Origin of the sequence: Psychrobacter immobilis (genome assembly GCF_904846235.1) — a bacterium.
GTDB lineage: Bacteria > Pseudomonadota > Gammaproteobacteria > Pseudomonadales > Moraxellaceae > Psychrobacter > Psychrobacter immobilis_C.
Genome location: NZ_CAJGZN010000001.1, coordinates 1 through 57671 on the forward strand (window position 1 = coordinate 1; position 57671 = coordinate 57671).

Consider the following 57671-nt stretch of genomic DNA (forward strand, 5'->3'; position numbering starts at 1 on the left):
GGATAGTCGCCCAACGCTTCTATCAGCATGCGAACGGCGCGTTCTTTAATCTCAGGAGTGTAGGTTTGTTTTTTCATTGTCGTATTCTCTCAGAATGTTGAGTCTCCGACAATCCCGGGGCGGTTCAACCCTTTAATGAGGTAAAAAATGCTTTATCAAATTATTATAATTGTGAGCATACTAAGAAAGATTTCTATAAAAACACATTAATAAACAACAGAAATACATGGATCAATGAGAATTTAGACTCTAGAAAAATTTATGCTTATAACCTATGTACATATTGCTTTTATTACATTTACCTTTCTTTCACTGCTGCTAATATACAACCCACACTTGATTTGAAAATATCTGATTTAAATTTGGAAAACCTTGGCTTATCAACTTTTGCTAAAAAACATAAATATCGAGCAGGTAGACAGATTGAATTTTCCGCTCCTTCTCACTTAAAACGTTATCTCATACAGTATTTGAAACTTAGAGAGTGGGTTGATAACCTTCATCTTCCTGGAGACTGTCAAGAATACTTGTTTATGCGTATTGGAGAACATCGTCAATTAAAGCGTTTTGCACGTAGCTCTGTCAGTTCTATTGACGACAATACTCCACTTTTTAAAGGGGTTAAAAGGGTTACTGCTAGAGACATTAGAAACCTATGTGCGGAATACTACATAAAACATTCTAAAGGAAATTTGTCATTAGTAGCTAGGAAGTTGAATAACTCTTTAACTACAGTAGCTAAATCTTACACTTCGATCGATATTGAGTCTCAAGCAATAGAGATGAATCATTATCACGAAAAAATGATTACCGCAGTTCTTAGGTCTAATCGAACTAATGAACAAACTATATCTATCAAGACTTCAACTAACTATGATACGGAGAAAATACCAGCAGGATCTTGTTCTAACCTATCAGATAATGATCCTGTTAAGGCATTGGGCTTTAATAATGAAGCCCCCAACCCTTCCTGTGCTACATTTGAAAGTTGTTTGTTCTGTGAATTTTTTGCAATTCATATAGATTTTGAAGATATACATAAACTATTAAGTTTGAAGGAGGCTCTACTAAAGTCTTCTATGATTCGTGATGATCCTGAATATCATCTTCTCTCTATAGAACCATCACTATTTAGAATTGACGAGATTATCAATATTCTTAAAGGAAAAGATAATAGAGTAATTGAACTCGTTGATGATGCTGAACAAAAAATAAAAATGCAAATTTATAATGAGTATTGGGATGAGCATATAAATTTTCTCACTGTAGCCTCAGAATCTAACAGAAAAAGCTTAAGTTTATGACCAAGACAATGATGCGTGAACCCCTCGTTAAAGAGATACAACCAATATCTAAAGACCTAATCGAAAACCCATCATCTGGTTTGATTGTAACGCTTTCCAAGAGTGGAGATGCTTTATCATTATTCTCTGATGATATTTGGGACTATAGTGCTACTAGCAATTCACATAGAACTATTAATTTTAGAACTAAAATTCGGAACCTATCCTCATCTATTAATACCGACGGCAAAAAATTCAAATCAGCAGTTAAGTTTTTGAAGGTATTTACTCTCAATTGGAATTGTGAGATGAATGGATGTTCTATGTCAAAATTGAATAGTGATATAGTCGCTATATCCTTCCTAATTAGTTACTGTGTAAACAATAATATTGACTTTAATAATATATTTACTGACAGTAGTGCAATCGACTTCCTAGTAACTAATAGTTCGACGGAGAAACAAATAGGTTTGCATTTAGGCAAGATACAAAGATTTATTGATACAGCATCTGTTTTAAATCAAAGTAATTTTTGGTGTAACATGCAACCTTCAAAAGAATTTTCAAGCAAACTAAGAAAGACTAGAAAATCTTTCCCTGAGACTTCTCAAAGTCTTCAAACCATGATCATTCCTTCACGTATTTATCAGAACCTGCTAAAAGATACCATTGAAAGTTTGCAGGTGAACCGCCCCGGGATTGTCGGAGACTCAACATTCTGAGAGAATACGACAATGAAAACACGAAACTACACTCCTGAGATTAAAGAACGCGCCGTTCGCATGCTCATTGAATCAGCAAATGACTATCCCTCCACCTGGTCAGCGATTCAAGCCATTGCCCCTAAGATTGGCTGCACACCTGAAACTCTACGCTCGTGGCATAAAAAGCACATCGATCAAACCATTCCTGCAAATGTGCAAGCTCAAAGTCAAGAGCAGCGTATTAAGGATCTCGAGCGCGAGAATAGAGAACTCAAGCAAGCCAACGAGATTATACGTAAGGCTGCCGCTTTTTTCGCCCAGGCGGAGCTCGACCGCCCACCGAAATAATGGTCGATTTTATTGATGTTAACAAGCAAGAATATGGGATCGAGCTGATTTGTAGAGTACTACCGATTGCCCCGTCAACCTATCACCGTGCTAAAGACTTAGAAGAGTGCCCTGACAAGCGCTCACTACGCAGTCAGCATGACGACTATTATATTAGCGAGATTAAACGCATCTGGCAGGACAGCAAATGCCGCTATGGCGCTCGTAAGGTCTGGCAACAGATGAAAGCGGACGGGCTACAGGTTGCTCGGTGTACTGTAGAGCGTTTAATGAAGCAATATGAGCTGCAAGGGGTTTGGCGTGGCAAAGGTAAGATTACGACTAATAGCCGTGATGACCAGAAGCGCGCTGATGATTTGGTTAATCGTAACTTTAACGCCCAGCGTCCTAACCAGCTGTGGGTGGCGGACTTCACTTATATCAAGACCATGAGCGGCTGGGTCTATACCGCTTTTATCATTGATGTGTTTGCCCGCGCTATTGTGGGCTGGAAAGTCTCTAATCGTATGAATACCGATATGGTGATGGCGGCGTTAAATCAGGCAATAACAGATAGGAATAATCCTAAAGCTGTGATTCATCATAGTGATCGAGGGGTTCAGTATTTATCCATTCGTTATACTGATAAGATGGCTGATTCTGGCGTCATTGCCTCTGTTGGCACAACAGGCGATTCATACGATAATGCGTTGGCTGAAACGGTTAACGGGCTTTATAAAACGGAAGTGATTGATTATTTAAAACAGCAGTGGCAAGGCGTGAATGATGTTGAACTGGCTACTTTAGAGTGGGTCGATTGGTTCAACAAAACACGTTTGCACAGCACGATTGGTTATGTGTCGCCTTTTGAGTTTGAAAAGCGGTATTATGACAATTTAACCCTGTCAGGCATGGCTGCCTGACTCAAGTAAAACACTCTCCGATATACTCGGGGCGGTTCAAGGTTTTTAATAAGCACGCTGAGCAGATCTCATATGTTTTTTCTGCACGTACTAAAGTAAGAGATGAAGCATTAAGATTAGATCAGAGTGTACCTATGAGTAAGCTTACTAAATCACAAAAAAGCTTAATCAGATTTTATTGGCAAACTGCTTTGAAGACAGATACAAAGCTAACTAAGATTTTAGCAGAATTAACAGATTTAAACATCATCAAGAATGCTAATTGGTTAAGTTTAACAATCAGCTTAGGTCAAATACAGATGAAAAGCGCTTTTGTTATAGCTGCGTTTACAGGTATGCGTAAAAATGAATTACTATCTATCCCTTTCAACGGGCTAAGACATATTCATTCCGATACTGGGAATATACCTGTAGTATGGTCAACTACAACAAAATTGGAAAGTAATGGAGTACCAAGATTTACAAAATGGGTAACAGGTTCAATTGTTGAAGAAGCTTTTGAAGCAGCTAAATTTATCACTCAAGGAGCTTTGAACTGGTCTGCTAATAAGAGTCAGGTGGCAGAAGATGAGAGTAAGTTACCGTTGTTTTTTTCAATTGAAAATGGGAAATCTGGAAAGCCTCATCCGCATTTTGATTATGCAACAACTGCCTTAAATAGCAACCTCATTCAAAAAATAATGTCATCAGAGCACTTATTAATTTCAGAACAAGACTTAAAGGAAGTCAGTCAATTTTTATACGGCGATGAAATATCTAATAATATTAAATTAGGTAAGCCTTGGCCTTTAGGCTTTCATCAGTTTAGACGCTCCTTAGCCGTGTATGCTGCTTCTAGTGGTTATGTTTCATATCCTACTCTTAAATCCCAGCTAAAACATATAAGCATGATGATGACAGTCTATTACACGGACTCAAACTCTAGAGCGATAAATATTTTAGGCAACGGCCCTGAAGTCAAAGCTATGCAAAAGGAATGGCAGGAGGCCCAAGCAAGAGTAGAGTCAGATAATTTGCATGAATTGTTAGATAGCAGGGTGACACTAACTGGTGCAGCTGGTAAAAATCTACAAAAAAGAAAAGTAGAGAATAAGCTTCCTAAGTTCTTAGATAATAGAAATAGTACTAAGAAAGCAGTCAAAAATGGCAAAATTCGTTATCGATCTACTTTAGTTGGCGGATGTATGTCTATTAAACCTTGTGATAAAGGTGCTGGTGTATTGGCATCTGCTTGTATTAGCTGTGAAAATGCGGTGTTTTCACCAGAATCCAAAAGTATTTTGCTACAAACTAAAGATTTTTATAAGTCTCAACTCACTTTAGATATTCCAAAGCGTGTTCATCATGAATACGAAGTGAGTATTAAAAAAATAGACAGTCTTCTTTCAGTATTAGAAGTAAATCAAGAGAAATAACATGAAAACTAGCCAGGCAGAACAGGCTTATTGGGATGCTTTGAATCGTCTACAAGATGGTACAGCCAAAATTGTCAATACAAAGTCATCACGGTTTAAGTTTACTAGAGACGCTGTAGGTAGAGAGGCAGGTAAAGGAAAAGGGTATGTCCGTAATGAGAGATATCCAGAACTTTGCGAAGCAATAACAAAAGCGGAAGAAGAACGCAAAAATCGTGCTCAAGAAAAACCTAATACTTCTACTAAGTTAAAACATGAAAAAGAGCTCAAAATCAAAGCTAATTTGAAATACGACATGATAAAAGAAGAATATGACATTATAATGCAAGATTATCTTAACATTCTAAGACAGAATTTTGAACTTCAAAGAGAGTTAGCAGATTCTCCACATATAAGATTAGTGAAAAGATCTAATAAATAGCTTAATCTTGTTCCTGTTTAGCTCAAATACAATCTATGAATAAAGCCTCTCTAAAGCTTTATTTCTCATATTACGGCTATTAAGATGCCTTAAAAGTATTCCTATGAATGACGATCATTTGTGTAACAAACTAAAAATTTTATTTGAACATCTTTTTCCTACTCTAACCATAATTGGTGGAGTAGATGAACCCTACTATGAAGCGCCAAAAGCAGATACAAATGCGAAGATCTTTTTTAAAGAAAACTACCCAAGAAGCCTATTACATGAAATTGCTCATTACTGTTTGGCAGGGCAAAAACGACGCAAATTAGATGACTATGGTTACTGGTATACTGAATGTGGTAGAACAAGTGAAGAGCAAGAGCTATTTCAATTGGTTGAAGCAAGACCTCAAGGCTTAGAAAAGGCTATGTGTGAAGCTATAGGTATACATTTTTCACCTAGCTTTGATGATTTTTCAGGTCGACCGATATCAGAGGTGTTTCTAAAAAACTTAGAAGTTAATTATCAAGAGATGATTACGAATCCTCCTCCTACGGCTAGAATAGCTTTAGAAACATTAATGCATACAGATTTTTCTACGTTAAGGGATAATTAGTTTATTAACTACATATTGCAAATTCATACTTACTTAATTTTAAAATTTCAAAGCAGTCATGTGAAGTATATTCATCAGGCTACTATTCAGCCGATGATAACTATAGTAAATATTCTAGCCTTCCCAATTTTATTGAAAAAACAAAGAATATCTACTAAGAGAAGAACCAACAAAAAGTCCCGATCTATTCATCAAAAATAAAATATTGGAGAGTTTCCCAAAAACTGTGTAACTGCTTATAATCCACTAACTGGAGAATAAGCAATGACTACTCAATCTGACATCAAGAAACTGGCCGAGCAAATGGCTGGTAGCATGAACAGCTTCGATGACATTAAAGACTTTCAAAAGCAGCTCATGCAATCCTTTATTGATACTGCCTTAGAGGCTGAGATGGAAGATCATCTCGGCTACCCTAAACATGAGAAGGCAGACAAGCCCAATAAGCGCAACGGCCACACTAAAAAGACCGTCCGCAGTGACACAGGCGATCTTGAGATATCCACCCCAAGAGACCGTCATGGTGACTTTGAACCTACACTCGTGCGCAAGCATCAAACCCGTATCTCAGGTCTCGATGACAAGATCATATTCCTTTACGCCAAGGGTCAAACCACCACCGAGATTGTAGAGAGCATTAAAGAGCTCTATGACGTCGACATCTCAAGCAGCTTGGTTTCTAGAGTCACCGATAACATATTAGAGGACATCACCGCATGGCAGAACCGGCCGCTGAGCAGTGTTTATCCTATCGTCTATCTAGACTGCATTGTCGTCAAAGTACGTCAAGATAAGCAGATTATCAACAAAGCCATTTACTTAGCGCTAGGTGTTGCTCTTGATGGTAAAAAAGAGCTGCTTGGTATGTGGTTATCAGAGAATGAAGGCGCTAAGTTCTGGCTGGGCGTTCTCACTGAGCTACAAAACCGCGGGGTACAAGATATCCTCATTGCCTGTGTCGATGGCTTAAAGGGCTTCCCCGATGCCATCAACACGGTTTATCCCAAAGCCAAGGTTCAGCTGTGTATCGTACACATGGTGCGCTATTCAATGAAGTTTGTACCTTGGACAGATAAGAAGGCCGTAGCGGCTGATTTAAAGGCCATCTACGGCGCTGATACGCTTGAGATAGCAGAGGCCAACCTTGAGCATTTTAATGAGGTATGGGGCAAAGAGTATCCGCATGTCATCAAGTCTTGGCGTAATAACTGGGAGGGCTTAACGGTGTTCTTCGAGTATCCTAAAGACATCAGAAAAGTGATTTATACCACCAATGCTATTGAGTCTTTAAACAGCGTGATTCGGACAGCGGTGAATAAGCGTAAGGTGTTCCCATCTGATCAGGCAGCATTCAAAGTGGTGTACTTAGCAACCCAGCAGGCATCCAAAAAGTGGTCGATGCCAATCCGTAACTGGACGTCTGCTCTGAATCGTTTTATGATTATGTTTGATGACCGTATCAGTAAGCATTTAATCTAAATGGCAGTTACACAGAATCTGGGATGGGCTCAAATATTGATATGTCTCGATTGTATATACACGGCTAATATAAGCTTCTTAGTGCTTTGAAAAGTGATAATTCCAATGACTCACTTAATGTACAATATCTCCTTTTATGAGGAATATTGTACATTTTTTTATCAAGAAGCTGATTTTACATCATTACAATTACTTCTTTATCAATCAATAACTTAGTAATGTACATTTATAGTTAAGAGTTTACTAGAGCTGAGTCATTGGTGCGTAGCTGGTGACGCTCGTAGACAACTATCTGACTTTGGTTACTGGTATGCCCCAGATGGACGATCAGCGGCTCAGCAACAAGCATTTGAGCGTGTAGAAATCAAACCTCAAGCATTAGAGTGTCTATTTACCTTGGCGTGTGGACGAAACTTCCAAGTCTCCCAAGATAATTTGTTTGCCGACTTCGATACTAGTAGTAGCACCTTTGCTAGTGATGTCTATCAGCAAGTCCAAAACTATATAGCCAAACCTCATACTCTGCCGCGTGACGCTAAGACTTTACTGATTGCGTTACTTAGCGCTTGCACTTCTTCATCTGAGATAAGTGCTTAATTCAAATTACTAAGCGTTCCTACTTATTAACGATTCTCTACGGTTGGTAACGCCTTGCCACTAAACTTATATCTACTTTGAGCTATACTGATAACTGAAGTAGTATTTTGAAGATATCGATCTACTTTAGTTCTAGAGTAGTTTTTCTAATGTATCTAGTAATTGAACTACATCTAACTAATGAAAAATTTGTCTCAATTAAAAAACCAATAATTATAAAATAAGGAACCACTATGGAAGTCTTCTATATTCATCCCGATAATCCGCAGCCACGTCTCATTGAGCAAGCCGCTGACCTATTGCGCAGAGATCAGTTAATTATTTACCCAACTGATACCAGTTATGCTTTTGGTTGCCGTTTGGGTGCAAAGGATGCCCTAGCGAAGCTTAAGCAAATCCGCGAACTCGATGATAAGCATCAATTTACGCTATTGTGCCGAGATCTGAGAGAGATTGCCAACTATGCAACAGTTGATAATGTTCAATTTAAACAGTTGAAAGCCCACACACCTGCCCCAATTACTTTTATTCTTACTGCCACCAAAGACGTACCGAAAAAACTGGCGCATGCAAAGAAAAAAACCATTGGTATCCGTGTACCTAGTAACCCCATTGCTCAAGCATTATTAGAAGCGATGGATGAACCTATCTTAACCAGCTCACTGATTTTGCCTAATCGAGACGATATTTTGGATGACCCATTTGAGATTGAAGATTTGCTAGGCAATCAAATCGACGGTCTCATCAATGCAGGTATAAAGACAACTAAGCTTACTACTATCGTGGATATGACTAGCAGCGTTCCTGAAGTTATCAGACAAGGTGCGGCCAATGTCGATTCGTTATTACTCTAAGCAGCTAATTATTGCTTTGAACAGCTACTAGTAAATTTAGTCAAATTTAAGACAAAAAAAAGCTCCAATTGCATTGGAGCTTTTTTATGAAATATGTCTTAGATGTAAAACTAGTCACGATCAACCAATTCTACATAAGCCATTGGCGCATTGTCACCATCACGGTAACCGCATTTTACGATACGCAAATAACCACCTGGACGCGTTTGGTAACGAGGACCTAACGTGCCAAATAATTTGCCTACCATAGCTTTGCTACGCATACGGCTGAATGCTAAACGACGGTTAGCAACGCTGTCTTCTTTAGCCATAGTGATCAATGGCTCGGCAACGCGACGTAGTTCTTTAGCTTTTGGTAAAGTTGTTTTGATCAGTTCATGCTCAAATAATGAGTTAGTCATGTTCTGAAACATTGCCTTACGATGACTGCCGGTACGACCCAGCTTGACTCCACTCTTACGATGGCGCATAGTCAAAAATCCTTAAAGTTTAACGGCTACGATAAGAAAAGCGATCATCAACACGTAAATCAGCTGGTGGCCAGTTATCTAGGCGCATACCGAGCTCTAAATCTTTAGACGCTAATACGTCCTTGATTTCTGTCAATGATTTCTTACCAAGATTTGGGGTTTTTAGAAGTTCAGTCTCTGAACGCTGTACCAAATCACCGATATAGTAAATGTTTTCAGCTTTCAAGCAGTTGGCTGAGCGAACCGTTAGTTCAAGATCGTCCACAGGGCGTAATAGCACCGGATCAACCTCTTCTTTCTCTTTCACAGGCTCAGGCGCTTCTTCAGCTTCTAGGTCAACAAAGATAGAAATCTGTTGTTGTAAAATAGTGGCTGCTTTACGAATTGCTTCTTCTGGATCTATAGTGCCATTAGTTTCAAGCTCAATGATAAGACGATCAAGATCAGTACGCTGCTCTACACGAGCGTTCTCAACCTGATAAGCAACACGAAGCACAGGACTAAAACTTGCATCAAGCTTTAAGCGTCCAATTGCTTTAGTATCACCATCTTCACGGCGCTGGTTTGCTGGCTCATATCCACGACCCATCACTACACGCAAACGCATCTTAAGATGACCACGATCGCTCAATGTACCCAAGACCAATTCTGGATTGATGATGTCAACATTGTGCGGCAACGCGATGTCTGCAGCAGTAATAGTGCCTGGACCTTGTTTATCCAAGGTCAAAAATACTTCATTTTGGTCATGAAGCGTAATTGCTAAGCCTTTTAGGTTCAAAAGCAAATCAAGTACGTCTTCTTGCAGGCCTTCAAGCGTTGAGTATTCATGGTCAACACCATCAATCTCAGCTTCAATGACTGCAGCACCAGGTAATGAAGATAACAAGATGCGACGCAGAGCATTACCTAGGGTATGCCCAAAGCCGCGTTCTAACGGTTCGAGCGTGACTTTCGCAATCGTTTCGTTAACCGTATCCACATTAATGGCATTCGGCGTTAGAAACTCAGTTGCATTTAGCATCATGATGTCACCTCGATTTATTAAACTGGTTTAATTAACGTTAATTGCTCAATGCCATTTTCATAACATTGAGCATTACGTCATTACTTAGAGTATAGCTCAACGATCAAGCTTTCGTTGATTTCAGCAGGTAGATCAATACGATCAGGCGCATGTTTAAACGTGCCTTGTAGTTTGCTGTGGTCAACATCAAGCCATTCTGGAATACCACGTTGTGTCGCTAATTCGATAGCGTTTTTAATACGTAGCTGTTCGCGAGATTTCTCTTGGATAGCGATGACATCACCATCTTGAAGCTGAATTGAAGGAATATTCACACGAACAAACTCATCACGGCCAGCTTTTTTTACCATAACAGTACGATGACTGACTAGCTGACGTGCTTCTGCGCGAGTTGAGCCAAAGCCCATGCGATATACAACGTTATCTAGACGGCTCTCAAGCATTGCTAGCAAGTTTTCACCAGTAGCGCCACGCTTACGAGCAGCTTCTTTATAGTAGTTCGCGAATTGACGCTCTAGTACACCATAAATACGCTTAACTTTTTGCTTTTCACGCAACTGTAGAGCATATTCTGAGGTCTTGTTACGGCTTACGCCATGCTGACCTGGTGGACGACCAGCTTTCTTCGTTTTTACGTCATACGGTTTAACGCCAGACTTAAGGCCTAAATCCGTACCTTCACGACGTGATAATTTCAGTTTTGGTCCAATATAGCGGGCCATTGTTATGTCTCCTATAAGCTTTTAGTATAAAAAGCTTCGTCTTTAATATTAGACGCGGCGCTTTTTCGGCGCACGGCAACCATTGTGTGGGATTGGGGTTACATCAGAGATGCTGTTAACTTTATAACCCAATGCACCTAGTGCTCTTACCGCAGACTCACGACCCGGTCCTGGTCCTTTGACCAAAACATCGATATTCTTAACACCATATTCTTGGGCCGCTTTACCAGCGACTTCAGCTGCAACCTGAGCTGCAAATGGTGTAGATTTACGTGAACCACGGAAGCCTTGTCCACCTGAAGTGGCCCAAGCCAATGCATTACCTTGACGATCGGTAATCGTAACAATGGTGTTATTAAAAGACGCATGGATATGGGCAATGCCCTCCGATACTGAACGACGAGCCACCTTTTTGCGACTGCGAGTGTCTTTTGCCATCTTTTAGCTTCCTAAGTTAATTATCTTTTGAGAGGGCGTGTCGGACCCTTACGAGTACGAGCGTTGTTCTTGGTGTTCTGACCTCTAACTGGTAGGTTACGACGATGACGGATGCCACGGTAACAACCAAGATCAACTAAACGCTTGATGTTCATTGAAACTTCACGACGAAGGTCACCTTCAGTCATGTAGTTTGCAACTTGTGCACGGATAGCATCTAACTGTGTATCATCTAACTGACTGACTTTAGTAGTAGGGGCGATGCCAACTGCTTCTAAGATTTTCTGAGCAGTGGTACGACCTACACCAAAGATGTAAGTTAGTGAAATAACAGCATGCTTATTATCCGGAATGTTTACGCCGGCAATACGAGCCATTGATTTCTCTCCATTAAAGAAAAATAAGCGTTATCTAGCGATAAGGCTTTACTCTTCAGATTTGTTGCTGTTAATACTAGAGCTTTTATAGTCATTATCGATGTTTTGACTATAAGTCTGCTCATCGATTCTATTATAAAAGATTTTGTATAAACACGGCAAGTGGCGGATGATATCGCATCCGCCGTTATTTTTCAAGTATTAATTTAATTAGCAGCGAAAACTAGATGTTTTCCAATACTAAATATTAACCTTGACGTTGCTTGTGGCGAGGTTCTGCTGTACAAATAATATGTACACGGCCTTTACGGCGCACAACTTTACAGCTACCACAAATCTTTTTAACTGATGCTTGAACTTTCATAGCATGCTCCTTGAAATATCGTACCGCTCATTTAAGGTTGAGTGGGCGATTGAATTAACGTCTGATCATGATATTGATGGGTCATCAAATGCGCTTGAATCTGCGAGATGAAGTCCATTACCACAACCACCATAATCAGTAAAGACGTACCACCGAGTTGAAACGGCACACCAAACGATGACTGGACGACCATTGGCATTAAACAAATAACCGTCATATACATCGCGCCAATAAAGGTCAGTCGGTTTAATACATGATCGAGGTAACGCTGAGTTTGTTGTCCTGGGCGGATACCTGGGATATACGCACCACTACGTTTAAGGTTCTCTGCTACTTCACGCGGACTAAATACCAATGCCGTATAAAAATAACAGAAAAAGATAATCATTGCGCCGAACAGTACTAAATATAGCGGCTGTCCTGGAGACAACACCAATGCCATATTTTGAAGTATTTTCTGTACAAAGGTAGGATCAGTCGATTGACCAACCCACTGCCCTAAACTTGCAGGAAACAATAACAAAGAACTGGCAAAAATAGCGGGGATAACCCCTGCCATATTTAGCTTCAACGGCAAATGTGATTGCTGCTGAGCGTAAATTTTGCGGCCTTGTTGCTGTTTTTGTGCATAGTTCACAGGAACACGGCGTTGAGCACGTTCAATATAAACGATACCCGCAGTAACCGCGATACCTAGCAGTACAAAAATAAATAGCACAATCAAGTTCATCTGACCTTGATTGACCTGTTCAATAGACTGCGAAATGATACCTGGAGTACCAGCCACAATACTCGCAAAAATGAGCATTGAAATACCATTACCTACGCCGCGTTCTGTAATTTGCTCACCAAGCCACATTAAGAACATTGCGCCTGCTACTAAAGAAGTAACAGCTGGAATATAAAAGGTAAGACCAGTAGATAAAGTAAGGTTTTGGCTGATTAAGCCGGCACACATTCCTAATGACTGTACTAGGGCTAAAGCAAGCGTTCCCTGACGGGTATACTTGTTTAGCTTGCGTCGTCCCGCTTCACCTTCTTTCTTGAGGGCTTCAAGCGATGGCAATACTGCAGACATCATCTGTACGATAATCGATGCTGAGATATATGGCATAATGCCAAGTGCCATGATAGACATACGCTCTAGCGCACCACCTGAGAACATATTAAACATGCTCAGAATAGTGTTTTCGTTGCGCGAAAACAGATCAGCCAAGTTAACTGGGTTGATACCCGGAACTGGAATATGTGACCCTAAACGATAAACAATCAATGCGCCGATTAAAAATAATAAACGCGTCCATAGCTCATCATACTTACGTATAAATGCGAATGGATTAAGCGGTATACCAGCCGATGACATTGATTGTTTTGACACGTTACTACTCCTCGATGCTACCACCAGCAGCTTCGATAGCTTGCTTAGCACCTTTAGTCACTTTAATACCTTTGAAAGTATAAGCTTTAGTGACTTCGCCTGATAGCATTACACGAGCACGTTTCATATCGTGACGGATAAGGTTAGCAGCTTTAAGTGTTTCAAGGCTAACTACATCGCCTTCAATTTTATTCAGTTCAGAAAGACGTACTTCAGCAGTCTTCATAGCCAGTTTACTGGTAAAACCAAATTTTGGTAGACGGCGATATAAAGGCATTTGACCACCTTCAAATCCTGAGCGAATGCTAGAACCTGAACGAGATTTCTGACCTTTTACACCACGACCACCAGTCTTACCAAGACCTGAACCGATACCACGACCACGACGTTGGGCAGTTTTCTTTGCGCCAACACCTGGTGATAATTCATTTAATCTAAGACCCATTACGCTTCCTCCACTTTTACCATGTAGTTAACGCGATTGACCATACCACGAGTCGAAGGAGTATCTTCTACTACTACAGTATGATTAATACGGCGTAAACCCAATCCTTTCAAGCTCGCTTTGTGGCTCTTTAGGCGATGGGCACCCGATTTAAATTGAGTGACTTTCATTTTTTTCATCGTAACTCACCTAGTCTAAGTTAACCCAAGATTTCGTCTACAGATTTACCACGTTTAGCTGCCATCTTCTCTGGAGTTGACATATCACGTAAACCGTTAAACGTTGCGCGAACAACGTTAGCAGTATTGGTAGAACCATAACATTTAGTCAAAACATCTTTGACACCAGCAACTTCTAATACAGCACGCATTGCGCCACCAGCGATTACGCCAGTACCTTCAGATGCAGGTTGCATATAGACTTTACTAGCACCATGACGTGCTTTGATTGGATGATGCAAAGTTGCATCATTTAGCTCAACAGTAATCATATTACGTTTGGCAGCTTCTAGTGCTTTCTGGATAGCAGCTGGCACTTCACGTGCTTTACCGCGACCAAAACCTACACGACCATTGCCATCGCCCACTACAGTCAATGCAGTGAAAGAGAAAATACGACCACCTTTAACAACTTTCGCTACGCGATCAACGGTAACTAAGCGTTCTACTAGACCGTCAGTCTGTTCATTTTTATCATTTTTATCATTTCTAGCCATGATTAAAACTCCAATCCGTTTTCGCGAGCAGCTTCTGCTAAAGCTTTAACTCGACCATGATATTTGAAACCACTACGGTCAAAGGCAACTTTAGTAATGCCAGCTGCTTTTGCGCGTTCTGCGATCATTTGGCCTACAGACGTTGCTGAATCAGCATTACCAGTCGCGCCTGAACGCAAGCTGCTGTCTAAGGTAGATGCCTGAGCAATCACTTCACCACCATTTGGAGAGATAATCTGGGCATAAATATGTTTTGACGTGCGGTTAACCGTTAAGCGATGAACGCCTAAGAAACGGATATGCGCGCGTGTTTTCTTAGCTCGACGCAGACGAGCTGCTTTTTTATCAAACATTTCAACTCACCTTATTTTTTCTTAGCTTCTTTGCGAATCACATGCTCGTCACTATAACGAATACCTTTACCTTTGTAAGGCTCAGGTGGGCGGAAACCACGGATGTTGGCGGCTGCTTGACCAAGCTGCTGTTTATTGTTTGATTTCAAAACAATTTCAGTTTGCGTTGGCGTTTCAGCTGATACACCTTCAGGTAACGTATACTCTACTGGATGAGAATAACCAACGTTCAAGGTTACCTTGTTACCAGTAACTTGCGCGCGATAACCAACACCAATTAACTGAAGACGTCTTTCAAAGCCTTCGTTCACGCCAGTAACATAGTTGTTAACAAGAGCGCGCATGGTGCCAGTGTGCATCATAGCTTCTTTTGAATCGACTGTAGGTGAGAAAATGATAGCATTATCTTCCTGTTTCAGCTCGACCAATTCATGCAGGCGTAAAGACAGAGAACCGTTCTTGCCTTTAACTTCGACCTGCCGATCGTTCAAAGTAACGCTTACGCCGTTTGGCAGCGTCACTGGGGCTTTAGCCACACGAGACATAGGAATATTCCTTAAAAAATTTAACTTCTTTATATTAGCGAAAAAACTAACAGGCTAAAAAGCGTGTTAGTTTAGCATAGTTGACTGTGTTAGACATCTATCAATTTGAAATAATTTGATATTACTCAACCGATAGAAGCCTAACAACCATCAAATAGACTTCATCGTCGTATAGCTTACGCTACAAATGCGACGATTTCACCACCGATACCAGCAGCGCGTGCAGCACGATCGCTCATGATACCTTGGCTAGTAGATACGATAGCAACACCCATACCTTGCTTAACAGTAGGGATAGCGTCTTTACCGCGGAACTGGCGTAAACCAGGACGGCTATAACGTTGGATAGTCTCGATGACAGCACGGCCTTCGAAATATTTCAATTCAATAGTAAGGGTTGCTTTGTTGTTTTCTTCTTCAGCAACAACAGCGCTAGCCACATAACCTTCGCTAACTAATAAATCAGCAATTGATTTACGTAATTTAGAGCTCGGCATTGCTACCGATACTTTGTTAGCCATTTGTGCGTTACGGATACGGGTTAGCATATCCCCAACGGTATCTTGCATACTCATATAGTTACTCCTTACCAGCTTGCTTTACGAACACCAGGCACATCGCCTTGCATGACACGCTCACGCAGCATATTGCGTGACAAGCCAAACTTGCGGAAGTAACCGTGAGGACGACCGGTGATAGCACAACGATTACGCAGACGTACTGGTGATGAGTTGCGTGGAAGAGCTTGTAGCTCTAACATCGCTTCCATACGAGTTTCGTCACTTGCAGTCATATCACTGATAGTTTCTTTTAGCTTGATACGCTTTTCAGCATATTTAGCAACCATTTTTTCGCGCTTTAATTCGCGGTTAATCATGCTCTTCTTTGCCATAACGTCTTTACCTTATTTAAATGGGAAGCCGAATGCTTTAAGCAACGCACGACCTTCTTCATCAGATTGAGCTGACGTGGTGATTGTCACATCCATACCACGGATACGATCAATCTTGTCAAAATCTACTTCTGGGAATACGATTTGTTCTTTGATACCCAATGAGTAGTTACCACGTCCGTCAAAGGCTTTAGGTGAAAAACCGCGGAAATCACGAATACGAGGAATTGCAATGGCAACGAGACGATCTAAAAATTCGTACATTTGCTCACCGCGTAGCGTTACTTTACAGCCAATTGGCCATTCTTCACGAATCTTAAAGCCAGCAACTGATTTACGCGCTTTGGTGACAACAGGTTTTTGACCAGCAATCGCAGTCATATCAGCTACAGCACCTTCCAACAATTTCTTGTCTTGAGACGCGCCGCCTACACCCATGTTAAGTGTGATTTTAGTGATTTTAGGCACTTGCATCACATTGTCCAAACCAAGATCTTCTTTGATTTGCTGCTTTAATTTATCGTTATATAAAGATTTTAATCTTGCCATTACCATTACACCCTTAGTGTCTTACGCAGTCGCCACTACTTCACCGTTTGAACGATAGACGCGTTGTTTCTTGCCGTCTTCGCCAAACTGATAAGTAATACGGTCTGCTTTTTGGGTTTGCGCATTTAAGATTGCGACATTTGAGATATGCAGAAAAGCTTCTTGCTTAACAATACCACCTTCAACGCCAGTTGCCTGATTTGGCTTCTGATGTTTGGTAACAATATTAATGCCTTCAACTTTAATACGATCGTTTTTTACAGCTTGTACAGTACCTTGCTTGCCTTTGTCTTTCCCAGCAATCACGATAACTGTATCGCCTTTACGTAATTTTGACATGGATTACCTCACAATACTTCTGGTGCTAGTGATACAATTTTCATAAACTGATCACCACGTAGTTCACGAGTTACCGGTCCAAAAATACGAGTTGCAATCGGCGCTTTGTTTTGGTTCAACAATACCGCAGCATTGTCATCAAAACGTAACACAGAACCATCTGGACGACGAACGCCTTTTTTGGTACGTACAACTACTGCATTCATCACGTCGCCTTTTTTAACACGACCACGAGGAATGGCTTCTTTAACCGTTACTTTAATAATGTCGCCAACTGATGCATAACGACGATGAGAACCACCCAGTACTTTAATGCACTGAACTCGCCTTGCACCGCTATTGTCTGCAACTTCCAGCATTGACTCAACCTGAATCATAGCGTTACTCCACACGTATGAGCAATAAAAACCAGTTGCTGCCGCTAGCACAGAATGAGTAGGACGGCATTTTAATATAAATAACCGCGACTTACTCTTAATGTGAGTGATATACGCTCGGCGCAATCAGCATCCTTAAAAAGGCGGCTATTTTAACAGCTTCTGGCTTTTAATGCAATTTACTTAGATTTTTTCTACTTTTTCAACCACATCAACTAAAGTCCAAGACTTAGTTTTTGAGATTGGACGCGTTTCTTTGATGCGGACAAGGTCGCCTTGTTGGCAAACGTTATTCTCATCATGAGCTTTGATTTTCGTAGAACGACGAAGCTGCTTGCCATACAAAGGATGACGAACCAGACGCTCAATCAAAACTGTGATGGACTTGTCCATCTTGTCGCTGACAACTCGTCCTGTCAATACGCTAGCATTGGTAGCTGTTTGATTGTTATCGCTCATGAGTCGCCTCGTTGTTTCTCGTTAATCAAAGTCTGAAGCTGGGCAATCGTGCGACGATTGGCTCTGACTTCATGGGTATTACCCAACTGACCAGTTGCTTTAGCCATACGAATACGGAAAGCATCAAGTTGCTTTTCATCAAGTAACTGGGTCAGTTCTTCTAATGATTTATCACGTAATTCACTGATCTTCATTACATTATCGTCCGCTTAACAATGGTAGTTTTAAAGGGCAATTTTGCTGCAGCGAGCGTTAATGCATCACGAGCAAGCTCTTCAGATACCCCTTCAATTTCATATAGCACTTTACCAGGTTTGATTTCGCATACCCAATATTCTACTGGACCTTTACCTTTACCCATACGTACTTCTAATGGTTTGTTGGTAATTGGTTTATCAGGGAATACACGAATCCAAATCTTACCGCCACGCTTAATTTTACGAGTGATGGTACGACGTGCTGCTTCGATTTGACGAGCTGTCATACGACCACGCGTCAATGATTTTAGACCAATTTGTCCGAATGCAACGGTGCTTCCACGATGAGCTAGCCCAGTGTTACGACCTTTGTGCATTTTACGAAACTTGGTACGTTTTGGCTGTAACATAGTTTAACCTCTGTCTGAGTTTCGACGGTTTCCACGACCACGGCGTTTTGGCGCACGAGTCTGCTCTTCTTTGACGGGATTATATACACTGTTCATACCGTCAAGGATTTCGCCACGGAAAATCCAAACTTTAACACCGATGGTGCCGTAAGTTGTCTCTGCACGAATTGACGAGTAGTCAATATCAGCACGGAGTGTATGCAATGGCACACGACCTTCACGGTACCATTCACTACGAGCAATCTCAGCACCGCCTAGACGGCCAGACAGCTCAACCTTGATACCTTTAGCACCAGAACGCATGCTGTTCTGTACCGCGCGTTTCATCGCACGACGGAACATAACACGACGCTCAAGCTGGCTACCGATGCCGTCTGCTACCAAACGTGCATCAAGGTCAGGTGACGTGATTTCTTCAATGTTGACCTGAGCAGGTACGCCCATAATTTTGGTCAATTCTTTTTGAAGTCTTTCGATATCTTCGCCTTTCTTACCGATAACAATACCAGGACGCGCAGTGGCGATGGTAATCTTAGCAGCGCCAGTAGGACGCTCGATCATGATGTTGCTGATCATAGCGTTATCTAGCTTTTTGCGTAGATATTCACGAACTTGAATGTCGTTGATTAGGTATTCTGAGTATTGTTTAGGGTTAGCATACCAGTTTGCGTTATGCTTTTTTACAACACCAAGACGAATTCCGATTGGATGTACTTTTTGACCCATAACTTATTCTCCTACCTTTATAGTGATGTGACAAGTACGCTTGCTGATACGATCAGCACGGCCTTTGGCACGTGGTAGGATACGTTTTAGCGTAATGCCTTCATCAACATAGATAGTAGCGACTTTTAGGTCGTCAATATCTAAGCCGTGATTATGTTCGGCATTGGCGATGGCTGAGTTAAGGCATTTCTTAACAAACACAGCGCCTTTTTTATTGCTATACGTTAGGATATCCAAAGCACGCTCAATAGATTTGCCACGAACTTCATCAGCAACGAGTCTAACTTTTTGTGCCGATATGGCGGCACCGCGTAATTTTGCAGTTACTTCCATGGTAAGCACCTTATCTCTTAGCTTTTTTGTCAATGCCGTGACCACGATACGTACGAGTCGGGGCAAATTCACCTAGTTTATGACCAACCATCTGCTCGCTCACGATAACCGGTACATGAGTACGGCCGTTGTGAACAGATAAAGTTAGGCCAACCATTTGTGGCAGAATCATCGAGCGGCGCGACCAAGTCTTAATTGGCTTGCGTGAGTTGGTGTCTAATGCATTCTCAACTTTAGCAAACAAGTGCGCGTCTATGAATGGACCTTTTTTCAATGAACGAGGCATGAAATTCTTCCTTTATTTCTTCTTGGCGCGACGGCGGATGATCATGTTGTCAGTACGCTTATTGTGACGCGTTTTAAGTCCTTTAGACTTCTGACCCCAAGGGCTGGTTGGATGGCGACCTTTGTTACGACCTTCACCACCACCGTGTGGGTGATCAACCGGGTTCATAGCGACACCACGAACAGAAGGACGAACACCACGCCAACGTGAAGCACCGGCTTTACCAAGTGATTTCAAGTTGTTTTCAGTGTTAGAAACTTCACCAATAACAGCGCGGCAATTTACGTGTACACGGCGAGTTTCGCCAGAACGCATACGTAGAATAGCATAAACACCGTCACGACCTAGTAACTGAACGCTAGCACCCGCAGAACGAGCCATCTGTGCACCTTTACCGATTTTAAGTTCGATATTGTGAATCACAGTACCCAATGGGATGTTTTTTAGCGGTAAGCAGTTACCTGGACGAATTGGAGAAGTCTCGCCTGACATTACTGTATCACCAACTACTTGTTTCTTAGCAGCGATAATGTAACGACGTTCGCCATCAGCATACTTAAGTAGAGCAATATGAGCAGTACGGTTAGGATCGTATTCAATACGCTCTACCGTTGCTGGGATATTGTCTTTAGTACGTTTGAAATCGATAATGCGATAATGTTGCTTATGACCACCGCCAATGTGACGAGTAGTAATGCGGCCATTATTGTTACGACCACCTGACTTGCTTTTTGATTCTAGAAGTGCTGCAAACGGACGACCTTTGTACAGGTGTGGATGCACTACTTTTTCAACAAAACGACGGCCTGGTGATGTTGGCTTTGCTCTTACGATAGGCATGAGTGTAATCCTTATTCGTTATTCGCTGTTTCACTAGTAGAATCAGTAGTATTCGCTACTTCTTCACCAGCATCAGCCATTTGTACATCTTGACCAGCTTTTAAGGTAACATAGGCTTTTTTGTAGTCGTTACGACGGCCGATGCTTTTACCAAAACGCTTTGTCTTACCTTTAACATTCAAAGTGTTTACTTTAGTGACTTCAACACCTTCAAACATCAACTCAACTGCTTTCTTGACTTCAAGCTTAGTAGCATTAGAATCAATTTTAAATACCTGCACACCAAGTGAGTCGCCAAGCATTTGAGATTTTTCTGAGAATACAGGCCCTCTTAAGACCTGATAAAGTCTTGCGTTATTCATGCTAGTGCTTCCTCAAATTGTTTCGCAGCTTCAACTGACATGATCACTTTATCAAATGCGATCAAGCTCACTGGGTCCACTTCATTTGTACCAAGTACATTGACGTGTGGAATGTTGCGAGCAGCTAAGTATAAGTTTTCATCAACTTCTTTAGTAACGATTAGTGCACGAGGTGCATTCAAATCGTTTAACTTAGCAATCAGTTCTTTGGTTTTCGGCCCAGAAACGCTCAACTCTTCTACCAAAATCAGACGCTCTTGACGAATCAATTCTGCTAGGATGCACTGCATCGCACCGCGATACATTTTACGGTTTACTTTCTGTGACCAATCTTGTGGTTTTGCAGCGAATGCACGACCACCTGAACGCCAGATTGGGCTACGAATAGAACCCGCACGAGCGCGACCAGTACCTTTTTGGCGCCATGGCTTAATACCACCGCCAGAAACTTCGGCACGTGTTTTTTGTGCGCGTGTACCTTGGCGAGCACCAGCTAAATAAGCGGTGACGACTTGATGCACTAGTGCTTCGTTGAATTCACGACCAAATGCCGTATCAGAAAGCTCAACCGCCGCACCTGTAACTGTTTTTAAATCCACGTTAATCCCCTTGCTTAGGCTTTGACTGACGGACGTACGATAACATCGCCACCGGTGGCACCTGGGATAGCACCCTTGATGACAAGTAACCCTTTTTCGGCATCAACCGAAATCACTTCTAGGCCCTGAACGGTAACACGTTTGTTACCCATCTGACCCGCCATCTTCTTGCCTTTGAATACTTTACCTGGTGACTGGTTTTGACCAGTTGAACCATGCGCACGATGAGACACTGAGTTACCATGAGTAGCATCTTGCATACTAAAGTTGTGACGCTTAACAGGGCCTTGGAAACCTTTACCTTTGCTCTGTCCTGTCACATCAACCATCTGACCTTGTTCGAACAAGTCAGCTAGAATCTCGCCACCAATCTCACGACCTTCAAGATCGCTTTCGTTGGCACGGAATTCCCAAACACCACGGCCAGCTTTAACACCAGCTTTAGCGAAGTGACCCTTTTGTGCAGCTGTTACGCGGCTGTCACGACGAGTACCTGTGGTAATTTGGATGGCTTGATAACCATCTACATCAGTATTTTTTACTTGAGTAATGCGGTTTGCATCGACCTCAACAACTGTTACAGGGATAGATGCGCCTGTTTCAGTGAAGACACGGGTCATGCCGCACTTTTTACCGACTAAACCGATCGCCATTTTAGACCTCTTTATATCTTATATTAATGGGTTGGGTGTTTAATGTGCATTAACCCAAAGCAATTTGAACGTCAACACCCGCCGCTAAATCTAATTTCATTAGCGCATCCACAGTTTTGTCAGTTGGCTGAACGATATCAACCATACGCTTATGAGTACGGATTTCGTACTGGTCACGAGCGTCTTTGTTAACGTGTGGTGAGGTTAGAACGTTGAAGCGCTCAATGCGAGTCGGCAACGGTACAGGACCACAAACTTGCGCACCGGTGCGCTTTGCAGTATCAACAATCTCTTGTGCAGATTGATCAATCAGACGATGATCAAAAGACTTAAGACGGATACGGATTCTCTGGTTAGCCATGCCAGCAAGCTCCTAATATGTGCCTTTGTCATTCTTGCGTCGCAAGACCATGATCAAAAGCAGTTTGGTTAAATATTCACTTAAAGCGGCCTTCTGTTCTTAACCAGAATGAGTTCTTTATCCGAACTTATAGCGTGCCAAAAGCAAAATAGTTTAAAGCCCCGCCAACCCTCCTATTAAATGGAAAGTAGCAAAGGCATAATGAAATAGTGCTAGAAACGATGCTCTAGCTGTCATAGCGCCAGCTTTTTTTATTCAGCTGCGCATATATAATTCAGTGGTGTATATTATACATAGTATTTTAGGTATTGCAAGAGCAATCTCTAGTATCATTAGAGATGCTCCTTCTTATACTGGCCATTAACCAAACAAATATTTTCATCTAAAATTATCATTTGTTTTGAATAATATTAATCTAAAACAATATCATACTGCTCTTGGGTATATAGGTTCTCTACATCAAAAGTAATCACCCTACCCAGTAAATACTCTAAATCAGCCACTGTATCTGACTCTGTTGTAAGTAGTAAATCAATGACTGCTGCATGAGCCACCACTGTGAATTTCTTAGGAGAGTTATAAGTGCGTGCGCAGCGCATAATCTCACGGAAAATCTCAAAACAAACGGTCTCTGCGGTTTTGACAAACCCGCGACCTTGGCAAGTTGAGCACGGCTCACAGAGCTGCTGACCCAACGATTCACGCGTGCGTTTGCGTGTCATTTCTACCAATCCAAGCTCACTGACCTGCGTAATCTTAGTTTTTGCATAATCTTGGGTAAGCTGCGCCTGTAAGCTCTCAAGCACATCATCTTTGTGTTGTTGCTCAAGCATATCGATAAAATCTAGAATAATGATGCCGCCTAGATTACGTAAGCGCAACTGTCGAGCGATAGCATGTGTGGCTTCTAGATTAGTCTTATAAACCGTATCCTCTAATGAGCGACCGCCTACAAAAGAACCTGTATTGACATCAATCGTGGTCATAGCTTCGGTCTGATCGATAATCAGATAGCCGCCAGACTTTAGATCGACACGGCGCTTTAGTGCATCACGTAAGTCGTCTTCGACACGGTGTACATCAAACAACGACTGCTCAGCGGTGTAATGCACGATACGATCATAGACGAAGGGAACAAACTCTTTGGCAAAATATCTGACTTGCTCATAGATTTGCGTATTATCAATGATGACTTTTTCGGTATCAGCGTGAACCAAGTCACGGATAGAACGTAATGGTAATGACAGTTCTTGATAGATCAGCTCTGAGCTCTGATGATGATTAATCTCTTGGCGACGAGCACAGATAGTACGCCACAGCTGCAATAGATAATAGATGTCCTCTTCTAGCTTATCGACAGGCACACGTTCGGCTGCAGTGCGGGCAATCAGTCCACCTTTTAGATTGACCGTCTGCATCAAGCTACTAAGCTCAGTCTTTAATCGGCTACGCTCTTCTTCACCATCGATACGCTGCGATATACCAATATGATCACTCGATGGCAAATATACTAGATAACGTGATGGTAGTGAGATGTTAGTCGTTAGACGAGCACCTTTGCTCCCCAGCTGGTCTTTAGTTACCTGTACCAAAATACGCTGACTTTCATGCAAACGATGCTGAATCAAAGTTTTAGACGCTGGTACTATTTCTGTGCTTTGCGCACTGACAATAGGCGGTGTCACAGCCAAGCTATCAGCAGAAGCGTTGGCAGTGGCATCGTCCTCATTTATCTCGTGCTTAGTGGCCTTAGCCGCTTTGTTTTTTTCTGCAACGGGGCGTGGTTCACGCTGCATATCATTAACATGTAGAAATGCGGTCCGTGACTGACCAATATCTACGAAGGCTGCCTGCATACCAGGAAGGACACGTACGACCGTCCCTAGATAGATATTGCCGACCAACCCCAGTTTGTGATGTCGTTCAATATAAATCTCGCCCAAAATACCATTGTCTAAAACCGCAACACGGGATTCCATTGGACTAATATTAATCAGCAGCTCTTCGGACATAGTTTTTTCTCTTATCTCTCAGCTTTCTTATTAGACGGTCATCGCCTATTAGATTGACAGTGTAACAAATGCGACTTGCTCTTGCCCATTACCCTACCGTGTCATTATGTGCATATCCCATTATAACGGGTTGACTGTGTCCTTACTGCCTTCTGTCATTTCTTTGATTAGTGCCAGCGTTTGCGCCAGTGGCAGACCAACGACATTGGTATAGCTGCCATTAATACGACTGACCCATGCCGCACCCAGTCCTTGAATACCATACCCACCTGCTTTATCAGCAGGTTCGCCACTATCCCAGTAATCGCTCATCATCTGTGTCGTCAGTGGTATAAAAGTCACTTCCGTACGTTCAGTGATTCGCTGCTGGTTAATAATTTGTAAGGAATGTGTAGGTTCTGATGGGCTTCGTTCTGCTATAGGCAATAGCTGTACTTGAGTCGCTTGAACGGCAGTCCATACTTCGTGGACGTTATCAGACATACGCTGCCACATACTATATGCGTGCTCGCGATCAATAGGCTTGACCAAGACTGTCTTACCGTCTGACAGTACACCGATGGTATCAGAAGTCAAAATAATAAACGGTGATGTAAGGCTATCGTGATTTGCTTGAGAGGTGTCGCTTAATTGTTGTATCGCGGCATCGGCTTTGGTTGCGACCATGCGTTCGATATAGTCTGTTGGCGACTCATTATCTAACGGTGTCTCATCAATATCCACGCTTAAGATAGTAAAGTCTAGTTGCGCTCTTTCTAGTAGCTCACGACGACGCGGAGAGCCAGACGCCAAAACGATATCCATCAATCTTCTCTTCATTTATAAATTTATGATGTGTGTGGTTGTACAGTATTGTATACAGAGCAAGCTAAGCTGTTAAACAAAGTAATCTTGATAACTGATAATTTATCAACGTGAAAACTTGCGTAAAGCAAACAGTACGAGTGGCCAGCTAATGATACTCATAAACAATGACACAGCAGACTGGGCGACAAAGACGTTTTGAATAAACATCTGTAGTATCCATAGATTTAACTGAAAGACAATCAGCCCTAGACTAGCAATTAACCAAGCGCTAACGGTATTCAACTGTCTGACATAGATACTGGTAATTTTAATAACCAGTGCAACTACAACAGCGGCAAAAGCTTGCTGCCCTAAATGGGTATCCATTAATAAATCAGCAATTAGTCCAACTGTGAATGCGGTGAAAATACCCACATAGCGCGGCTGAAACAGCAACCAATAAATCAGCACCATGATCATGACCATGGGACGCAATGTGGCCATGCTTGGGCTTAATGGATAGACATTGAGTGATGATGCAGCGATGAAACTTAGAACAATCACAACTATCAATAGTACCGTGGCATTCTCAGAATCAGGATACGACATGGGTACTTACCTTAGCGAGTGTTTGATAGTTGCTGTGATATTGTTGATTGGATATTGGCAAGGTGAATACCATAAATGGAAAGCTTTAAAACATCAATAAGCCAGCTAATTAGCCGTCAATACTGTGGCTTACGTCATTATCTATGGAGCAATAGCAGCAGCATTATTCTCATTTAGCAGCTTGTCTTGAAGTATTAATACATAGGCATTGTCAATAAAGTTAGCTGCTGGAGTAACTTCGATCGTTCTAAAGTTATCAGTTTGCTCGTCTTTGACATGCGCGATACGCCCTACTCGATAACCTGCCGGAATACGACCGCCCAATCCTGACGACACTAGCTCATCACCTACCCGCACATCCGATGTTTTGAATACGTAATTGAGACTTAATGAGGATGGAATGCCTTGACCTGTGACGATAGCACGCTGACCGGTACGCTTGACAGTAACCGCAACTGACTGCTGCTCATCTGTAATCAACAACAGACGGCTAGTATTCGGGTAGACATTGATAATCTGTCCTAATACACCATCTTCATCGATGACCGTTTGCCCAACTTGTACGCCATCTTGCTCACCTTTGTTAAGCACCACAATCTGTCTGAGCAAATTGGTATCTGTACCGATGACTTGCGCCAAATTAAGATCAAACTGCTCAGGCTTGGTGGTAGATAAGATACCTTGCAGACGTGCGTTCTGCGCCAAGATATAATCTTGCTGTTGTAGCTTGGCATGCGCGTGTATCAATTGCGACTTTAGCTGCATATTTTCGCGACGCAGTGCTTCTTTTGACTGCAGGCTGCCACCAGCCCAATGCTTGGCATAGCTTGGTAATAGAGACAGCTCATAGATTGGCTGCATGGCGGCATGACTGGTGCTACGTACTGGCTTGAACCAATCAGAGTTTTTGCTATCAAACCACATCAAAATTAAGGCTGCTATCAATACGATAACAGTCTTACGAAGTGATAACGGCTGGCGCGCAAAAATACTTGGAGTCATAAGTCGTCTGATTTAAGGATTCTAAAATGAACAATAGCACTTATTTATAGCATGAGTGTTTATCGAGGATATTGGGTTCTAGCACAAATGAATGCAATTAAAGGTAGCACAATCGGCTACCTTTAATTTTATATATAGTCAATTTTATATAAATTAGATACGGTGTTAGTCTCGCTCAGCCTACTATTTGTAGTACTTTCGCTTGCCTTCCTTATATCCAAATTATATTAAACCGACTATATTTATAGTTTCATCATTCACATAAATCATCATATATTGCCAAGACTATAGGGCAATTAAGAATAAAGATGACTTAAACAAAAATCATGTTTAAACTTTTGTTATTGATGAAATCAAGCGCGATACCACCGCCACGACTAACGCAGGTCAACGGGTCTTCTGCTACCGTTACTGGCAAACCGGTCTCTTGCGAGATAAGTTTGTCTAAGTCACGTAATAGTGCGCCGCCACCTGTCAATACAATGCCACGCTCAGCGATGTCCGATGATAACTCTGGAGGAGTCTGCTCAAGTGCTACTTTTACAGCGCTAACAATACCGCTCAATGGATCAGTCAACGCTTTTTGCACTTCTTCTGAATTGACAGTAAAGGTCTTTGGCACACCTTCTGCCATGCTACGACCACGAACTTCTACTTCTAGTTGGCTGTCTTCATTCAATGCAGAACCGACTTCTTTTTTGATGCGCTCAGCGGTTGTCTCACCGATGACACAACCATGCGTACGGCGTACATGAGTGATGATCGCTTCATCAAACATATCGCCACCGATACGAATCGACTCAGCATATACGCAACCAGATAGTGCGATAACAGCAATCTCAGTCGTACCACCACCGATGTCCACCACCATAGAACCACTGGCTTCATGAACTGGCATACCAGCACCGATAGCCGCAGCCATCGGCTCTTCTAGCAATAGTACTTTGCTCGCACCTGCTGATGATACTGCCTCACGAATCGCCTTGCGCTCAACTAGAGTAGACTTACATGGTACACAAACCACGACGTTAGGCTGTGCCATAAAACGCTTGGCTTTTACTTTAGCGATAAAGTGCTTAAGCATTTTTTGCGTCACTTCAAAATCAGCAATCACACCGTCTTTCAACGGGCGAATTGCTGTGATGTTCGCAGGCGTACGACCTAGCATCTGCTTGGCATCGATACCAACAGCGGCGACGGTCGGGTTCTGAGTACGATTGCTTCGTAACGCGACCACCGTAGGCTCGTCAAGCACGACGCCTTTATTAGGAATAAAAATTAGGGTGTTCGCAGTACCGAGGTCGATAGCGATATTATTTGATAAAAATCCAAACAGGTTCATGACTAATATATCCAGCGTCTTACGAATGAGGCGAATGAGATTGACTGAGGTGTTACTCGTCAGTATTGAGCAGGTCGTCGTTAAACATTACTTGTGGCAACAGTTAATCATCCCAACAAGTCAAAATCCAAACAATAATGATGAAATGAAAAAACTGAGCTAAATTATACCGATTTAGCTCAAAAAAAACATAGATATTTGCATCAGTCAGTAAGGATTTTTGTCTTAGACGCCAAAAGTTGTTACAAAGTTTGAAATAGTAGTGAATATCATTCAACTCAATGAAACATCATTTAATCTGATAACTAACAAGGCTCTACAGGCAGATGAATGTTTTGCTTAATAGCAGATGCATACTGTAACGTATTTTAGAAGCTAATTGGAGAGCAATTGAGGAACAATGATGAATTAGGGGGTCAGTTTTGCAATTCTCTGTAAATCATTGTGTCTTAATTGGCATTATGGCTCGGCTAGCACCATATCTTATTTAATATTACGTCTTTATCAATTCAGTTTCTTGGTTGAGATTGTGCATCAATCAAGCGTCATACTCTGTAAACTTGAGTCAGATGCTTTATAATAAGCCCACTTACTATTTGTTTCTATTTTAATTGTTTCTATTTTAGCGCTTACGTATTTTCGTTTTCGTAATCAACTACTCTAACAAAAACTGTCCTTAACTGGAGAAACTATGTCTCAGCAGCCAGCAACGTCTGACAGCAACGTCAGCCGTGAAGAAATCCTAGAAGTTGCCAACCTTGCCCGCCTAGGTGTCGATGAAAGTACAGCCGATAGCTACGCTGATGATATCAGTAAAGTATTAAAACTGATGAATACGCTATCTAACGTTGATACCACAGACATCAAGCCACTAGCCAATATCCATGAAGCTTGCCAAGAGTTGCGTGCTGATGTGGCAAAACACGACATCAATCGTGAGCGTAATCAGTCAGTCGCACCTGCCGTAGAAGAAGGCTTATATCTAGTGCCTCAGGTGATTGAATAATAGTGGCTGAATAATATAATCACGCATTTGCCATTATCTCATTTTATTTTATGCTATTAACATTTTGACGGACGACACCTTATGTCTGAACTTCATCTATTAAGTACCGAGCAGCTTATTACTGGCTTGCAAGACAAACAATTTAGCAGCCTTGAGCTGACCGAACATTACATCAAGCGCATAGACGCGCTCGACAGCAAGATTAATAGCTTTATCACTCATACCTCTGAAACTGCCCGCGCACAGGCACAGGCAGCTGATGAGATGCGTGCACAGGGCGATCAGCGTCCATTACTTGGCGTACCAATGGCGCACAAAGACATCTTTTGTACTCAGGGCGTACTGACCACTTGTGGCTCAAAGATGCTACATAACTTTGTCTCACCATATAACGCGACTATCGTTTCTAACATCGACAAAGCTGGCATGATTAGCTTAGGTAAGCTCAATATGGATGAGTTTGCGATGGGCTCAGATAACAGTAGCTCTTACTACGGCACTGTACAGAATCCTTGGAATCTAGAGCGCGTGCCTGGTGGCTCGTCAGGTGGTAGTGCTGCTGCTGTTGCCGCTGGTTTTGTCCCTGTTGCTACCGGTAGTGATACAGGAGGCTCTATTCGTCAGCCTGCCTCATTCTGTGGCCTAACGGGTATCAAACCTACTTATGGCCGTGTGTCACGCTTTGGTATGATTGCCTACGCCTCAAGTCTAGATCAAGCGGGTAGCATGGGACGCAGCGCTAAAGATTGCGCCTATCTGCTCCAACCGATGATTGGTCATGATCCACGCGATGCCACTTCTATCAAGTACGAGATGCCTGACTACGTACAAGACATCAATGATGCAGAAGCCGCTGCTGGTGACAAACCATTTGCTGGCTTACGTATTGGTGTGGCCAAAGAATACTTCGGTACAGGGCTTGATAGCGAAGTTGAGCAAGCAGTACGTGCCGCACTAAAAAAATACGAAGAGCTGGGCGCAACGATTGTAGAAGTAAACATCACTGATCCTGAGATTACGCTTGCCACTTACTATATGCTAGCACCTGCTGAAGCATCATCGAACCTATCACGCTTCGATGGTGTACGCTTTGGCTATCGCTGTGAAAACCCAACCGATCTTATCGATCTATACACACGCTCACGCTCTGAAGGCTTTGGCCCTGAAGTACAACGCCGTATCTTGACAGGAACGTATGCGCTATCAGCTGGTTATTTCGATGCTTACTATACCAAAGCACAGAAGATTCGCCGCTTAATCGTCAAAGACTTTGATGAAGCATTTGCTAGCTGTGATGTGATTGCTAGCCCAACTGCACCGACTGCGGCCTATAAGCTCAGTGAAGACCTAGATCCTGCAACGATGTATTTGGGTGACGTTTATACCATCGCGGTCAACCTAGCGGGTCTACCTGCACTCAGTCAGCCAGTTGGTTTGACGACAGAAGGCCTACCTATTGGCTTGCAATTAATCGGTAAGCACTGGCAAGAGAGTCAGCTGCTCACGACTGCGCACCTGTTCCAGCAGCATACCGACCATCACCTACAACACTCTACCATCGCAAAGGAGACGGTATAATGAGTACAGCTACTACTGATAACAATGCCGTCCGTGAACACGCCGTGCGTAAAGAGCTATTTGTCGATGGCTATGAAGTGGTCATCGGTATCGAGATTCACTGCCAGCTAAATACGGAAAGTAAGATTTTCTCAAGTGCGCCGACTGATTTTGGTCATGAGCCAAACAGCCAAGCTAGCATCGTCGATTTGGGTTTGCCTGGCGTATTACCAGTGCTAAATGCTGGTGTGGTCGATCGCGCATTAAAATTCGGTATCGGTGTCAATGCTGAGCTGGGTCTGTTTAATACGTTTGACCGTAAAAACTACTTTTATCCTGATTTACCTAAAGGCTACCAAATCACTCAGATGGCCAATCCTATCGTGGGTGAAGGCTACATCGATGTCGTGGTCAACGAAGGCGAAAAGAACGAGTATCCGAAACGTATGGGGATTACTCGCGCGCATCTAGAAGAAGATGCAGGTAAATCTGTACATGACGCAGTCGACGGTATGACCGGTGTGGATCTTAACCGTGCAGGTACACCACTAATCGAAATCGTCTCTGAACCAGACATGCGCTCAGCCCACGAAGCACTTGCCTATATTAAAGCCATTCATCAGCTAGTTACTTGGCTAGGTATCTCAGACGCAGTAATGGCTGAAGGCTCATTCCGCTGTGACTGTAACGTCTCTGTACGTAAACCTGGTGATGATCTTGGTACACGTACTGAGCTAAAGAACTTAAACTCATTCCGCTTCATCGAGCGTGCTATCAATCGTGAAATCGAACGTCAAATCGATATCTTGGAAGACGGTGGCAAAGTCGTTCAAGCGACGATGCTATATGATCCAGAGCGTGACGAAACGCGTACCATGCGTACCAAAGAAGACGCCAACGACTATCGCTACTTCCCTGATCCTGACCTGCTACCTGTCCGAATCGAGCAGCATACTGTTGATGCGATCAAAGCAGCTATGCCAGAGCTACCTGTCGCTCGCCGTGCACGTTTTGAAGAAGCGCTTGGTCTGTCAGAATATGACGCTCGTATCTTGACTGGTAGTCGTCAAATTGCTGACTACTTCGAAGATGTGGTGGCTGAAATCGGTCAGCAAGATGCCAAAATGGCTGGCAACTGGGTCATGGGCGACTTGCTCGGCGCACTGAACAAAGATGACACCGACATCATCGACTCCCCTATCAGCGCTAAGCAATTGGCTGGCATGCTCAAGCGTATCAAAGATGACACGCTATCTGGCAAACTGGCTAAAAAAGTCTTTAGTGCTCTATATGAGCGCGAAGGCGGCGATGGTGATGATGCAGCAGATAAAATCATCAAAGACAAAGGCCTCAAGCAAGAAACCGATACTGGTGCTATCAAAGCGATGGTCGAAGAAGTCATCGCAAAAAATGAAGCGATGGTAGAAGAATATCGCGGCGGTAAAGAAAAAGCCTTTAACGGTCTGGTCGGTCAGGTCATGAAAGCCAGTCGCGGTAGTGCAAACCCACAGCAAGTGAACCAAATTCTAAAAGAATTATTGGGTTAACATTGGCTGCTAAGCAATTATACTGACTATGCTAGGCAGAATAATATTGTAGAGTTTGGCTGCTATAAATAGCCCTTGCAATATACATAATTTTGCGTAAAATAGTCAGTCACTCGGGGCGTAGCGCAGTCTGGTAGCGCACTACACTGGGGGTGTAGTGGTCGCAGGTTCAAATCCTGCCGTTCCGACCAAACATAGCAGTAATAAGAAAAGCCAATCATTGTTTTCAATGGTTGGCTTTTTTTTGTGCTAAATTTGATGGGTGGTTTTATGATGTTTTGATTGAGCAAACAATAATAAAAATCTTGCAAGGCATGACAAGTAATCGAAATCCAGCCGTTCATACACCTTTAGGCTGGCACTGCCTTGTACCTACTTTGTTTTAAGGGTGTAGAGGTGTGAATTGTGGGAGTACTAGATGAAGCAAGAGAGAAAGCGAACTGCTATATATCACCAAAAGATTTCTTATGTTTCATGTCGTATAAGCTAGGAGAGCCAATTCAAGAGATCGTATCTTTTTTGCTGTATAACAATTTTGATGAGCTAGTAAACGAATATTACATAGACCGACATTACCGCATTTATTCGTGCAACGATATTGATCGTAAGTATAAAACCAGTACGCTATTTCATGAGATCGCAAAAGATGGCTTTCTCGACTATATGATGTTTTGTAATTCTTTTTATGATGATTGCCTAGAAGATGATGATGCAGATTTAGATTTTTATGAGCCTATTGAAATAGACTTTTATTATAGTTTGGAAGAATTGCAGAAAATTGGCTTTTTAAAGAAGCTCAACTTGCCTTTAGAGAAAGGTAGGACGCTAGATTATAGCGTGACTGGCGATGATATGGTAACAGCAAAAGAGCCTAAAGACGGGATAAGAACATTTAAACTAATAGACACTAATGTCGTAAGTGAGGCTGAAAGAGCCAAGCAAGAACAGTCTATAATAGATGAGTATGGCGAGAACTCACAAGCTCGTAACTTTCATAAGCTTATTACAATGGCATCAAGAGGAGAGCTTCCACAGCAAAAAACAGGATTTAAGAGTGACAAACAAATTATTAATGAACTTCAAGAGCAAGTAGCGCAGCTTACTACTTATCATAACAAAGCACAGGACAAAGTAGCCGAACTTGAAAACCGACTAGCACAAGCCAAAACTGAAATAGTAGACAAGTCAGCTAATGACGAGCCAACACACCATAAAAGTGTAGGTTCTATGCAAGCGTTAGTCACCACACTTATTAAAATGGCTGAATATGATAAAGAACACTTAGCCGATCCTTATGGAGAACTTAATAAGCTTATTCAAGCTAAGGCTGAGGCGTTAGGACTCTCTGTTAAAAAAGACTTCATTGCAAAATGGCTAAAGAAAGCTGATGAGGTTCTATAGAACTCTGCCATTTTCTATATAGAACTATCGAACTACCCTATTTCATAAAATAAATCCATACCAGCCGCAGCAATCAAGTTACGGTAAATTATGGAGCTAGACACATGAAACAGAGAAATCATATCCCAACTAAGCCAAAACAAAAACCGGGAGTTTCCTAAAAACTGTGTAACTGCTTATAATCCATTAACAGGAGAATAAGCAATGACTACTCAATCTGACATTAAAAAACTGGCCGAGCAAATGGCTGGTAGCATGAAAAGCTTTGATAACATCAAAGACTTCCAAAAGCAGCTCATGCAATCTTTTATCGATACTGCCTTAGAGGCTGAGATGGAAGACCATCTCGGCTACCCCAAGCATGAGAAAGCAGATAAACCAAACAAGCGCAACGGACACACTAAAAAGACCGTCCGCAGTGATACAGGCGATCTTGAAATCTCTACCCCAAGAGACCGTGATAGCAGCTTTGAGCCTGTACTCGTTAGTAAGCATCAAACCCGTATCTCAGGTCTCGATGATAAAATCATATTCCTTTACGCCAAGGGTCAAACCACCACTGAGATCGTAGAGAGCATTAAAGAGCTCTACGATGTCGACATTTCAAGCTCTCTTGTCTCAAGAGTCACCGATAATATCTTAGACGACATCACCGCTTGGCAGAACCGGCCACTGAGCAGTGTTTATCCTATCGTCTATTTAGACTGCATCGTCGTCAAAGTACGTCAAGACAAGCAGATCATCAACAAAGCCATTTACTTAGCCCTAGGCATCAATCTTAGCGGTAAAAAAGAGCTGCTTGGTATGTGGCTCTCAGAGAATGAAGGCGCTAAGTTCTGGCTGGGCGTTCTTACCGAGCTTCAAAACCGCGGGGTGCAAGACATCTTAATCGCTTGTGTCGATGGCTTAAAGGGCTTCCCCGATGCCATCAATACGGTTTATCCTAAAGCTCAGGTTCAGCTGTGTATCGTGCATATGGTGCGTTACTCCATGAAGTTCGTACCATGGACGGATAAGAAGGCCGTAGCGGCTGATTTAAAGGCCATCTATGGCGCTGATACGCTTGAGATGGCAGAGGCCAATCTTGAGCACTTTGATGAGGTGTGGGGCGAGAAATACCCGCATGTGGTCAAGTCTTGGCGCAATAACTGGGAGGGCTTAACGGTGTTCTTTAATTACCCTAAAGACATCAGAAAAGCCATCTATACCACCAATGCTATTGAGTCATTGAACAGCGTGATTCGAACAGCGGTGAATAAGCGTAAGGTGTTCCCCTCTGATCAGGCAGCATTTAAAGTGGTGTACTTAGCCACCCAGCAGGCATCCAAAAAGTGGTCGATGCCCATTCGTAACTGGACGTCTGCTTTGAATCGCTTTATGATTATGTTTGATGATCGTATAAGCAGGCATTTAATCTAAATGGCAGTTACACAGAATCTGAGATGGGCTCTATCGATCATCACTATCAGTGACTGCATTATTAATTATATTAGGTAATTTATTCAAAATCGAAATTGTGATTTGGTGCTCATAGTCATTCATACGCTTACTGATATGATACTCTGTCTCTTCGCCGTCTTTTTTCAATTCTTTTTTGAGTAGAGGTATAATTTGTGTCTTACAGAGATGTTGTGCTTCTGCTATAAATTTGATGATTGTGTCTGATACACCAGCATCCAAAGTGTATAGTCGACTTGTACAGTATTTAACGTGTCGTATATAACGTTCTTCATCTATAAGCTCTTTTCTAATGACAACGTGTGTCAGATATACAAATAGATCATTACTACCGCCATCTTCATGTAAAAAACGTTTAATAGAATAAGGATTTTGTCTTGATTTGTCGGCAATACCTATTAAAAACCAGTAACGCTCACTTTCAATGACAAAGAACTTTTTACGCTTTGCCTCTCTTTTTATAATATCAGGTAATTTGTCTTGTTCCTGAAAGTCTATATCAGTAGAATCCCATGCGCGAAAGTCTCGCCCCTGAATCTTTTGCTTAATAAATACTTCTTTAAAGTATGTTTTTACGATATCAGTATTTAAGTGCCTTATACCAGGTTGTACTATAAGATTTACATTATCGATCCAAAATGCTAAATCGTATAAAAATGCTTTTTTTATACTTTCACGACTTTTTTGGTCTAAAATATGATCACCTATATGAATACGGTTAAGATAATCGATCATCGCCTCTACTTTATCAGCAAGTTCAATAGCATCATATGAATCCGGCTTGGACTCAATAAATTTCAACATCTGTATAGCAATTGCTTTTAGCTCTCGATGACGAATTGCTGTTTTAGATAACAAACTTCTCAAATCATCTGGAATGATATAAGTAAAATTTGGGCTAATGTTCCTTTTTGATAATATTTTTTCGTACACACTTTTACGACTGGGTATATCGAGCTGCGGCAAAATACTGATAAGAATGGTTTTCCAGTTACCACCTAATGCTGGGTCTATCGATTTTAATTGATAAACTTGGTATTCTGAGAGCTCATACACATACATATTACAATTTCCTTTACAGAACTAATGTTTGCACAAATGCTCGCTATCTTAGCATCTATCAAATAACTATCACAGCATCTTTATTTCTCAGGCAGCTAGTTTAATAAACTAAGGTAAGATTATGACCACCTCAAAAGTAACCTACCAAGGCAATTTACGCACCCAAGCCATTCACCTACAGTCGAATAATCAAATCATCACTGATGCGCCGACAGACAATCATGGTAAGGGCGAAGCGTTTTCACCGACTGATTTACTAGCGACCAGTTTGGGTAGTTGTATCTTAACAATTATTGGTATCAAAGCCGAAGCGATGGACATCGATATCTCAGGTACGACCGCAGAAGTTACCAAAGTCATGGCGGCGAAACCAAGACGTGTGAGTGAAATACACGTTGTAGTCAATTTCGCTAAGGCATTGGACGAGAGTACCTTAAAACGGTTTTATAAAACCGCGTTGACCTGTCCAGTAGGCAATAGCTTGGATCCTGCCATTACTCAAAATCTAGTGTTTAACAATGGCACAGACGCCTAATATGTCTACTAAGACTTTACTCATCGTCGCTCATATGCCATCGCCCAATACTCAGAAATTGGCGCAGGCAGCTTATGACGGTGCCAATCATCCTGATATAGATATCACTGTCATTTTGAAATCACCGCAGGATACGCAGCCTGAAGACGTGTTGGCTGCTGATGCGTTACTGCTAGGTACGACTGAGAATCTGGCGTATATGGCAGGGCTGACCAAGGACTTTTTTGATCGTTGCTATTATCCCGTGCTAGAAGAGAAGCAAGGCATGCCATTTGCGGTATATATACGGGCAGGGCATGATGGTACAGGTACCAAGCTTGCGCTCAAAACGATTACGACGGGGTTACGTTGGTCATGGATTCAAGAGGCGCTGATACTACAGGGCGATTGGCAAGATAGCTTTGCTGAGCAAGTAGAAGAGCTTGCTATGACGCTTGCTGCTGGGGTAGAGGCAGGTATTTACTAGTAGTCTAGTTGTTTGGCGGGCATTAGGTTGGTCATAGACAGTGCTTGTTCATCTACTGCTATCAATACTGAGAGCATAACAAACGGTCTGGGAGGATAGTGATGCATGACAATAATCTGGATAGTGATAATTCAAATAGTAAAGTAGATATTTCTGCATTGCCGTTTTCTCAAGCGTGTGAAAATAATAAGCAGCCTATTCTAAAAGTACTTCAAACAGAGCTACAAGGCTTTAGTCATGTGCTAGAGATTGGCTCTGGGACAGGTCAGCATAGTGTTTACTTTGCTCCTAATCTGCCTGAGATATCTTGGCAAACCAGTGATGTCATTAGTAATCACCGTCCTATAATCGCTTGGCACAATGCGTATCCTGCACCCAATCTATATTCACCATTAGCGTTTGATTTAGCGCATGACTCTGTACCTGTTGGTGGTCATTTAGATAGTAATCATTTAAATAGCAGTGATATAGCCAAACCTTATGATGTGATATTTACAGCCAATACTTTGCATATCATTAGCTGGGCTTTGGTGGAGCGGTTATTTGCATTGGTTGGTGAGGTGCTACCTGTGGATGGCAAGCTGATTATATATGGTCCTTTTAATGAGCATGGTAACTATACCAGTGAAGGGAATCAGCGATTTGATGCGATGTTGAGAGCAGGTAATCCTGATAGCGGCATTCGCGATAAAGAAGATGTCGTTAGTTTAGCAAATGCTCATCATTTACAACTTTCTAAAACGTATGCGATGCCTGCCAATAACCAGCTATTGGTATTTCAAAAAAGCTAAATAGTTAAAGCTTTAGCAAAAATTAAATAAACAAAAAGACACCTTGATGGATCATTATTAGATCTTATTAAGGTGTCTTTTTGTTTGGGCTTGCTTGTATTATTACTTATTCGACTTGTGCCACTGGATTATTTATATTCTTCTGCTAAAAAATCTAAGTAACGCTTCCAAGAGCGCTGATCTGCACGTGCATCGTATCTATCACTACCGAACACGCTAAAGGCGTGTGGCGCGCCGCTGTAGGTAACCATCTCATGAGGTACTTTGGCTGCTTCTAAGGTCTTGCCCAAAGTCGCAAAGCTCTCTAGCGAGACAGATTGGTCAGCAGAGCCATGGAATACTAGGATTTCTCCCGTAGTTTTGTCATAACTTTGACCAGTTGGAATATCGAAGGCACCGTGGAAGGGTACAAAGGCTTTTTGCTCAAAACCTGAGCGTGCTAGCTCTAACGCAACCGTACCGCCGAAACAATATCCCATGGTCGTGCCTTTACGCACATCATTGCCTTGTAGTTGTCCAGCTGTTAATGCCCCTGCCAATATGCGACGCATTTTATTACGATCATCATATAGCTCCCCAGTTAGGCGTTTGTTTTCTTCGATAGAAGTAGGGCGAATGCCTTGTCCAAACATATCGGCCGCCAATACGTTGTAGCCTTCAGCCGCTAACATATCAGCACGTTTGCGCTCATAGTCAGTTAGACCATCCCAATCATGAATCAATAAGATAAAAGGTGCATTAGCTTTGTCCGCCTTGGCGTAATAGCCTTCGTACGCTTTATCATCGACCGTATAGGTCACGTTTTTGGTCGTGATAGCAGCAGCCGTTTGACTGAGCGTTAATGCCATTAGACCCATTGATGCGCCTACTAGCAATGAGTGATAAGGTTTTTTAGTCGGGGAGCTTAGAGTTGGTAACATGGTAGGTAGCCTTATAGTTATATAAAAAATAGTCGCATCATCAAATCTATATAAACCCGCTACATCTTCATCTTCGCTAACCATACTAATGTACAGCTTGCGCTCGGTTTTCTTGTATCGAAATTATCTGAATTCAACGATATAAAAAAGATAAATATAAGGCTAAAACCCTGCCAATTTATTTATCAATAGTCTCTGGTACTTCATAAAAAGCATACCTTAAAGAATAACTACATTACAAGATTCTATTGTTAACGTTTATGCACCTTTAAGACCATCTAAAGCAGCTGGTTTATAGCGTCTATAGACCTTAACCAAACATCAACAAGGTTTACTATATACGCAACTATATTTGACTTATTTTTTGGGTAGTATAACTCCTAAGCCTATTATTCCTTTACGAATTTTAGTGCGGTATCAATTTAACGCTCGACAATGCTGAAAACACAGACAAATAAATGACAGATGAAGTCACCACTATTTCAAAGGATATCAAACCTGTGTAGGCACTCTTTTAATGATTTAAAAGAGCACTCTCAATCTATTAGCTAGGATTTTTTATGAATAATAATATCGATCATACGGACCCCGCCAAAAACATGAATACGGAACGTGGCAATGGTGGTGAAACCCATCAGCGCGCAGGTGACGACACTAAAGTATTAACCACGCAACAAGGTGTGGCAATCGCTGATAACCAAAACTCTCTAAAAGCAGGCTCACGTGGGCCGACGCTATTAGAGGATTTTGTATTACGTGAAAAAATCAATCATTTTGACCATGAGCGTATCCCTGAGCGTATCGTCCATGCTCGTGGTAGTGCCGCACACGGTTATTTTGAGCTGACAGAGTCATTAGAAGAATATACGACTGCAAAAGTATTGACCGAAACAGGTAAGCAAACGCCATTGTTTACGCGCTTTTCAACGGTAGCGGGTAATAAAGGCTCAAAAGACACGCCACGTGATGTGCGCGGTTTTGCTGTGAAAATGTATACGGAAGAAGGTAACTGGGATATCGTTGGTAACAACATGCCAATCTTCTTTATCCAAGACGCGATGAAGTTTCCAGATTTGATTCATGCGGTAAAACCAGAACCAGATCGTGGTTTCCCGCAAGCAGCTTCTGCTCATGATACGTTTTGGGATTTTGTCTCACTAAGTCCTGAAACCATGCACAATCTAATTTGGCTAATGAGTGACCGCGGTCTACCACGTAGCCTACGCATGATGGAAGGTTTTGGTATTCATAGCTATCGCTTAATCAATAAAGACGGTAAGAGCACTTTTGTACGTTTCCATTGGAAGCCAGTATTGGGCGTACAGTCAACCACATGGGATGAGGCAGTGAAAATCTCAGGTGCGGATCCTGACTATCATCGCCGCGACTTGTTTGAGTCAATCAACAACGGTGACTATCCTGAGTGGGAGTTTGGCGTACAGTTATTTACTGAAGAAGAAGCCAATGAGTTTCCGTTTGACCATCTCGATGCGACCAAACTGATTCCAGAAGAATTGGTACCAGTAAAAGTCGTGGGTAAAATGGTATTGAACCGCTATCCAGATAATTTCTTTGCAGAAACTGAGCAGGTAGCATTCTGCCCATCGCATCTGCCACCGGGTGTTGATTTTAGTAATGACCCATTATTACAAGGTCGTTTGTTCAGTTATCTAGACACACAGCTATCACGTCTAGGGTCGCCAAACTTTGCCCAGATTCCTATCAATGCACCAAAATGTCCGTTTGCTAACAATCAGCAAGATGGTCATATGCAGATGCAAGTGCCTAAGACGCGTGTACTCTATGAGCCCCAAAGTCTAGATCCAACTCGTCCTCGTGAAAGCGCTAAACGTGGTTTCAACTCATTCCATGAGCAACTAGATGATGGCGTAAAAGGCCGCGTACGTGACGAGAGCTTTGCCGATCATTATAGTCAGCCACGTATGTTCTATCGTAGTCAGACAGCAACTGAGCAAGCACATATCGCCACCGCTTATGCGTTTGAGCTAGGTAAAGTAGACACAGCCCATGTACGTACGCGTATGCTTAGCCATTTGATTCATATCGATGAAGACTTGGCCAATCGCGTAGCAACGGCATTGGGTATGGAGCTACCAGAGCCAGCTGATGCAGCTGCACCTGTCCAAGACTTAGGAACTTCTAAAGCGGTACAAACGATTGGTCTAACGCCTGATACATTAAAAGGCCGTATGATCGGTATATTAGTCGCGGAAGGTTCTGATAGCAGTGAAGTCAAAAAGTTCGAAGATGCTGCCAAAGCGCAGGGTGCTAGTGTCAAAATCGTAGCGCCTAACAAAGAAGTCGTATTGGATGATGGTACCCGTATACAAGCTGATGAGCGCCTCGCTGGTGGTCCGTCAGTGATGTTTGATGCCATCGTTAGTATCATCATGCCTGACCAAGCTAAAAAGCTGGCAAAAGACAGCTCAGCACTAGATTGGTTCAACGATGCGTTCAACCATTGCAAAGCCATCGCCTATTGCGGCGCGACTGATGAATTTATCCTAAGTAAACTCCCAGTTGAAAAAGATGAATTTGTAACGCCATTGGCTGAGTTAGATGCCTTTATCAGTAATGCTAAGTCTCGTCTATGGGAACGTGAGCCAAAGGTTCGTGATCTTGCATAGTCGATGAGTAGGTAATTTACAAATTATCTAAGATAACAAATAAGATATTAAGTGTTTCCTTAAACCCAGCCTAAGCGCTGGGTTTTTGCTTTTTGCTAATAAGGTGAGAATTTTCACAGATAAAAGTCATGTTATAGGTGCTAATCAATCGTTATTAATCGTTATTAATCGTTATTAGTCGCATTGTCTCTGTATACCGCCTAGCCTTTGTATATAGTCACAAGCGTTCACTCAAAGTCATTTTATTTGTGGTGACGGGCGCTATACTAAAGATTGGCTATAAAACTGAACAAAAGCCTCACAATAATAACGACGAATGAGGTAAGGAACACCAATGAGTCTATGTGAAATTGTAAGATTAGAAGGATATATTCAGAGTAGTTATTTGGCAGTATATCCAGAGAAAATAATGCTGTTAGATGGCTGTTGCCGTGCTGATGTGCCGATGGTGCTCGACTATATCAAGTCAGCGTTAAAACGACCCGTCACCGACCTAAAAGTAGTGGTGGTTACGCATATGCATCCTGATCATGCAGGCGGTGCGAATAAGTTTCGAGAAAAGACGGGCTGTCTGATTGTCTCCGCTGATAAAAAAAAGCAGTGGTATAGCGGTATTGGCGGGCACACGATGCACTTCGTAGATATACATCTAGGATATTATGTGGCCAGACGTCAAGGACGCCCATTTAAAAACCTATATTACTCGGCAAGTCTGAAACCGGATATCACCGTCACAGATGGTGAGCTTGTGCCAAAGTTCGATGAGTGGCAAGTACTAGAGACGCCAGGTCATACGGATCGTGATTTGTCTTTGTTTCATCTGCCCAGTCGCGAAGTGTACACCGCTGATTTAATCATTAAGTTGCGTCACAAGTTCGTAGCACCTTTTCCTGTCTATTACCCTAAAGACTATGTTCAATCGCTAAAAAAAATCAGGGCATTGCAACCGTCAATGGTGATGATGGCACATGGTCGAGAGCTAGCGATGAGTGAGGCAGAGTTCGATGAGTTTATTGCTCATGCACCTAAGCACCCACGTACCATCAAAGATACGATCAGACACAAACTACTATGGCGCAAGAGAGATAACTTTAGACTATTTAAACGCAAGCATAATAAATAGAGGTATATAAAAGCTAAGAAACAACATTTAAAACGCCCAGACGAAAAAAAGCCCAATTACTAAGATAGTAACTGGGCTTTCTAAATATGGTGGGCTGTCCGCGACTCGAACGCGGGACCAATTGATTAAAAGTCAACTGCTCTACCAACTGAGCTAACAGCCCTGAAGAGTATATAAAAAAGCGATGCTTTTTAACTCTACAAGAGAAAATTCTAACTAAAGAACTTTCTAAAACTAAACATCTTAACGATGTCTTTTAAACTTATCTTTATTAGTCTACTACCGGATAGGGTAGAACGACTAATAAAGATTAAACTAAATATGGTGGGCTGTCCGCGACTCGAACGCGGGACCAATTGATTAAAAGTCAACTGCTCTACCAACTGAGCTAACAGCCCTAACGTTTAAAGTGTTTGTATCCCTAAACGTGAGAGCACATTATATATATTATTATGACAATTACAACCCCACATGATAAAAAAAGTGTAATTCTCTTATAAAATTGCCAATTTATTCCAGTTTCTTTAAATTTTTGTCATTATATCGATATTGACTGCTCTATTTTTAGCTAAAGCGAGTCAATAATCGATTATTAGTCTCGAGAAAGTGCTTCAACAGGATCTAATTTGGCGGCATTACGTGCTGGCAAGAATCCAAATACCACGCCAATTAACGTCGAACAAACAAAAGCAGCAATAATAGAGGTTGATGAATAGATAACTTTGAAATTATCACCGCCCACACTATTAATCAGCTCACCAATGGCAAAGGCCAGTCCAATACCAATCAGCCCTCCTAAAATACAGACCAGAACGGCCTCAATAAGGAACTGCTGCATGATATCGCTCTGACGTGCGCCTACTGCCATACGTACGCCAATCTCGTTGGTGCGCTCGGTGACAGAGACTAGCATAATATTCATCACCCCAATACCGCCGACGATCAATGAAATAACAGCGACTGATGAAATAAGTAGAGTCATCGTTCCTGTCGTCGACTCGATTGTTTGACGAATAGAGTCTGAATTACGCAGCTCAAAGTCATCTTTACCATGGCGACTCTCTATTAAATCAGAGATGGCCGTCTCTGCGGCACTAGAAGAGATACTGTCATCTAACAACGCCACAAAGCGGTCGATATTGGTACTACCAGTGACGCGCGACATCACCGTTGTATAAGGCATATAGATGGTAGGCGTCGTCACACTGGGACCAAAGCCACCATCGCTCTCTTCGAGGACGCCAATTACGCGTCCAGGTACACTACCAACCAGTATCACCTCACCAACAGGATTATCAATATCTGAGAAAAAGGTCTGTTTAGCGTTGTCATCGATGATGATATCTTGACTACGTAATGTAATGCTTTTTGCATCAAACCCTTGGCCCAATGTTAATGTCTCACCAGTGACGTTTAGATAGTCTTCACCAACGCCATTGACGGTAGCATCCTCTTGTATATTACGATAGCGGACACTAGAGCTGGCATTTACCTGAGGGCTGACACTGATAATATAGGGCTGATTGCCGACCGCCTCTGCATCTTCTGGTGTCAAATTGTCATCATTATAGCGGCGTCTAGGATCGCCTCTAGGGTAGCCATCATTGACGGTAATGGTATTGGTACCTAACGAGCTGATATTGGCAAGGATTTGCTGCTGAGAGCCTTGTCCAAGGCCTACGATAGATACGACTGCGGCAATACCGATAATAATGCCGAGCATAGTTAGTAGAGTACGCATCTTATGCGCGCGCATGGCAAGCAAAGACATTTTGAAAGCTTCAAGCAGTCGATCAATAAAACTACCAAAGGCACTTTTTCGATGCTCGCCAAGGATAGATTCTGGTTTTTTGTCTGTGTGCTTATAATGCTCAGTTTGATAGTCAGCGATGACATGGCCATCTTTGAGCTCAATCACACGCTCCGCTTGTGCTGCTAGTTTTGGATCATGAGTGACCATGATAATGGTATGACCTTGTGCGCTGAGGTCATGCAAAATCGCCATGACATCTTCGCCAGACTTACTGTCTAGGGCACCAGTTGGCTCATCTGCTAAGATAACATCGCCACCATTCATCAGTGCACGAGCGACAGAAACACGCTGCTGCTGTCCACCTGAGAGCTGATTGGGACGATTGTTGACCTTATTGCCAAGGCCGAGGTCAGTTAGTAGCTTCTCAGCACGATTGGTGCGTGCCTCGGTATCCATGCCCGCATACACGGCAGGGACGGCGACGTTGTCTTTGGCACTGATATCACCAAGCAAATGATAGCGCTGAAAAATAAAACCAAAGTGCTCACGGCGCAGTTCTGCTAGCTGATCGGCATCAAGCTTACGGGCGGATTGACCATAAATCTTATAATCACCAGCAGTGGCTTGATCTAGACAACCTAAGATATTCATCAAGGTGGACTTACCAGAGCCTGATTGTCCAATGATGGCAACCATCTCACCTTGGTGAATCGTCAGATTGATATCATGCAAGACGCGAATGGTTTGCTCACCAGCAGGGAACTCTCTGATAATGCCAGACAGCTCCATAATGGGCTTGCCTGATGCAGGATGGTTAGCGGTATTGGTTTTTGCCGGATTACTTAAGTTATCTGAGCTGTTTGAAGGGTTAGCAGAAGTGTGTGACCCTAAGTTTTGAGCCGTGCTACTTTCAGAGCTATCTTCAGTCGACGATTTAGGAGATTGAGATATAGTCATAGCAGTGTCTTTAATAAAGGCTAATAAGCGTTATAGTGTTGTTATGAAAGGGCTGCTATGTTTTTAGCAAGCCTTTCTTACTCAACATAGTCAAAGCACAAGTTACATTTGAGGTCCACCAGGTACGCGGCCGCTATCTGATTTCTTACCGCTCTCTTCACTGATGATTACTTCTTCCCCTTCTTTCAAACCACTTAAGATTTGCGCATTTACTCGGTTATCAATACCGACTTCTACAGTACGCTCTTCTACGGTTCCGTCATCTCTTAATACACGTACAAACTTGCCCGTTGTTGATTTACCTTTTTCTTTAGTTCGCTTTTCTTGTATCACTGTTGATGGTACTAATAGAGTATTTTTGGCTTCGTTGACGATGATATATATCTGTGCCGTCATATCGATTCGAAACAAGCGGTCAGGGTTTGGTACTTCTACGTAGCCGACGTAATAGATAGCAGCGTCTGTCGAGCTGGTGCTACTGATCTGCTCTGGGGCAGGTTCGATAGCGGTTAATGTCGCATCATACTGTTTGTCTGGATTACCGATAATATTGAAATAAGCAGGCATACCAGCACTGACGTTAATGACATCAGCTTCTGAGATTTGCGCGTTGATACGTACGGTCGATAAATCTGCTAACGTCACCAATGTGGGCGCCGTTTGGTTAGCATTGACCGTAGTACCTTGCTCAGTCGTAATAGAAACGACTGTACCTGATATTGGTGCACGAATCGTGGTATAGCTTAGATCTTCTTCAGCAGTACTGACGTTGGTTCGTGATTTGCGTAATGCTGCTTGCTGACTGTTGATATTGGCTTCTGTGGTCGCAATCGCGGCTTTAGCTGTGTCGATAGCCGCACGTGCATTGGCAACGGCTGCTTTTGCAGTCTCGACACTGGTCGCCTGCGTGTCATATTCTTGTTGTGAGATAGCATCGATAGCGACTAAGTCTTGCAAACGCGCAAAGTCAGACTGTGCTTGTTTGAGCTCAGACTGACGGCTGGCAAGATCAGCATAGGCACTTTTTAGACTGGCTTGTTTGCTCAACGATTCTGCTTGCGCACTTTGTAGCGCGGCTTCGCTTTGCTCAAGACTGGCTTGTTCATTGCTCAGGCTGTTCTTCTGAGTCACTTGATCAATCTGCGCAATCAAATCGCCTTGCTTGACTTCGTCACCGACTTCAACGTACAGGCGTTTTACTTCACCAGATACCTGTGCCCCTACATCGACGGTATTTAACGCTTTTACTTTACCAGATGCCATGACATTGTTTTCAATATCACCGACTTCAACGGTTGCGGTTAAATAGTTAGGTGTGGCTTCTTCTGGTTTTAAAAAAGTATAGGCCAAAGCCCCTAATGCTACGATAATTAAGGTGATGACACCCCATTTGATAGCAGACTTTTTGCTTATTTTGCGCATGACAACAATCCAATCACAATTAAATCAAGTGTAGATATAGTAGAGACTTCACCTACAAAAGGGAATGGAAATTAGTTTACGAAAGGTTAAGGTAGCCAAGAATAGAGTTAGGTACAGAAAAGAAATGATTACTAAAGATCAATAAAACGGAGATTATAGGAGAACAAGATAGGGTAGTAGAATCTGGATTTATAGCGTTTAAATGTATAAACCAGTAAGAAAAACGTATAAATCAGTAAGAGAAGAAGTGGATAACTTGTTAATAAGAGAAACAATATAAGGTGGTGAGAAGTGGATCAGTCTTAGCGCATCGCAAATAAACGCTTACCTGCGAGCTCTAGTGCCGCTTGTAATAATAGTTCCCATGCTGGCTGGCGAACAAGTCCTTTGATAGCTTGGTCACAGCGATAAAGCAGGGCAGGCCATTCGCTCGTTCGTTGTTCTGACTGACGGCGGCAGGCTTGTTGGTATAACCCTTGTTTACTACGCCAAATGCCTAAGGCTTGAGGGTCTTGACCGTCCATAAGTTGGATAATTTGACGCATGTCTTTGCTAATAGCCCAGAGCACTAAAGTAGTAGGCTCATCGGTCGACTTTAGCTGAAACATAATTTTGGCGACCTGCGTACTATTGCCCGCAAGCATCGCATCAGACAAATCAAACACACTAAACTGCGCGTCGCTGACCAACGCTGCTTGTAGGTCTGCAATATCCAATGCCACATTATTCACAGGTTGTGAAAAACTATTAGATTGTTCGGTGCTATTGTCATTAGCACTATTTTCACTAGTACTGTTATTAGCAACTAGCTGCGGTGCAAACAGATAGGACAATCGCCAAAGCGTTTGATAAGCACTTAGCAAATGATGCTCAGTGTGTGACATGAGTAGTTGCCATGCTTCTTGAGACAGTCGTAAGCCAAACTTCTGAGCTTGTATCTGTAGTAGCTGTTGGCGCTGCTGCTCATTGTATAAATTGCAATCAATGACATTGCCATATTGTGCAAAAGGAGCAAACCATTTGCTGCTCTGGCTGCGTTTGTCTTGCTTAGGTGTGAGCCACAACATACTATGACCGTGTGTGCCCGCTTGTGCCTCGACCGCAAAACGTTCCAACTCAGCGATAACTGCTTTGTCAGGTTTATGGTTGCCCGTCACGATTAAGGCACTGGCATCATCAAATAATGACTGACTACCAAGCTCTGACAACACTTCTTGCCAGCTCTTGACAGAAATCAGCTCTATACGTTTGATTGCGTAATTCTGTGCGCGCCAGTGTGGACGCAGCGCATCTATCAACCATTGACTGAGTAATGGCTCGTCACCGTGCGCCAGCCACAAGCCCGCTACCGCAACGGAAGGCTGCAGCAGTTTGGGGTAGGCTTTTATGAAAGTATCTTGCATAGCGTGGTGTTACACAGGTTGATGAGCAGGTAATACCAATTCCAAGAATATGCTTAACAGTATTAAGCCAGCTCAGCCTACTTAAAGTAGTACATGCACTTGCTTAGTTTGCTACTCATATTTCCAGAAATGGTATCGTTTGATAATCAGAACGACTAACTCTTACGGTTGTGGTACGACGACAACGGTTGGTGTCACACCTTTATTCATTTGCACAGACTGCTTGGCAGCAGGTGCGACTTTAGGAAGCGAGATAGCAACATACTGGTCAGTGATACGGCGAGCTAAAGTATCATAGAGCCAATCGCGAGTCTGATCGCCTTGCTGATCGTCAGTACTAACAGATGCTTCGTTGTACTGATAGCTTCGCTCGACTTGAATGGGATTGCTCAGGGTTACAGGCTTACCATTTTCCATCGTTTGATAGCTGACATCTGCTGATAGTACCAAGCGAATCTCTGTTAATACCCCAACCAATTCGTAACGTTTAAAACGTACATTACGGATATCGATAGCAGCAATAGACTCAGCCCCTGCTTGTTGGTTATTACGAGCAACTTCTTCTGAGCTCATATTACTAATAACATCGACACCTAACGTCTTTAGGCGACGCGTCAATGGTAGTTTCAGCGGGAATGAGGTGCGATTATCTTCGATAATGACCGCTGTTTTTTCGACATCAAGCAGCATCGCTGAGTCGTAGCCACGCAGCTGGAAGCCGCAGCCGCTAAGAGCAGCGGCTGCACCTACCACGGCGAACATTGGCAGCGTAGCAAGTAAGACTGCTCCGAGCTTTTGGCCATGGGACTTTTTGTTAGATAGGCTGTATGCGCTTGATCTTGGTTGCGCCTGCTCAGCTCGATGCTTGTATGACATAAACGCTATCCTCATATGATAAGAAGGCTTAGAGCACTAAGCCTAAAATACTTAGCTCAAGATACCTCAGCCTACAACCACGATGTTAACCAGTTTGTTAGGAACGACGATTTCTTTTTTGATCTCGCCCGTGATGAATTTTGCCACGCTTTCCATGGTGCGAGCTTGCTCTTTTAGCTGCTCAGGATCGCTGTTTGGTGCGACATCCATCTTACCACGCATCTTACCATTGACCTGTACCACCATCGTGATCATGTCCTGTACCAGCGCGCTTTCATCCACGGTTGGGTAGTCCAAGATTAAGGTGTCAAGACCCAACTGCTCAAGCAGATGCTCGCCAACGTGCGGCGCATATACAGACAACATAATCAACAGATTGGTCAACGCTTCGTGTTTGACGTGCAGCTCTTGCTCATTACTCGCGTTAAAGCCAGTCAGCTCATTAGCAAGTTCCATCAGGCTTGATACTGGCGTGTTCAATGCCAGACGATCACCCAAATCACTATCAATCTTAGCAATCGTTTCGTGCGTTTTACGGCGTAAATTTTTGGCTTCTTTGCTTAGACCGTCTGTGTTCAAGGTAGCACTGTTAAGCGTATCTATGCTGATATTGGCGGCCGTTAGCGCTTGCATATGGTCGGTTGCAATACGCCATACTTTTTTCACAAAGTTATAAGGGCCTTTTAGCGCGTCATCTGACCATTCAAGCGTCTGATCAGCAGGCGCAGTAAATAGCGTATATAGACGAACCGTATCAGCACCATATTTATCAATGGTTAGCTGTGGATCGACACCGTTGTTTTTCGATTTAGACATTTTTTCGATTTTACCAATCGTGACTGGCTGGCCATCTGACTTCAAGATAGCTTTGATTGGTTGACCGCGTTCGTTGAAGTCAATATCGATATCTTCTGCAAAGTAGTAGGTCGTACTGCCATCCGCATTAACGCGATAGAACGTACCAGCGAGTACCATACCTTGGGTCATTAGATTGGCAAATGGCTCGTCGCCTGTGACTAAGTTTTCGTCACGCATCAGCTTGTGGAAGAAGCGTGCATACAATAGATGCATTACCGCATGCTCGACACCGCCCACGTATTGATCAACAGGTAACCATTTATTGGCAGCAGACTTGTTGACCATGTTTTGCGCGTCATTTGGGCTAGCAAAGCGTGCATAGTACCAGCTTGACTCTACGAATGTGTCAAAGGTATCGGTCTCACGCTCAGCAGGATTACCACATTTAGGACAAGTGGTATTGACAAACTCTGGTAGGTTTTTGAGTGGATTACCGCGACCATCAGGTACGACGTCGGTTGGCAATACAACTGGTAAGTCTTGCTCTTCAACAGGTACCGTACCACAATGCTCACAGTTGATCATTGGGATAGGGCAGCCCCAATAGCGCTGGCGAGATACACCCCAATCACGTAAGCGATACTGGATCTTTTTCTTAGCCAGCTCTTTTGGCTCAAGTTTGGCTAGCATTGCTTCAAACGCTTGCTCAAAGTCTAGATCGTCAAACTCACCTGAGTTAACCAAAGTGTTGCGCTCAGTATAAGCAAGATTTACTTCACTATCGTTTGCTTTGGCATCTGCTTTTAGTTCATCAAAGTAACCTTCAGGGGTATTGATGACCTGTTTGATTGGTAGGTCGTACTTAACCGCAAACTCATAATCACGCTCATCGTGAGCAGGTACTGCCATGACTGCGCCTGAGCCGTAGCTCATTAGCACATAGTTGGCAACCCACACTGGAACTTCTTCACCAGTTAAAGGATGCGTCACAGTGAGGCCTGTATCCATACCGATTTTTTCAGCTTTGGCCAAATCAGCTTCAGCTACTGAGCCTTTTTTACATAATGCACAGAATTGAGCGATTGCGTCATCTTGCTCAGAGGCATACTGTGCAAGTGGATGCTCTGCGGCAACAGCAACATAAGTCACACCCATCAAGGTATCAGGACGAGTGGTGAACACGTCTAAGGTGTTTTCTTCACCAGCAAGCTCATAAGGGAAGTGGACTTCCATACCGGCACTACGACCAATCCAGTTGCGCTGCATGGTTAGTACTTCAGACGGCCAGTGACCTTCTAGCTGATCCAAATCATCCAATAGCTCATCAGCATAGTCAGTGATGTTGAAGTAGTACATAGGGATGTCGCGCTTTTCGACGGCAGCTCCACTACGCCAGCCTTTGCCATCGATGACCTGCTCGTTTGCTAAAACAGTGTTGTCAACAGGATCCCAGTTGACCGTCGATAGCTTTTTGTAGACCAAGCCTTTTTTGTACAATTGCAAGAATAACCACTGCTCCCACTGATAATACTCAGGGCTACAAGTGGCAAATTCACGTGACCAATCAATAGACAGGCCTAGCAATTTAAGCTGCGCACGCATGCTGTCGATATTAGCAAATGTCCACGCAGCAGGTGGCGTTTGGTTAGCAATCGCTGCGTTTTCTGCTGGCAAGCCAAAACCATCCCAGCCCATTGGCTGCATGACTTCATAGCCTTTTAGGCGATAATAACGGCTTAATACGTCAGAAATCGTATAGTTACGTACGTGGCCCATATGCAGCTTGCCACTTGGATAAGGGAACATTGACAGCATGTAACGACTTGGCTTGTCGCTTGGCTCATTGCTTACTTCAAAGCGCTTGTCAGTGGCCCATTTGGTCTGCTGCGCGGCTTCTATCGCTTGTGGGTTATAATAGTTGTTTTCTGCTTGGTCTGCTGTCACGGCGTTGCTCATAGTCGGCTCGAAATTGGTTGATACTGATTTGTTTAATATGAATTTGTTTAATACTGATCAAAATAGATGGAATTTGACAATGCCATAGCATAGCGTAATTTGGCGAAAATTGCGACGATATGATGCAGTTGCTGATAAGGTTTAGGGCTAAAAAGTGACTTAAAAATGATAGACTCTCTATGTTTATCCAGCCTTGGGTATAATGAAACCAATAATAAACACTCATAAGGAGGCATCATGACCACCACCATTTACGGTATCAAGTCTTGTAGCACGATGAAAAAAGCGTTCACTAAGCTAGACGATCTAGATGTCAGCTATGATTTTCACGATTATAAAAAACAAGGTATTGATAAAGAAACAGTACAGCGCTGGGTACATGAGCTAGGTATTGATAAGGTACTCAATAAGCGTGGTACAACATGGCGCAAACTAGACGACAGTCAAAAGCAAGCGGCTGATGCTAGTGTAGACACCGCGATAGATTTACTCGTGGAAAATACCAGTATGATTAAACGTCCGATTGTAGAAGGTCAGTTGGCAGATAAAGATCAAGCAGTATTACTATGTAACTTCGATGAAGCGGAGTTTGATAAAGTTTTTTCGTAAAATTAATTTATAAAAATTAAGCTAGGCTGATATTTTAAATATAAAAATGCACAAAAAAGCCCGAGCATTTGTATTCACTCGGGCTTTTCTATATTTAGCTTTTTTACATTTAGTATTGCTAGATTTTGCTAGCTCAATGATGAGTCTATTTCTCGACTGATGAGCGTACCAACCCCTTCGTTAGTGAAAATCTCAAGTAAGGTCGCATGAGGAACACGGCCATCAACGATTACCGCACTTTTAACGCCGCTACGTACCGCATCAAGCGCACATTGGATTTTGGGAATCATGCCGCCTGAGATAGTACCATCTTCGATTAAGCTATCGACTTTCTTTGGCGTGAGTCCAGTGACCACTTCACCATCTCGGCCCAATACACCTTTGATATTGGTTAATAGCATCAGTTTTTCTGCTTGTAAAAACTCTGCCACTTTACCTGCGACTAGGTCAGCATTAATGTTGTAGGTGTTACCTTCAGCGTCAACGCCAAGTGGCGCGATTACAGGGATAAAATCAGAGGCAATCAACATGTTAATCACGTCTTTATTGACGCTGACCACATCACCGACGAATCCTAAATCAACTGGTACAGCGATACCGTCTGCGCCAATTTTTTCCATCATCAGTTTTTTGGCTTGAATCAAGTTGGCATCTTTACCTGTAAGACCAATCGCGCGCCCGCCATGTTTGTTAATCAAGCTAACAATCGATTTGTTAACGCTACCGCCCAAGACCATTTCTACGATATCCATGGTGCTTTTGTCAGTGACACGCATGCCATCGATACGGTCTGATTGACGGCCGAGCTCTTTTAGGAGGTTGTCAACTTGCGGGCCACCACCATGTACGACTACTGGATGCATACCGACGGTTTTTAACAAAACAATATCGCGAGCAAATGAGCTCTCAAGCTCAGGGTCGGTCATGGCGTTGCCGCCGTATTTTACGACGATGAGTTTATCAACAAAACGCTGGATATAAGGCAGAGCAGTGGTCAATACTTCAGCGGTGTTTTTGGCATCATCTAAGTTAAGCGTCATTACAAACTCCTAAGGGCCGGGTTTAAATTGGTTGTTTTTCTACTGTGTCCAATGAGACAGTTATATGTTTTATGAGGCTACTCCGCAGGAATAGCAAGAATCTGTTCAGCTAGTGCTGCGTTAAATGGTCGACATAAAGCGGCAAATGTCGCCTGAATATCTTTTAGGTCATCTATACTGTCACCTGCAAAGCGCGCGGTCAGGCTATTACTGGTATTTGATTGACGCAGTACGCCAAAGCCATGCGCAAAGTCTAAACGCACACCATCGATACAGTTCAGCTTGGTTCCTACAGGTAATAATTCATGTGTCTGTTTTACTGCTATTTGCGCCTTCGCAGTAGCGCAGGTACACACTGATGACTTGCATGTTATGGCAGTCAAGCCAGAGTTCTTTCGCTGCTGACTAGATGAAGAAATACTATGAGTAGACATATCTACTAGATGCTGCAAGTAGTGACAAAATCTGGTTAGTTGCTCTACAAGAGAGCAGTCGGTAGTAGCGGTCTGCGGCATTGGCAAGTAATGGTCAGCAGTACTGACTATAGTGGGCAAGCTATGGATGATATCTGCTAGCGGTTTTTTATCATTAGTATTATTATGAGTTTGGTCAAGCCAATGCAGCAACCGTAATGCAGCATACATCGCATCATCATAAGGGATAAAGCGGCTGTCATTAAAGATGAAATGCCCTGATAATTCACCAGCGAAGACAATTTGATTGTCAGGATGCTGTACCTGCTGGCGCATAAAGCTGCTGCCAGTCTTGCTAATCACAGGTGTAGTAGCAAGCTCAGATAACAGTCTTGGTAAATGATGGGCGCACTTAATATCGAAAAGAACTTCAGACGCTAATAAAGAGGCGCTAAGAGAGTTAGGATGTTCAGTAATAGCAATACGTGCCAGTAGATAGAGCAAATGATCGGGCGTGACTATTTTGCCGTTGTTATCAACGATCATCAAACGATCGCCATCGCCATCAAACGCCAAGCCGATATCTGCTACGTGCAGCACAACGGCTCGTTGCAATTCGTTTAAGCGGTTTGGTTCGGTAGGGTCTGGATTACCAAGGGGGAAATTGCCATTGGGGGTATCATTGAGAAAAATAACATTCTGGCAAAAACGTTCGAACAAGCGTTGAGCAATGCTACCAGTTGCACCGTGCATACAGTCAATAACTATGACCAAATCAAGTTTATAAGCGCTTTTCTGATTGGCTTTAGTTGCCGAGTGATTATGTTGAAATAATTGTTCAAATACCTGTGCAATAGCATCGATATATACATTACCTACTTGATTAGTAGGTAGTTGCTCAAGTAGGTCGCTTGGTAATTTTGAGTCATGGTTATTATCAATGCTTTCAATATTTTCTGAACGCAAGGCAGAATTGTTAGCTTGGCTATCGGGATAAGCGTGACAACTATGATGATCGGTTAGCTGATGATAAAGCGTCTGTATCTCTGAGCTACTAGGGGACTTGTTATTCACCAACCACTTGATGCCTAGTATGTCTTTAGCAGAATGGCTCGCTGTTACGACTATGCCATGTCCTTGATATTGCATTGCCCAAAATGCCATCATTGGCGTGGTAATCAGACCTAACTGGATTACGCGTAAACCCTGCTGAGCTAATACAGTAGAGAGTGTATGTGCAATGGCTTCACTGCCAATACGCATATCATAGCCAATAACGACAATATTTTGCTTAGTCTCAACAGAGGAATTAGTACTGATGTTTTGAGTCGGTTGGCTATCTTGGGCATTGTAGAGAGTAGCAAAAGCATGGCCTAACGCTTGTATAAAACTGCTAGTGAAATACTGGTTGGCACCACGAATATCATAAGCACGGAATAAGGATTGCTGCGCCGCAAAAGGTGGCATTGCTTACTCTCCTTATAACCGTGATAGGTGTTCAATGATAAATAAAAAATGAATAGCGCAAGGTTTTATATATAGCTTAAGTAAAACCTTAAAGGTTATCTAAAAAATTGTCAGAAAAATTGACCAACAAAATAGCTACTATTGACGACCTGAGTGTCCAAACCCGCCTGCACCGCGTACGCTTTCATCACTGAATTCTGCAACCACTTTAAACTCAGGACGCGCAACAGGTACCACGATGTACTGTGCCATACGCTCAGCTACATTAAGAACAAAGTCTTCGTTACTGCGGTTCCAAATACTAACCATCAGCTCGCCTTGATAGTCAGCATCGATTAGCCCAACTAAGTTACCCAAGACGATACCGTGCTTATGACCAAGACCTGAACGCGGTAAAATCATACCTGCATAATTAGGATCTTGAATATAAACCGCAAGGCCTGTGCCAATTAAATGGGTTTCACCTGCTTTAATCGTTAATGGCTCGTCAATACAAGCACGCAAGTCAATACCTGCACTGCCATCAGTGGCACGAGTTGGTAAAGAAAACGCTTTATCTTCAGTAATTTTAGGGTTTACCACTTTAACTTGTACAGCTTGCATAACACACTCACTTAACGATTTGATGGTTTTTAAATTATGATTTTAAACTAAGGCCTTGAACTATGGTCTAAATAAGTCTTATTCGACATTTTTATACAAATAACAATTCTATATTTTAATTATTCAGCAATTCAGCAATTCAGCAATTCAGCAATTCAGCAATTCAGCAATCAACTAGAGTATCAGTACGCTGGCCAATCCTAAAAACGACATAAAGCCGACGATATCCGTGACGGTCGTTAGGATAACCGAAGCAGATAGAGCAGGGTCGATATTCATCCGTTTTAGCATCAGCGGTATGCTGATCCCCGAGACATTAGCCGCAGTCATGTTGATCGCAATGGCAAAACCAATGACGGCACTGATCTTAATATCATGAAACCATAACTGAGCAATAAACGCCATAATTATCGCCCAGATGATACCGTTTATCGCACCCACCCACAGCTCTTTATTTAACAGCCAGACACGGTTGGAACCACCGATTTGACCCATCGCCATCCCGCGGATAACGACCGTCAGCGTTTGCGAGCCAGCAATACCGCCCATACTGGCGACCACTGGCATCAATATCGCTAGCGCCACGACTTGTGCCAATACTTCTTCAAACTGTCCAATCACTGCTGCGGCCAAAAGGGCAGTACATAAATTGATACCTAGCCAAACGCTACGGCTTTTAGCACTGGTTAGGATGGGGGCAAACAGCTCTTCATCTTGGCTAACACCAGCGAGGTTTTTCATGGTGCTGTCGACATCATCTTGGATAATCTCCATGATGTCTTCACCGTTTAGTTGACCAACTAGCTCGCCATGGCTATTGATGACGGGCGCAAAACGGATGTCTTCTGAACGAAAAATCGCGGCAGCATCTTGGATATCCAAGCGATCATTAATCGTAATGGCAGTATCAATCAGCTCCGAGACTAATGTATTCTGTTTATGCTTGATTAAATCTACTAGACTCAGTAGTCCTAGCAGTTGCTGGCTTTGATCGACAACGAGCAGCTCTTGGCTCTCGTCATCGAGCAGATCGTCGTTTTCACGCAGCCATTCTTGCACATCTGCTAGGTAGATATCATCCCTTATCTGAATAATATCAGGATCCATATAGCTACCCACTTCCCAGTCAGCATAAGTATCAAGCTTATTGACTTGAACCCGCGTCTCTTCGTCCAGCGTTGCCATGACTGAGGTACGTACGCTCTCAGTGACAGTGTCCAAAATCTCAGAGATGTCTTGTGCATCGAGGTCTTGGGTAAACAAAGAGATTTCTTGGGAAGAAATATTC

At 42.7% G+C, this 57671-nt stretch carries 64 protein-coding genes, 3 tRNA genes, 1 pseudogene and 1 other annotated feature (1 of these 69 running past the window's edge); of the genes and pseudogenes, 22 read left to right on the top strand and 46 right to left on the bottom strand.

The window, feature by feature from the left end; all coding sequences use genetic code 11:
- Positions 1–362: 362 nt before the first annotated feature.
- The 9 genes and pseudogenes from JMX07_RS00005 to JMX07_RS00045 all read left to right on the top strand — a co-directional run bounded on the left by JMX07_RS00005 (position 363) and on the right by JMX07_RS00045 (position 8604).
- A complete protein-coding gene (locus JMX07_RS00005; protein WP_201548320.1) occupies positions 363–1304 on the top strand; it encodes a hypothetical protein in 942 nt (313 codons plus the stop codon).
- Entirely contained in the window at positions 1301–2005 is a 705-nt protein-coding gene (locus JMX07_RS00010; RefSeq protein ID WP_201605163.1) for a hypothetical protein, read from the top strand. The genes JMX07_RS00005 and JMX07_RS00010 overlap by 4 nt, the downstream gene beginning before the upstream one ends.
- Before the next feature lie 12 nt (positions 2006–2017).
- Positions 2018–3237, top strand: a protein-coding gene (locus JMX07_RS00015) for an IS3 family transposase (RefSeq protein WP_406947643.1) whose coding sequence is annotated in 2 segments (ribosomal slippage) — positions 2018–2294 and positions 2294–3237 — 1221 coding nt in all. Because the reading frame shifts where the segments join, the coding sequence is not laid out codon by codon here.
- Positions 2293–2409, top strand: a sequence feature (AL1L pseudoknot). It overlaps the preceding gene by 117 nt.
- Before the next feature lie 134 nt (positions 3238–3371).
- On the top strand, positions 3372–4652 hold the full coding sequence (locus JMX07_RS00020; protein ID WP_201605165.1) for a hypothetical protein: 1281 nt from the start codon (positions 3372–3374) through the stop codon (positions 4650–4652).
- Between the two features lies 1 nt (position 4653).
- Entirely contained in the window at positions 4654–5073 is a 420-nt protein-coding gene (locus tag JMX07_RS00025; protein ID WP_057758729.1) for a hypothetical protein, read from the top strand.
- A 103-nt stretch (positions 5074–5176) separates the two neighbouring features.
- On the top strand, positions 5177–5674 hold the full coding sequence (locus JMX07_RS00030; protein WP_057758727.1) for an elongation factor P hydroxylase: 498 nt from the start codon (positions 5177–5179) through the stop codon (positions 5672–5674).
- 264 nt (positions 5675–5938) lie between these two features.
- Positions 5939–7153, top strand: a complete 1215-nt coding sequence (locus JMX07_RS00035) for an IS256 family transposase (RefSeq protein ID WP_201605167.1) — start codon at positions 5939–5941, stop codon at positions 7151–7153.
- Between the two features lie 225 nt (positions 7154–7378).
- Positions 7379–7750 (top strand): annotated as a pseudogene (locus JMX07_RS00040) (elongation factor P hydroxylase); the annotation flags it as partial.
- 233 nt (positions 7751–7983) lie between these two features.
- The gene (locus tag JMX07_RS00045) at positions 7984–8604 is read left to right on the top strand and encodes an L-threonylcarbamoyladenylate synthase (RefSeq protein ID WP_201556162.1); all 621 of its coding nucleotides are present in this window, start codon (positions 7984–7986) and stop codon (positions 8602–8604) included.
- A gap of 110 nt (positions 8605–8714) precedes the next feature.
- Here the strand turns inward: JMX07_RS00045 and rplQ are convergent, their stop codons facing one another.
- From rplQ to JMX07_RS00210, 33 genes are all read right to left on the bottom strand, one after another.
- Positions 8715–9074: a 50S ribosomal protein L17 gene (rplQ, locus tag JMX07_RS00050; RefSeq protein WP_021813387.1), complete on the bottom strand. Its 360-nt coding sequence runs from the start codon at positions 9072–9074 to the stop codon at positions 8715–8717.
- A gap of 19 nt (positions 9075–9093) precedes the next feature.
- On the bottom strand, positions 9094–10101 hold the full coding sequence (locus JMX07_RS00055) for a DNA-directed RNA polymerase subunit alpha (protein WP_021813386.1): 1008 nt from the start codon (positions 10099–10101) through the stop codon (positions 9094–9096).
- A gap of 80 nt (positions 10102–10181) precedes the next feature.
- Positions 10182–10823: a 30S ribosomal protein S4 gene (gene rpsD / locus JMX07_RS00060; RefSeq protein ID WP_057758723.1), complete on the bottom strand. Its 642-nt coding sequence runs from the start codon at positions 10821–10823 to the stop codon at positions 10182–10184.
- Positions 10824–10871: 48 nt separating this feature from the next.
- Positions 10872–11261 carry a 30S ribosomal protein S11 gene (gene rpsK / locus JMX07_RS00065; protein WP_010196728.1) on the bottom strand — a complete coding sequence of 130 codons (390 nt, stop codon included), beginning with the start codon at positions 11259–11261 and terminating at the stop codon, positions 10872–10874.
- Between the two features lie 20 nt (positions 11262–11281).
- A complete protein-coding gene (gene rpsM / locus JMX07_RS00070; RefSeq protein ID WP_021813384.1) occupies positions 11282–11638 on the bottom strand; it encodes a 30S ribosomal protein S13 in 357 nt (118 codons plus the stop codon).
- A 247-nt stretch (positions 11639–11885) separates the two neighbouring features.
- The gene (gene rpmJ, locus JMX07_RS00075; protein ID WP_010196721.1) at positions 11886–12002 is read right to left on the bottom strand and encodes a 50S ribosomal protein L36; all 117 of its coding nucleotides are present in this window, start codon (positions 12000–12002) and stop codon (positions 11886–11888) included.
- Positions 12003–12033: 31 nt separating this feature from the next.
- Entirely contained in the window at positions 12034–13365 is a 1332-nt protein-coding gene (secY, locus tag JMX07_RS00080; protein ID WP_180958160.1) for a preprotein translocase subunit SecY, read from the bottom strand.
- 19 nt (positions 13366–13384) lie between these two features.
- Positions 13385–13825 carry a 50S ribosomal protein L15 gene (rplO, locus tag JMX07_RS00085; RefSeq protein WP_057758719.1) on the bottom strand — a complete coding sequence of 147 codons (441 nt, stop codon included), beginning with the start codon at positions 13823–13825 and terminating at the stop codon, positions 13385–13387.
- On the bottom strand, positions 13825–14004 hold the full coding sequence (gene rpmD / locus JMX07_RS00090; RefSeq protein WP_057758718.1) for a 50S ribosomal protein L30: 180 nt from the start codon (positions 14002–14004) through the stop codon (positions 13825–13827). The genes rplO and rpmD overlap by 1 nt, the downstream gene beginning before the upstream one ends.
- A gap of 20 nt (positions 14005–14024) precedes the next feature.
- The gene (rpsE, locus tag JMX07_RS00095) at positions 14025–14540 is read right to left on the bottom strand and encodes a 30S ribosomal protein S5 (protein ID WP_057758716.1); all 516 of its coding nucleotides are present in this window, start codon (positions 14538–14540) and stop codon (positions 14025–14027) included.
- 2 nt (positions 14541–14542) lie between these two features.
- The gene (rplR, locus tag JMX07_RS00100; protein ID WP_057758713.1) at positions 14543–14893 is read right to left on the bottom strand and encodes a 50S ribosomal protein L18; all 351 of its coding nucleotides are present in this window, start codon (positions 14891–14893) and stop codon (positions 14543–14545) included.
- 11 nt (positions 14894–14904) lie between these two features.
- Positions 14905–15438: a 50S ribosomal protein L6 gene (gene rplF, locus JMX07_RS00105; RefSeq protein WP_201605169.1), complete on the bottom strand. Its 534-nt coding sequence runs from the start codon at positions 15436–15438 to the stop codon at positions 14905–14907.
- Positions 15439–15614: 176 nt separating this feature from the next.
- Positions 15615–16013: a 30S ribosomal protein S8 gene (gene rpsH / locus JMX07_RS00110; RefSeq protein ID WP_101204864.1), complete on the bottom strand. Its 399-nt coding sequence runs from the start codon at positions 16011–16013 to the stop codon at positions 15615–15617.
- Positions 16014–16024: 11 nt separating this feature from the next.
- Entirely contained in the window at positions 16025–16330 is a 306-nt protein-coding gene (gene rpsN, locus JMX07_RS00115; RefSeq protein WP_010196705.1) for a 30S ribosomal protein S14, read from the bottom strand.
- Between the two features lie 12 nt (positions 16331–16342).
- Positions 16343–16879 (bottom strand): 50S ribosomal protein L5, encoded by a 537-nt coding sequence (gene rplE / locus JMX07_RS00120; protein ID WP_057758706.1) that lies wholly within the window; start codon positions 16877–16879, stop codon positions 16343–16345.
- 21 nt (positions 16880–16900) lie between these two features.
- Positions 16901–17218 (bottom strand): 50S ribosomal protein L24, encoded by a 318-nt coding sequence (gene rplX, locus JMX07_RS00125; RefSeq protein ID WP_201605171.1) that lies wholly within the window; start codon positions 17216–17218, stop codon positions 16901–16903.
- Between the two features lie 8 nt (positions 17219–17226).
- Positions 17227–17595, bottom strand: a complete 369-nt coding sequence (rplN, locus tag JMX07_RS00130) for a 50S ribosomal protein L14 (protein WP_010196702.1) — start codon at positions 17593–17595, stop codon at positions 17227–17229.
- Between the two features lie 183 nt (positions 17596–17778).
- Positions 17779–18054 (bottom strand): 30S ribosomal protein S17, encoded by a 276-nt coding sequence (gene rpsQ, locus JMX07_RS00135; protein ID WP_021813375.1) that lies wholly within the window; start codon positions 18052–18054, stop codon positions 17779–17781.
- Positions 18051–18248 carry a 50S ribosomal protein L29 gene (rpmC, locus tag JMX07_RS00140; RefSeq protein ID WP_025644397.1) on the bottom strand — a complete coding sequence of 66 codons (198 nt, stop codon included), beginning with the start codon at positions 18246–18248 and terminating at the stop codon, positions 18051–18053. Before rpmC ends, rpsQ begins: the two co-directional genes overlap by 4 nt.
- Positions 18248–18661, bottom strand: a complete 414-nt coding sequence (gene rplP, locus JMX07_RS00145) for a 50S ribosomal protein L16 (protein ID WP_025644399.1) — start codon at positions 18659–18661, stop codon at positions 18248–18250. The genes rpmC and rplP overlap by 1 nt, the downstream gene beginning before the upstream one ends.
- Positions 18662–18664: 3 nt before the next feature.
- Positions 18665–19387: a 30S ribosomal protein S3 gene (rpsC, locus tag JMX07_RS00150; protein ID WP_057758704.1), complete on the bottom strand. Its 723-nt coding sequence runs from the start codon at positions 19385–19387 to the stop codon at positions 18665–18667.
- A 3-nt stretch (positions 19388–19390) separates the two neighbouring features.
- Positions 19391–19720, bottom strand: coding sequence for a 50S ribosomal protein L22 (gene rplV, locus JMX07_RS00155; protein ID WP_021813373.1), 330 nt, complete (start codon positions 19718–19720; stop codon positions 19391–19393).
- Positions 19721–19730: 10 nt separating this feature from the next.
- Complete coding sequence (gene rpsS / locus JMX07_RS00160) at positions 19731–20006, bottom strand: 30S ribosomal protein S19 (protein ID WP_010196682.1); 276 nt, start codon at positions 20004–20006, stop codon at positions 19731–19733.
- A 12-nt stretch (positions 20007–20018) separates the two neighbouring features.
- A complete protein-coding gene (gene rplB, locus JMX07_RS00165) occupies positions 20019–20846 on the bottom strand; it encodes a 50S ribosomal protein L2 (protein ID WP_057758702.1) in 828 nt (275 codons plus the stop codon).
- Positions 20847–20857: 11 nt separating this feature from the next.
- Entirely contained in the window at positions 20858–21208 is a 351-nt protein-coding gene (gene rplW / locus JMX07_RS00170; RefSeq protein ID WP_057758700.1) for a 50S ribosomal protein L23, read from the bottom strand.
- A complete protein-coding gene (gene rplD / locus JMX07_RS00175; protein WP_057758698.1) occupies positions 21205–21807 on the bottom strand; it encodes a 50S ribosomal protein L4 in 603 nt (200 codons plus the stop codon). Before rplD ends, rplW begins: the two co-directional genes overlap by 4 nt.
- A 14-nt stretch (positions 21808–21821) precedes the next feature.
- Positions 21822–22460: a 50S ribosomal protein L3 gene (gene rplC / locus JMX07_RS00180; RefSeq protein WP_057758696.1), complete on the bottom strand. Its 639-nt coding sequence runs from the start codon at positions 22458–22460 to the stop codon at positions 21822–21824.
- Between the two features lie 49 nt (positions 22461–22509).
- The gene (gene rpsJ, locus JMX07_RS00185) at positions 22510–22821 is read right to left on the bottom strand and encodes a 30S ribosomal protein S10 (protein WP_010196670.1); all 312 of its coding nucleotides are present in this window, start codon (positions 22819–22821) and stop codon (positions 22510–22512) included.
- A gap of 410 nt (positions 22822–23231) precedes the next feature.
- The gene (locus JMX07_RS00190; protein WP_102094166.1) at positions 23232–24833 is read right to left on the bottom strand and encodes an Rne/Rng family ribonuclease; all 1602 of its coding nucleotides are present in this window, start codon (positions 24831–24833) and stop codon (positions 23232–23234) included.
- Positions 24834–24953: 120 nt separating this feature from the next.
- Positions 24954–25637, bottom strand: a complete 684-nt coding sequence (locus JMX07_RS00195; RefSeq protein ID WP_201556164.1) for a Maf family protein — start codon at positions 25635–25637, stop codon at positions 24954–24956.
- 105 nt (positions 25638–25742) lie between these two features.
- Entirely contained in the window at positions 25743–26228 is a 486-nt protein-coding gene (gene mreD, locus JMX07_RS00200; RefSeq protein ID WP_102077940.1) for a rod shape-determining protein MreD, read from the bottom strand.
- Positions 26229–26369: 141 nt separating this feature from the next.
- A complete protein-coding gene (gene mreC, locus JMX07_RS00205; RefSeq protein WP_102077941.1) occupies positions 26370–27230 on the bottom strand; it encodes a rod shape-determining protein MreC in 861 nt (286 codons plus the stop codon).
- Positions 27231–27543: 313 nt separating this feature from the next.
- Positions 27544–28572 carry a rod shape-determining protein gene (locus JMX07_RS00210; protein WP_082624553.1) on the bottom strand — a complete coding sequence of 343 codons (1029 nt, stop codon included), beginning with the start codon at positions 28570–28572 and terminating at the stop codon, positions 27544–27546.
- 34 nt (positions 28573–28606) lie between these two features.
- Between JMX07_RS00210 and JMX07_RS13650 the strand changes: the two genes are divergently transcribed.
- From JMX07_RS13650 to JMX07_RS00240, 7 genes are all read left to right on the top strand, one after another.
- Complete coding sequence (locus tag JMX07_RS13650) at positions 28607–28735, top strand: hypothetical protein (RefSeq protein WP_261863515.1); 129 nt, start codon at positions 28607–28609, stop codon at positions 28733–28735.
- A 528-nt stretch (positions 28736–29263) separates the two neighbouring features.
- Positions 29264–29578, top strand: a complete 315-nt coding sequence (gene gatC, locus JMX07_RS00215) for an Asp-tRNA(Asn)/Glu-tRNA(Gln) amidotransferase subunit GatC (protein ID WP_057758683.1) — start codon at positions 29264–29266, stop codon at positions 29576–29578.
- A gap of 81 nt (positions 29579–29659) precedes the next feature.
- Positions 29660–31156 carry an Asp-tRNA(Asn)/Glu-tRNA(Gln) amidotransferase subunit GatA gene (gatA, locus tag JMX07_RS00220; RefSeq protein ID WP_201605174.1) on the top strand — a complete coding sequence of 499 codons (1497 nt, stop codon included), beginning with the start codon at positions 29660–29662 and terminating at the stop codon, positions 31154–31156.
- Complete coding sequence (gene gatB / locus JMX07_RS00225; protein ID WP_165598254.1) at positions 31156–32682, top strand: Asp-tRNA(Asn)/Glu-tRNA(Gln) amidotransferase subunit GatB; 1527 nt, start codon at positions 31156–31158, stop codon at positions 32680–32682. The genes gatA and gatB overlap by 1 nt, the downstream gene beginning before the upstream one ends.
- A gap of 114 nt (positions 32683–32796) precedes the next feature.
- A tRNA-Pro gene (locus JMX07_RS00230) sits at positions 32797–32873 on the top strand.
- A 214-nt stretch (positions 32874–33087) separates the two neighbouring features.
- Positions 33088–34083 carry a hypothetical protein gene (locus tag JMX07_RS00235; RefSeq protein WP_201605176.1) on the top strand — a complete coding sequence of 332 codons (996 nt, stop codon included), beginning with the start codon at positions 33088–33090 and terminating at the stop codon, positions 34081–34083.
- A 204-nt stretch (positions 34084–34287) separates the two neighbouring features.
- Positions 34288–35502 carry an IS256 family transposase gene (locus JMX07_RS00240; protein WP_201605178.1) on the top strand — a complete coding sequence of 405 codons (1215 nt, stop codon included), beginning with the start codon at positions 34288–34290 and terminating at the stop codon, positions 35500–35502.
- A gap of 30 nt (positions 35503–35532) precedes the next feature.
- On the opposite strand, the gene JMX07_RS00245 is transcribed toward JMX07_RS00240, so the two are convergent.
- The gene (locus JMX07_RS00245) at positions 35533–36603 is read right to left on the bottom strand and encodes a hypothetical protein (protein ID WP_201605180.1); all 1071 of its coding nucleotides are present in this window, start codon (positions 36601–36603) and stop codon (positions 35533–35535) included.
- A gap of 121 nt (positions 36604–36724) precedes the next feature.
- Between JMX07_RS00245 and JMX07_RS00250 the strand changes: the two genes are divergently transcribed.
- The 3 genes from JMX07_RS00250 (at position 36725) to JMX07_RS00260 (ending at position 38395) form a co-directional block, all read left to right on the top strand.
- Entirely contained in the window at positions 36725–37138 is a 414-nt protein-coding gene (locus tag JMX07_RS00250) for an OsmC family protein (RefSeq protein WP_201605188.1), read from the top strand.
- Between the two features lies 1 nt (position 37139).
- The gene (locus JMX07_RS00255) at positions 37140–37604 is read left to right on the top strand and encodes a flavodoxin family protein (protein ID WP_201605191.1); all 465 of its coding nucleotides are present in this window, start codon (positions 37140–37142) and stop codon (positions 37602–37604) included.
- A 101-nt stretch (positions 37605–37705) separates the two neighbouring features.
- Positions 37706–38395: a DUF938 domain-containing protein gene (locus tag JMX07_RS00260; RefSeq protein WP_201605193.1), complete on the top strand. Its 690-nt coding sequence runs from the start codon at positions 37706–37708 to the stop codon at positions 38393–38395.
- Between the two features lie 128 nt (positions 38396–38523).
- Here the strand turns inward: JMX07_RS00260 and JMX07_RS00265 are convergent, their stop codons facing one another.
- Positions 38524–39315, bottom strand: coding sequence for a dienelactone hydrolase family protein (locus JMX07_RS00265; RefSeq protein ID WP_201605195.1), 792 nt, complete (start codon positions 39313–39315; stop codon positions 38524–38526).
- Positions 39316–39875: 560 nt separating this feature from the next.
- On the opposite strand from JMX07_RS00265, the gene JMX07_RS00270 reads away from it, so the two are divergent.
- Positions 39876–41963 carry a catalase gene (locus JMX07_RS00270; RefSeq protein WP_201605197.1) on the top strand — a complete coding sequence of 696 codons (2088 nt, stop codon included), beginning with the start codon at positions 39876–39878 and terminating at the stop codon, positions 41961–41963.
- 334 nt (positions 41964–42297) lie between these two features.
- Entirely contained in the window at positions 42298–43086 is a 789-nt protein-coding gene (locus JMX07_RS00275; protein ID WP_201605206.1) for an MBL fold metallo-hydrolase, read from the top strand.
- Positions 43087–43173: 87 nt separating this feature from the next.
- On the opposite strand, the gene JMX07_RS00280 is transcribed toward JMX07_RS00275, so the two are convergent.
- The 7 genes from JMX07_RS00280 to leuS form a co-directional block, all read right to left on the bottom strand.
- A tRNA-Lys gene (locus JMX07_RS00280) sits at positions 43174–43249 on the bottom strand.
- A 159-nt stretch (positions 43250–43408) separates the two neighbouring features.
- A tRNA-Lys gene (locus JMX07_RS00285) sits at positions 43409–43484 on the bottom strand.
- A gap of 194 nt (positions 43485–43678) precedes the next feature.
- Positions 43679–45628, bottom strand: coding sequence for a MacB family efflux pump subunit (locus JMX07_RS00290; RefSeq protein ID WP_227684577.1), 1950 nt, complete (start codon positions 45626–45628; stop codon positions 43679–43681).
- Between the two features lie 270 nt (positions 45629–45898).
- On the bottom strand, positions 45899–47218 hold the full coding sequence (locus tag JMX07_RS00295; protein WP_201605210.1) for an efflux RND transporter periplasmic adaptor subunit: 1320 nt from the start codon (positions 47216–47218) through the stop codon (positions 45899–45901).
- A 302-nt stretch (positions 47219–47520) separates the two neighbouring features.
- The gene (gene holA, locus JMX07_RS00300) at positions 47521–48621 is read right to left on the bottom strand and encodes a DNA polymerase III subunit delta (protein WP_201605212.1); all 1101 of its coding nucleotides are present in this window, start codon (positions 48619–48621) and stop codon (positions 47521–47523) included.
- A 162-nt stretch (positions 48622–48783) separates the two neighbouring features.
- The gene (locus JMX07_RS00305; RefSeq protein WP_227684565.1) at positions 48784–49497 is read right to left on the bottom strand and encodes a hypothetical protein; all 714 of its coding nucleotides are present in this window, start codon (positions 49495–49497) and stop codon (positions 48784–48786) included.
- A gap of 66 nt (positions 49498–49563) precedes the next feature.
- A complete protein-coding gene (gene leuS, locus JMX07_RS00310; RefSeq protein WP_201605220.1) occupies positions 49564–52251 on the bottom strand; it encodes a leucine--tRNA ligase in 2688 nt (895 codons plus the stop codon).
- Positions 52252–52488: 237 nt separating this feature from the next.
- Here leuS and JMX07_RS00315 point away from each other — a divergent pair, with 237 nt between their 5' ends.
- On the top strand, positions 52489–52860 hold the full coding sequence (locus tag JMX07_RS00315; RefSeq protein ID WP_201605228.1) for a Spx/MgsR family RNA polymerase-binding regulatory protein: 372 nt from the start codon (positions 52489–52491) through the stop codon (positions 52858–52860).
- A gap of 128 nt (positions 52861–52988) precedes the next feature.
- Here the strand turns inward: JMX07_RS00315 and argB are convergent, their stop codons facing one another.
- The 4 genes from argB to mgtE all read right to left on the bottom strand — a co-directional run.
- On the bottom strand, positions 52989–53900 hold the full coding sequence (gene argB / locus JMX07_RS00320) for an acetylglutamate kinase (protein WP_057758912.1): 912 nt from the start codon (positions 53898–53900) through the stop codon (positions 52989–52991).
- A 77-nt stretch (positions 53901–53977) separates the two neighbouring features.
- A complete protein-coding gene (locus JMX07_RS00325; RefSeq protein ID WP_201605231.1) occupies positions 53978–55780 on the bottom strand; it encodes a phosphomannomutase in 1803 nt (600 codons plus the stop codon).
- 138 nt (positions 55781–55918) lie between these two features.
- The gene (gene dut, locus JMX07_RS00330) at positions 55919–56383 is read right to left on the bottom strand and encodes a dUTP diphosphatase (protein ID WP_201605233.1); all 465 of its coding nucleotides are present in this window, start codon (positions 56381–56383) and stop codon (positions 55919–55921) included.
- A 174-nt stretch (positions 56384–56557) separates the two neighbouring features.
- A protein-coding gene (mgtE, locus tag JMX07_RS00335) for a magnesium transporter (RefSeq protein ID WP_165597466.1) crosses the window boundary here: on the bottom strand, positions 56558–57671 show its 3' portion. The gene runs 290 nt beyond the window's last position; only the last 1114 of its 1404 coding nucleotides appear in the window; its start codon lies off the right edge, out of view; it ends in the stop codon at positions 56558–56560.

Coding starts and splice junctions, on each gene's coding strand:
- secY (WP_180958160.1), bottom strand. CDS start 13,365: ATGTCATCGGCTGGTATACCGCTTAATCCATTCGCATTTATACGTAAG.
- rplR (WP_057758713.1), bottom strand. CDS start 14,893: ATGTTTGATAAAAAAGCAGCTCGTCTGCGTCGAGCTAAGAAAACACGC.
- JMX07_RS13650 (WP_261863515.1), top strand. CDS start 28,607: ATGAGATTGACTGAGGTGTTACTCGTCAGTATTGAGCAGGTCGTCGTT.
- JMX07_RS00025 (WP_057758729.1), top strand. CDS start 4,654: ATGAAAACTAGCCAGGCAGAACAGGCTTATTGGGATGCTTTGAATCGT.
- rpsN (WP_010196705.1), bottom strand. CDS start 16,330: ATGGCAAAGAAGAGCATGATTAACCGCGAATTAAAGCGCGAAAAAATG.
- JMX07_RS00255 (WP_201605191.1), top strand. CDS start 37,140: ATGTCTACTAAGACTTTACTCATCGTCGCTCATATGCCATCGCCCAAT.
- JMX07_RS00035 (WP_201605167.1), top strand. CDS start 5,939: ATGACTACTCAATCTGACATCAAGAAACTGGCCGAGCAAATGGCTGGT.
- rplP (WP_025644399.1), bottom strand. CDS start 18,661: ATGTTACAGCCAAAACGTACCAAGTTTCGTAAAATGCACAAAGGTCGT.
- JMX07_RS00055 (WP_021813386.1), bottom strand. CDS start 10,101: ATGATGCTAAATGCAACTGAGTTTCTAACGCCGAATGCCATTAATGTG.
- rpmD (WP_057758718.1), bottom strand. CDS start 14,004: ATGAAAAAAATGAAAGTCACTCAATTTAAATCGGGTGCCCATCGCCTA.
- JMX07_RS00245 (WP_201605180.1), bottom strand. CDS start 36,603: ATGTATGTGTATGAGCTCTCAGAATACCAAGTTTATCAATTAAAATCG.
- JMX07_RS00010 (WP_201605163.1), top strand. CDS start 1,301: ATGACCAAGACAATGATGCGTGAACCCCTCGTTAAAGAGATACAACCA.
- rpsJ (WP_010196670.1), bottom strand. CDS start 22,821: ATGGCTAACCAGAGAATCCGTATCCGTCTTAAGTCTTTTGATCATCGT.
- rpsC (WP_057758704.1), bottom strand. CDS start 19,387: ATGGGTCAAAAAGTACATCCAATCGGAATTCGTCTTGGTGTTGTAAAA.
- rpsE (WP_057758716.1), bottom strand. CDS start 14,540: ATGGCTAGAAATGATAAAAATGATAAAAATGAACAGACTGACGGTCTA.
- rplC (WP_057758696.1), bottom strand. CDS start 22,460: ATGGCGATCGGTTTAGTCGGTAAAAAGTGCGGCATGACCCGTGTCTTC.
- dut (WP_201605233.1), bottom strand. CDS start 56,383: ATGCAAGCTGTACAAGTTAAAGTGGTAAACCCTAAAATTACTGAAGAT.
- rpmJ (WP_010196721.1), bottom strand. CDS start 12,002: ATGAAAGTTCAAGCATCAGTTAAAAAGATTTGTGGTAGCTGTAAAGTT.
- rpsQ (WP_021813375.1), bottom strand. CDS start 18,054: ATGAGCGATAACAATCAAACAGCTACCAATGCTAGCGTATTGACAGGA.
- leuS (WP_201605220.1), bottom strand. CDS start 52,251: ATGAGCAACGCCGTGACAGCAGACCAAGCAGAAAACAACTATTATAAC.
- rplW (WP_057758700.1), bottom strand. CDS start 21,208: ATGAATAACGCAAGACTTTATCAGGTCTTAAGAGGGCCTGTATTCTCA.
- JMX07_RS00265 (WP_201605195.1), bottom strand. CDS start 39,315: ATGTTACCAACTCTAAGCTCCCCGACTAAAAAACCTTATCACTCATTG.
- rplN (WP_010196702.1), bottom strand. CDS start 17,595: ATGATTCAGGTTGAGTCAATGCTGGAAGTTGCAGACAATAGCGGTGCA.
- rplX (WP_201605171.1), bottom strand. CDS start 17,218: ATGTCAAAATTACGTAAAGGCGATACAGTTATCGTGATTGCTGGGAAA.
- rplE (WP_057758706.1), bottom strand. CDS start 16,879: ATGGCAAGATTAAAATCTTTATATAACGATAAATTAAAGCAGCAAATC.
- rplB (WP_057758702.1), bottom strand. CDS start 20,846: ATGCCTATCGTAAGAGCAAAGCCAACATCACCAGGCCGTCGTTTTGTT.
- JMX07_RS00020 (WP_201605165.1), top strand. CDS start 3,372: ATGAGTAAGCTTACTAAATCACAAAAAAGCTTAATCAGATTTTATTGG.
- holA (WP_201605212.1), bottom strand. CDS start 48,621: ATGCAAGATACTTTCATAAAAGCCTACCCCAAACTGCTGCAGCCTTCC.
- JMX07_RS00295 (WP_201605210.1), bottom strand. CDS start 47,218: ATGCGCAAAATAAGCAAAAAGTCTGCTATCAAATGGGGTGTCATCACC.
- JMX07_RS00270 (WP_201605197.1), top strand. CDS start 39,876: ATGAATAATAATATCGATCATACGGACCCCGCCAAAAACATGAATACG.
- JMX07_RS00250 (WP_201605188.1), top strand. CDS start 36,725: ATGACCACCTCAAAAGTAACCTACCAAGGCAATTTACGCACCCAAGCC.
- gatC (WP_057758683.1), top strand. CDS start 29,264: ATGTCTCAGCAGCCAGCAACGTCTGACAGCAACGTCAGCCGTGAAGAA.
- JMX07_RS00210 (WP_082624553.1), bottom strand. CDS start 28,572: ATGAACCTGTTTGGATTTTTATCAAATAATATCGCTATCGACCTCGGT.
- rpsS (WP_010196682.1), bottom strand. CDS start 20,006: ATGCCTCGTTCATTGAAAAAAGGTCCATTCATAGACGCGCACTTGTTT.
- JMX07_RS00030 (WP_057758727.1), top strand. CDS start 5,177: ATGAATGACGATCATTTGTGTAACAAACTAAAAATTTTATTTGAACAT.
- JMX07_RS00240 (WP_201605178.1), top strand. CDS start 34,288: ATGACTACTCAATCTGACATTAAAAAACTGGCCGAGCAAATGGCTGGT.
- JMX07_RS00260 (WP_201605193.1), top strand. CDS start 37,706: ATGCATGACAATAATCTGGATAGTGATAATTCAAATAGTAAAGTAGAT.
- rplV (WP_021813373.1), bottom strand. CDS start 19,720: ATGGAAGTAACTGCAAAATTACGCGGTGCCGCCATATCGGCACAAAAA.
- rpsK (WP_010196728.1), bottom strand. CDS start 11,261: ATGGCAAAAGACACTCGCAGTCGCAAAAAGGTGGCTCGTCGTTCAGTA.
- JMX07_RS00290 (WP_227684577.1), bottom strand. CDS start 45,628: ATGGAGCTGTCTGGCATTATCAGAGAGTTCCCTGCTGGTGAGCAAACC.
- rplO (WP_057758719.1), bottom strand. CDS start 13,825: ATGGGTCTTAGATTAAATGAATTATCACCAGGTGTTGGCGCAAAGAAA.
- JMX07_RS00045 (WP_201556162.1), top strand. CDS start 7,984: ATGGAAGTCTTCTATATTCATCCCGATAATCCGCAGCCACGTCTCATT.
- rpsH (WP_101204864.1), bottom strand. CDS start 16,013: ATGAGTATGCAAGATACCGTTGGGGATATGCTAACCCGTATCCGTAAC.
- JMX07_RS00195 (WP_201556164.1), bottom strand. CDS start 25,637: ATGGATATCGTTTTGGCGTCTGGCTCTCCGCGTCGTCGTGAGCTACTA.
- rplQ (WP_021813387.1), bottom strand. CDS start 9,074: ATGCGCCATCGTAAGAGTGGAGTCAAGCTGGGTCGTACCGGCAGTCAT.
- rpmC (WP_025644397.1), bottom strand. CDS start 18,248: ATGAAGATCAGTGAATTACGTGATAAATCATTAGAAGAACTGACCCAG.
- mreC (WP_102077941.1), bottom strand. CDS start 27,230: ATGACTCCAAGTATTTTTGCGCGCCAGCCGTTATCACTTCGTAAGACT.
- JMX07_RS00325 (WP_201605231.1), bottom strand. CDS start 55,780: ATGCCACCTTTTGCGGCGCAGCAATCCTTATTCCGTGCTTATGATATT.
- rpsD (WP_057758723.1), bottom strand. CDS start 10,823: ATGGCCCGCTATATTGGACCAAAACTGAAATTATCACGTCGTGAAGGT.
- argB (WP_057758912.1), bottom strand. CDS start 53,900: ATGACGCTTAACTTAGATGATGCCAAAAACACCGCTGAAGTATTGACC.
- JMX07_RS00190 (WP_102094166.1), bottom strand. CDS start 24,833: ATGTCCGAAGAGCTGCTGATTAATATTAGTCCAATGGAATCCCGTGTT.
- rpsM (WP_021813384.1), bottom strand. CDS start 11,638: ATGGCTCGTATTGCCGGCGTAAACATTCCGGATAATAAGCATGCTGTT.
- gatB (WP_165598254.1), top strand. CDS start 31,156: ATGAGTACAGCTACTACTGATAACAATGCCGTCCGTGAACACGCCGTG.
- JMX07_RS00275 (WP_201605206.1), top strand. CDS start 42,298: ATGAGTCTATGTGAAATTGTAAGATTAGAAGGATATATTCAGAGTAGT.
- gatA (WP_201605174.1), top strand. CDS start 29,660: ATGTCTGAACTTCATCTATTAAGTACCGAGCAGCTTATTACTGGCTTG.
- JMX07_RS00305 (WP_227684565.1), bottom strand. CDS start 49,497: ATGTCATACAAGCATCGAGCTGAGCAGGCGCAACCAAGATCAAGCGCA.
- JMX07_RS00315 (WP_201605228.1), top strand. CDS start 52,489: ATGACCACCACCATTTACGGTATCAAGTCTTGTAGCACGATGAAAAAA.
- rplF (WP_201605169.1), bottom strand. CDS start 15,438: ATGTCTCGTGTGGCTAAAGCCCCAGTGACGCTGCCAAACGGCGTAAGC.
- mreD (WP_102077940.1), bottom strand. CDS start 26,228: ATGTCGTATCCTGATTCTGAGAATGCCACGGTACTATTGATAGTTGTG.